Origin of the sequence: Rhizobium sullae, from assembly GCF_025200715.1 — a bacterium.
In the GTDB taxonomy this organism is placed as follows: domain Bacteria; phylum Pseudomonadota; class Alphaproteobacteria; order Rhizobiales; family Rhizobiaceae; genus Rhizobium; species Rhizobium sullae.
Genome location: NZ_CP104143.1, coordinates 3,692,501 through 3,750,171, shown reverse-complemented (window position 1 = coordinate 3,750,171; position 57,671 = coordinate 3,692,501). Strand labels below are relative to the sequence as shown.

Genomic DNA, 57,671 nt, shown 5'->3' with positions numbered 1-57,671 from the left:
CGACAGACCACGAGCGAGAAGGCGGGTCCGCCCAAGCCGCACACAAACGCCGTGGCAAGTGAGGAAAAGGCCGTGGATCTAATCCCGCAGGTGCTGGCTCCATTGCCTCAACCCACCCGGCCTGCCGTGGTCGACCTCGACAGCATAACGAAGCCCGAGACGAAACCTCCGGTGTCGCCGGCCCTGCAAGCTGTCGCTCCACCACACTCAGTTCCGACCCCGACGCGCTACGCGACGCCCGCCGAACAGGAAAGCCCTACTATCCAGCCTGTCCGCGAAGTCGAAATCCGCACGGAACGCCCGATCCGCATCGAGGCGCAACCTGTCGCGACCGAGCCGCCCGCTGACGAACGGCCCGCCGCACCGCCCCAGACGGTTTTCCTCGTTCCCGCCCCCGAAGCCAACGCGGACGCAGAACCCATATCAACCCCGCCCGCACGCGAAACACGGGCTGCCCCGACGCTGCTCATCGAGATCGGTCAAATTGACATTCGCCTGACGGCGCCGGCAAGCGCAGCTCCGATCCAGCCGGCGCGGCGCGAAGCATCGCCTCCGATCCTCTCGCTCGACGACTATCTGAAGGGGCGCTCATGACCGCCCATTTCGCCGTCCCGGCAACCACCTTCGTCCTCAAGGCACTTTGCGATGCCCGGCTCAAGGCCGCCTACGGCAATTTTCCGGCGCCCTCGGTCAAGCTCGAGCCGCCACCCAGACCCGCACCGACGTCCGGCGCAGGCGGCCAACCCGAAGCGGCTGCGCTCTATCTGTTCCTGCATCACGCCGCTCAGAATCCGGCCTGGCGCAACATGCACGAGCCCACCGTCAATTCGCTCGGGCAAAGGACCGATGCGCCGCCGCTGGTCCTCGATCTCTACTACCTCCTGTTTGCGACCGGCGCCGACCTGGAGCGCGAGGTGCTCTTCAGCCTCGGCCTCACGGCCTTTCGGCGCAACGGGATCATTCCCCGGCCGATGATCCAGGCGATCCTCGGCGCCATCGCCGTTCCGGCCAATCCGACGAAGCTTCTGGAGACGCTGACGGCGGAACCGCTGCACGACCCCGCCAGCCAACCCGAACAGATCACCATCTCACAGGAACCCTACGACCTCGACCGTTCGACCAAACTCTGGTCGGCGCTACAGGCACCCTTGCGTCCCACCGCGCTGTTTCAGGTCACGTCTCTCTTCCTCGACATACCGCAGCAATTCCAACTGATGCCCGACGTCGAGGCCGTCGGCCTGCGCCTTCGTCCCAATGCGAACCCCGCCAGTCCTCCGGTCGACGATGATCTGCTGGAGGTGACATCATGAGGCTCGCCGCCGACGCCGAGTTTCTGCTACGTGAAGTCGAAATCCGGACGCTTGCGTCACTCGCGTCAGCGCGCGGAGAAACCGGCGCGCCTGAACTGGCAAGGTTTGGCGCCTGGCTTGATACCGGCAGCCATCCGGGCCTTTCGCGCATTGCCGAGGCTTTCGCGCTTGGCGAAGCGGAAGCGGAGCTCGTTGCCCTCCTCTATGCCCAGTCATTGTCGGAGGAGGTGCGCCGCGCGCTCGCCGCGCTCGACCCTGGTCTCCTGCCCCTCTGGCTCGCCCGGCGCCTGATACCGGATTTGCGCCTCGATACCTTGGCGACGGCCGCACCGCTGCGGCGCTTCGGCCTCGTGGAGGTTCAGGGGCCTGGACGGGCCGAATTGCGGCTTTCGCTAGCGGAACCCATCGTCGACAGGCTTTGCGGCCTACGGCCGGAGATCGCCGAGCTGGACGCCCGGCTGCGCCCGATGGCCGGTCCAATCGAGGAAACCGCGCTGACCCATCGCCTCAGAACCTTGTTGGCCGCCCGCCAGGGTGGCCTTCCACCGCTGATGCTCGCGGGCGACATCGCCCCGCGCGAAGTCGCCAACGCATTGACCGGTCTTGGCTTGCTTCCGCTTCTGCTGGGCGCCGCCGATATCCCCGAGGTCCCTGAGGCCCGCGCCCGGCTGGCCCGAACGTGGAGCCGCGAAGCCGCTCTTGATGGAAAAGCTCTTGTTGTTGCCACCGCTGCGGGTCGTGACGACGCGCTGGCATCGTTTGCCGAGCAGGTCTGGGGGCCTGTCGTGATCGTCGGCACCATCTCGCCCGGTTGCTTTAGCCGGGCGACGGCGGTTCTGTCGCCCGGGATTGCGCGTCAGGATCCGGCCGCGCCGTGGCGGACGGCATTCGCCCCATGGGCTGCAGCCCTCGGGTCACCGTTCTTTCGCCGCCTCGCTTCGCAGTTTCGGCTTGACCGCACTGAGATCGATGCGCTCGCCGCTCTCGCCAACGTCGAATTGGACGGCCTGGACGCTGATGCCGCACGGGCGCATCTTTGGCATCTCGCAGGCCGGGCCCACCAGGCGGTTCCCCTGCCGGGCTGCCGCCTGCAGGAACCTGTTTTCGGCTGGGAGGATCTGGTTCTGCCAGCGGCACTCACCCAGTCGCTCCGTCGGATCGAGGTCCATGTGCGCCACGCCGCAGAGGTCTTCGACGACTGGGGCTTCGGCCGCGGCCAGAAGGGGCGCGGTATTGCCGCACTGTTCGCAGGCCCGCCCGGCACGGGAAAAACCTTGGCGGCCGAGGTTCTCGCCTCGTCGCTCGGGTTGCGGCTCCTCACCATCGATCTGTCGCAGGTCATCTCGAAATATATCGGCGAAACCGCTAAGAATGTCGCCGCCGCCTTCGACCTCGCCGAGTGCACCGGTGCCGTCATGGTCTGGAACGAAGGGGACGCCATCTGGGGCATCCGCGGACAGGTGTCGTCGGCGACCGACCGGCACGTCAACGCCGAGACGGGCGACCTTCTCAGCCGAATCGAGGACTTCCGCGGCTTCACCGTCGTCACGACCAATCTCCGCCACGCGATCGACCCGGCCTTTCTGCGCCGCTTCCGCTTCATCGCGGATTTCCCGTTGCCTTCGGAAGGCGAGCGCCTGGCGCTCTGGGAACAGGCGTTCCCGGTCAGGGCGCCGCTTGGCTCCGTCAACTTCCGTGCGCTCGCCGCATTGCCGCTGTCGGGAGGATCGATCCGCAACGTCGCGCTCGGCGCTGCCTTCCAGGCTGCGGAGGCGGGCGGGGAGATTGCCGAATGGCACATCGAGGCGGAGATTGCCGAGGAACTGCGCAAGGAAGGCCAGCCGGCACCGGTGATCGACTGGAGGGCATCATGAAGGTGCACTTGGGGCGATTGACGGTGCACGGGACGGGCCTCGACGCCCGCCGCCTTGCCGACCGCCTGCCTCAGGACCTTCCCGCCGCTCTCTCGCGCGCGCTCAATGGCGCGCCGTTACGCGAGGGATATGTCGAACAGGTGGGGCAAGCGATCGCACAACGGTTGAGGGACGAAATCGCCCGGAAGGCGGCGAAGCCATGAGGTCGCTCGAACCGCACCTGCCGCTTCAAAGGCCTGCGCCGGCGCTGACCCACGGGCGGCCGTTCGATGCCGATACGCGCGCGCCCTTCGAGACCGCCTTCAACCGCTCATTTGCCGATGTCCATATTCACGACGGCGCCCAGGCGCATGATGCCGCACGCAGCCTCGATGCGCGTGCCTTCGTCCAGGGCTACGATCTCGCCTTTGGCGCCGGCCACTACCAGCCGGCAACGCCGGAGGGCCGGGGCCTGCTTGCGCATGAACTGGCGCACGTTGCCCAGCAGGGCCAGGGCCCGCGCACGGCGCCCTTGAACGTGCTTGGCGCCAACCAGGATGCCCGGCTGGAAGGTGAGGCGAACGCCGCGGCAACAGCCTTTGCGGAAGGACGGGCCATTCCCCGCCTCAGCGAGGCGGGACCAGCGCTCCAGCGCAACGCTGCCGGCGGCCCGCCGCCGGCAGCCGCGCCGGCCGCCTCGACCACCGCCGGTCCCTCACTGAAGCTCCCGGCGGGGATGACAGCCGTCGCCGACGATCCCGCGGGTCTCGGCACCAACGAACTGATCGTCGAAGTGGCGAGCTTCACGCTGCCCAAGGAAAAAGGCCTCGGCGACTGGGTGCAGAAGGCGCACGATGCCAAGGCAGCCGGATCGGGCCTGGTGTTCACGCCCCTTTTTGACGGCGGCCGGGTTGCCGCGTGGAAGGAGGGAAGCGAAGACTACAAATCCATCTGGCTCGGCAAATTCGGTTTCAACACCACCCAGGCGCTTTCCCTCGCCTTCATCAATGCGGCCAAGACCGACGAGGAACTCAAGACCGCCTATGCGGATCCGGCGGTGAAGAAGGTGGTGGACGGCCTGGCCGGTGGCCTGAAGACCGCCAAATGCGATGTCGACCACATCGTCGAAAAGCAGATGGGGGGAACGTCCATCCCATCCAACCTGCAACTGCTCGACAGCACCAAGAACCAGGCATCGGGGCGGGAAACCTATCAGGAACTGGTAAAGCTGGTCGATGCGATCCGCGATCCCTCCATGCGGGGTGCGGGTGTGAAGAAACTGCAATTGCGGCTCAAGCAGGCGACCGTTCGGACAGGCACCACGGACGGTTCCTATCTTGTCGAAAAACTCCTGCGCGAGGGCAAGGTCAAAGGTTCCGACGCGGTGAAGGCGGCCGCCGACGGGAAGCCGGTGGCGCTCAGTGCCGGCGGCATGGCCGAAACGGTGCAAGCCAAGGACAAGGGAGATACGCCGGTCGGGGACATGGCCAAGCGGCTGGTGCCTGGGATCAGGCTCGTGACCTACAAGCGATCGCCGCTCGGCCCCAAGGGCAAGACGGACAACGTCGAAGGCGAACTCGACAGCCGCGCGCTAGCCAAGAGCGCCGCGGGATCAGCGGCGGTGAAACTGACGGCCGAACTTGGCCCCGCAGGCGCACCCGCGCCAGCCGCCGCTCCGACGCCGGTAGATGCCCCGGACACCACGGCGGCGGGTGCGGCCGGCGCCAGCCCGGCGGGCGAGGCCCGCAGTCTCAAGCTCGACCCCAAGTCGAACAAGAAGATCGCCTTCTATTATCCCTATCTTTCGCCCGGCGAATTGACCTCGCTGACGATAGACGACGCCGGGACGTTGAAGGCCGAGGGCTCCATCAGCCCGAGCGTGCCAGTGCTCGACAAGTTCCTGATCAAGTACGAGGCAACGCGCGAGGGCAAGGAAAGCCTCGCGCTCGTCGCACCCATTCCGGCCGCCAAGCTCAAGCCGAACAATGCCTATTTCCGGTTCACCGAAGGCGACCTGTCGCTGGCGCTCGCCCCGGCATTCGTCCCTTCAGGAACGCTGAAGTTCACGGCCGGTCCGGGGACAAAACCGGTCATCGCCGGCGACTTCACCGTCAAGTACGAGGCGGGCGCGTTTCAAGCGAATGGCACGCTTACGCCGGGAGGCAAGCTGCCCGGCATCGACCAGGCGTCCGGAACGGTCACCTACCACTCGGAAAAGGGCTGGGCGGGTGAGCTCAAGGCCTCCACCTCCTCGATCCCCGGAGCAACGATCGATGTCGCCGCCGGCTTCGAATCCAAGGGTCAGGGCATGAGCTACTGGGCCAGAGGCGGGCTCACGACGAAGGTGCGCGACACCGTGATCACCCTCAACGCCAAGTGGAGTGGCGGCCCGCTCTCCTATCACGGCAAGGCCGTGGTGCCCGACCCGATCAAGGGCCTCGTCAAGCAGGTCACGCTCGAGGGTGACTACGCCGGCGACCAGATACTGCTGACCGGCTCCGCCGACATCGTCTGGCGCAGCATCAACTCCAAGATGACCGTCAAATATTCCAAGAAGGACGGGGAAGAAGGCAAGTTCTCTGGCGCCGCCGACGTCGACGTGAACATGGGCAAGACGACCGGCCAGTTGAACCTGAACTTCAACGAGAAGGGAAGCTTCTGGGGCGGGGGTGCGATCTCCTACCAGGTCACCAAGGACCTGCGGCCCAAGCTTGGCGTCGACGTGACGCCCGAAGCCCGGATCAAGGTGCTCGGCGAAGTCCAGGTCAACGACATCGAGTTGACGCCCAAATGGCCGAAGGACGGCGGCAACATATCGATCATCAAGGGGCTTGGCTTCAAGTTTCCCATCCCCACCCCGGTACCGGGCGTCACCGCCTTCGGCCGGATCGAGGGATCGCTCGGTCTCGGCTACGGCGTCGGCCCAATCACGTTGAAGGCTGTCGTCTTCAACGGCTCGCTCTATCCCATGGAGGATGACCCCAAGGTCGAAGCCAACCTGACCGGCCGCTTTGCCGTGCCGGCCTATGCCGAGGTCTATGGCGTCTTCGGCGCCCGTCTCGGTGTGGAAGTCGCCGCTGGCGCCGCTGGCCTCGAGGGCGGCATCGACATCAAGCCCAGCCTTCGCATCGATGGCGACGGCGGCGTGAAGTTCGACGCTGCCTACAAGGATGGCGGCTTCGACTTTTCCGCCTCCGCCTATGCCGAAGGCCGGCTGACGGCAAAGGCCAAGGTCGACCTTGTCGCGACGATCTACGCGCTGTGGCGGGCGGTCGATTACTCCTGGACCTACAACGTCGCCTCGGTCGAAGCGCAGATCGGCCCGACGGTGAAGCTCTCGCTCGGAACGATCGCCTACGGGCGCGACGGAAAATTCACCTGGCCGTCGCTCGACCAGATCAAGGTCGATCCGGAGGTCGATCCGCTGTCGGTCGTGAAAGACATGGCCGGGCGCGGCAAGGCGGTGGAGAAATGAGCGCCGCGCGCAAGCCCAGCATTCCCGGGCAGCATTTGGGTCATGAAACGAAAGGACGGGTGAGATGACGTCATTTCCAGGCGCGCCGCAGGTGCTGAAGGGCGGCTTCGTCGTCATGGACGGCGAAGGCAAGAAGGTCGAGCGCGTCGTCTCCTTCCAGTACAATCCGGACGCGCTCACCCGTGCGCTTGCGCCTCGCGGCGCAAAGACCGAGATGGGCGACCGCCTGGAAGGGCTACGCCTCACTGGGATGCCGGTCGAGACGCTGAAGCTCGACGTCGAGTTCGACGCAACCGACCGGTTGGAGAAGCCGCTCGGCAACAAGGACGCGGTGGAAAACGGCATCGCAAGCGATCTGGCGACGCTGGAAACCCTCATCGCGCCGCGGGTGGCTGACACGGCGCAGGCCCAAGCCCTCGCCGGTACGGGCACACTGGAAATCCTGCCTCTGCCCTCGCCCCTGATCCTGCTGGTGCTCGGACGCAACCGGCTCCTGCCGGTGCGCATCACCGATTTCAGCATAATTGAGGAGGCGTTCGACCCGCGGCTGAACCCGATCCGCGCCCGTGTCAGCCTGGGGATGCGTGTGCTCTCCACCGAGGATCTCGCCTGGGGCACCAAGGGCGCGGAACTCTTTCGCGCCGCCCAGTCCCGTCGGGAAAAATTGGCCGATGCCCGTAAGACGCCCGTTCAGGCGCTCGGCCTTTCAGGAACGCTGTGATGACCGAATTTTCCGCCAACAGCCGTTATTTTGGCTTGCCCATGAAGGTCCGGCTTCGGCCGGATGGCGAGGCGGAATCCTATCTGCCGCGCCGCCTCATCCCGGCTCCAGAGCGCTATAAGGCCTTCGGCCTCAAGCGCCTGAGCGGCTCGGAGCGCATCGACGACGTGGCGGCCGAAGCGTTCGGCGATCCCGAGCTCTTCTGGCGGATCGCCGATGCGCTGAGTCTCGAAGACCCCGCAAGCCTGCTTGGCGAGGAAGGCCGTCCCGTTCCTCTGCCGCTGCCTCTGGAGGTCGCGAGCAATGGCGACACTTAAGGGGGTCACGCTGACATTGCTGATGGGGCCGGTCGCCGTGGCGCCGGCCCCCCGCGCGGTCGTCGACGCACTCGAAAGCGCAACCGCCACCCAGGCCGTGGGCCAGCGGTCCGGTTACCAACTTACCTTCGCCTATTCCAAGACCTCGCCCATTGCGCAGCAACTCCTGCCGACCGGTTTCTTTGATCCGATGATCCGGGTGATCCTAGTCGCGACCTTGAACGGCCTCCCAAAGGTTCTCGCAGACGGCCCGATCAAGCGCATCGACGTCACAGCGTCCACCCATCCCGGCGAGTACAAGCTCGTCGTGACCGGCGAGGACATATCCGGCTACATGGACATGGTCGATCTAACCGGAATGCCCTATCCGGCCATGCCGCCCTTCGCCCGCGTGGCTCTGATGATGGCCAAATACGCAGCCTTTGGCGTCGTTCCGCTCACCATTCCGTCACCGTTCTCCTTCGCCGCGTCGCCGACGGAGAAATATGCCCAGCAGCAGGGGTCGGACTTCGAATATGCCGACAAGCTTGCCAAGGACGCCGGTTACGAGTTCTACGTTACGCCCGGGCCCGCACCCGGCATGAACACGGCCTATTGGGGACCGCAGGCGCGCGTCGGCGCTCCCCAGCCGACGCTGACGATCGACTTCGACCAGGCCGCACAGACGGAAAGCGCGACCTTCACCGTCGATGGCAACCTGGCGGTTCTGCCCTATGCCTTCGTCAAGGTCGCCAATATCTCCATTCCCGTGCCGGTTCCGGACGTCGGCATCCTAAAGCCGCCGCTGGCGGCTCGGCCGGTCGTGCCGACGAAGACTACGTTGCTCGAAACGGAACGGTTGAACGCCGTGGAGGTCGCAGGCGCGTTGCTTGCAGGCCGCGGCGGGGCGGACCCGGTCACCGCTTCGGGCTCGGTCGACCTGGTGCGCTACGGGCGGCCGATCGACGCGCGCTCGCTGATCTTCGTGCGTGGCGCAAGTCTTGCCCACGACGGTCTCTGGTTCGTCCGCTCTGTGAGCCATGCCCTGGGCCGCGGATCCTGGCGGCAGACCTTCCAATTAGCCAGAGACGGACTCGTCTCGCAGACATCGAGGGTTCCCGCATGAGCAACGGTCCGCGTTACTACGGCAAATATCGTGCCATGGTCCTCAACAACCTCGACCCGCAAAACCAGGGCCGGATCCAGGTTCAGCTCGGCGACCATTATGGGCTGTTCCCGTCGACATGGGCTTTTCCGTGCTTTCCGTTCGCGGCCAAGGGCATGGCCGGGCTGGTGGCGCTGCCGCAGATCGGGGCTGCGGTCTGGGTCGAGTTCGAAGCCGGAGACCCGGACTACCCGATCTGGTCGGGCGGCTTCTATCCGGATCCGATGGGGTTTCCCGTGCTTGCCATGGCGGGAGCGACGCCGGCGACGCCCAACGTCCACATGCAGACGACCACAGGCACCTCAATCACCCTTTCGGACAACCCGGCCCAGCAGGTCTTCATCAAGACCGTCACCGGAGCCATGGTCATGATCGGCGCGGCCGGCATCACGCTCATGAACGGGCAAGGCGCCTCCATCCAGATGTCGGGGCCCTCGGTCATCATCAACAACGGCGCGCTGGTGGTGACGTGATGCCCGGAACCATCCTTCACACCGGGACGACCGCGACCTGCCCGCACGGCGGCACCCTCAACATCATTGCCGCATCGCCGCGCGTCTCCGTCTCAGGCATGCCGGTGGCGGTTTTGAGCGATCAGGGGCTCGTGGCCGGCTGCGTCTTCACGCTGCCGAACGGCAAGCCGCAACCCTGCGTCACGACGCGCTGGATCGCCGCCGCGACGCGGGTCCTTGCCAGCGGCCACCCCGTCCTGGTCAATCCGGCCGCCGCCCTCTGCCTTTCAGCGGAACAGATCCCCGGCGGCCCGCCCATCATCGCCGCCAGCCAGACACGGGTGATCGCGACATGAGGCTCGCTTTTCCCTGCAGCGCCACCCCACTCGGCCAGGCCAGGGCCTGGCCTTACGGTTCGTCCGAACATGTGCGCGACTGCCTCGAACTTCTGATCATGACTGGTCCCGGCGAACGGGTCATGCGGCCGACATTCGGATCACCGGTGCGCGAGATGCTGTTTGCGGCCGGCAATGGCCCGGTCGCCGTGGCGCTGGAGGCGACACTCGAAGCGGCAATCACCCAGGAACTCGGCCATCTCCTCGTTCTTCGAAATCTGCTCGTCGATTTCGACGAGGCAGCGGCCGCCCTCGAGATAGAGTTGACTTACGAAGTGAAGGCTACCGGCCAGGCCGTAAACCTCAGCCTGTCGAAGGGGCTGCCATGAGCGCCATATACCAATGCTGCGACCCGATGCGACGCCAAGCCGTTGCGGCTTCGGCGGCCGTCCTGTCCGGCATCGACTACATCGAAGTCCACCAGGGCGCGACGCTTGCCGATCCCACGACGATCGACATCGTCCTGGTGAAGCCCTTGCCCCTACCAGGTGCGACACTGACGCCGGCCGAAATCGAGATCACGGGCGGCGTGCGGTTCACCGCTCCGAAGGCCACGCTGGTCGAGGCGCTCCCCGGCCCTAATCAGGTATCGCGCTACCGCGTGACGCTTGCCGGCAACCAGCCGACCGACTACTCGACCTATCGCCTGGCAATCGTCAACGGCCCGGGCGGCCAGCCTCCGCAGTTCATCGACCCACGGCTCGCCGCCGTCGATTTCTCGTTCAAGATCGACTGCCCATCGGACTTTGACTGCCAGGACGATTGCGGCGAGCAGCCGGTTGCCGGCGAAGCCGAACCGCTGCTCGACTACGCCGCCCGTGACTGGCGCGGCTTCCGGCGGCAGATGCTGGATCGCATTGCCGCACAGGTCCCGGGCTTCAGGGAAGACGATGCGGCAGACTTTACCGTCACGCTGATCGAGGCCCTCGCCTATCGCGCCGACCAGCAGAGCTACCGACTCGATTCAATTGGCACGGAAGCTTTTCTCGACACGGCGCGCGCCCCTTCCTCGCTTGCGCGCCTTGCCCGCATGGTTGACTATAGGCCGGTCCAGGGCGCCAGCGCCCGGGTGCCCCTCGCCTTCATCTACACGCCCGGCGGCATGGCTGATGGTCTCCCGTTGGCGGCCTCGACGCCCGTGCTTGCGCGCAACCCGGATCTGCCACCCGTGCTTGCTCCGCCGGCCTATTCGCGCGCGCTTTCGCGCAGCCTCTCAGGCATTCCGGACATATTCGAAACGCTTTCGCCCCTCACCTGCTGGTCCTGGCGCAACCGGCTTTTCTTTCACACTTGGTCGGATTCCGAGTGCCGGCTTGCGAAAGGCGCAACGTCTTGCACTTTCGTCGACGACAGTGGCGGCAATGGTCCGTTGACGGCGGGCGACCTCCTCATCCTCATGGAGACCCGGTCACCCGAAACCGGCAGCAAGGCCGATGCCGACCCCGAAAGGCGGTGGCTTGTTCGCCTAGTGGCGGTAGAGCACGACCAGGACGTCCTGGACGATACGGATGTCGTCACGGTCACCTGGGGCGCGGAAGACGCGCTGCCCTTCGACCTCGTGCTTTCGGCCCGGCAGACCGACCAGTCGCAGGCGAGCCCGGCGCTGGTCTGCGCCGAAGCCTGCGGTAACGTGGTGATCGCCGATCATGGCGCGTCCACGCCGCCGCCCCTACATCTCGGGCTCACTTCCGTGGAGATGGAAGTGCTTCGTCCGCGCCTCGATCCACCCAAGCCAAGGCCGGGCTTCACCTGGCGCCCCAAGCTTACGCGCGCGGATATCGCACGCACCGCGATGCCGAACTTTACAGGCCCGCCCTGGGTCGCGGCACAGGCCCTGCTCCAACCCGGTGAGGTGTTGCCGGCGCTCTCGCTGACGGATGCCTTCTCGACTTGGCACGCGCGAACCGATCTCCTCGCCTCCGGTCGTTTCGACCGCGACTTCGTCGTCGAAACCGGCCTGGGGGGTCAGACACAACTTCGCTTCGGCGATCGCTTCAATGGCCTGGCGCCTGCCGATGGCACGGTGTTTCTGCCGGCTGCCCGTTTCGGAGTTGGCCGCCCGGGCCTCGTCGGTCACGATGTCCTCACCCATGTCGCAGTGCCGGCCAGCCAGGCCGGAGCCGCGATCGAAGTGACCAACCCGCTGCCGGGCCGGGGTGGCGCGGATGCGGAGCCCGCCGCCTCCATCCGCCTCAAGGCGCCGGAAGCCTGGCGCACGCAGGACCGGGCGGTGACGGCGGAGGACTATGCCCGCTGCGCGCTACGCCATACGGCGGTGATGAACGCGCTCGCGATCCCGCGATGGACCGGCGCCTGGCAAACGATCCTGCTCTATGTCGATCGGCAAGGCGGCCTGCCGGTGGATGGCGGCTTCATCCAAGAGCTGATGACATTTCTCGAGCGTTTCCGTCTCATGGGCTTCGACATTGCGGTGCGTGGCGCGCGCCCCGCGCCGCTCGACATCAAGCTGCGCATCTGCGCCGAGCCCGACGCCTTGCGCGCGGTCGTCGGCCAGCGGGTCCGCGAGGCCTTGCGCCCCTTCGGGCCGCGCGACGGCGCGCCCGGCTTCTTCCACCCCGACCGCTTCAGCTTCGGCACCCCTCTCTACCTTTCCAATCTGGTTGCGGCCGCAATGGCGGTCGCAGGGGTCGAGACGGTCACGCCGATCACGTTTCAGCGGTATGGCAAGACCGCGCAGGGCGAACTCGATGCCGGCATCATCCGGCCGGCCGAGGCCGAAATTATCGAGTGTGCCGACGATCCCAGCTTCCCTGAGCGCGGACGCCTGGCACTGGTTATGGGAGGCGGTCGATGAGTGATTGCGCCTGTGGCTGCGACGGTGATTGTGGTTGCGGCAGCCGCCAGATCTCGCTCGATATCGGCGATCGCCTCGTCTTCCGTCACTCCGCCATCCTAGAGAGGCTCAAAGGCGAGCTGTCGAGCACCCGCGTCGAGGGCGAGGCGCCGCTCGCCCGATGGACGACGCGGGAGCCGTCCGACTCGGTCGTCGCCCTGCTCGATGCACAGGCTGCCGCACTGCATGTGCTTGCCTGGAACATCAACCGGCTCTGGGCGGATGGCGGCCTGCACACGAGCGAGGATCCGAGCGCCGTCGGTGCCATCGCCCGGCTGCTTGGCTATGCGCCACGCCCTGCCCTTGCTGCCGCGACGGTCGTGAGTTTTGATCTCGACGACATCGCCGCCGCACCCGACGGCGTGGATCTGCCGCGCGGCATTAAGATCGCTTCGGTTCCGCTGAAGGACGAACTGCCGCAGACCTTCGAGACAGATGCACCGCTTCATGCCCGAAAAGCCTGGAACCGTCTCAAGGTAACACGCAAACCGGCTAATCCCGAAATCTCAACCGCAACTCTTTCGCTTACCTTGGAGGGAGCCGTCGCCGGCGTCCGTGCCGGCGATCTGATACTCGTCTATGCCGGCGGCAAGCCGTGCCAGTGGCTTGCCGCCCGCGTCGTCTCCGTCGACCGGCCGGCCGCTGCCAGCCCCAGCTCACCGGCAACCACCCTTCTCTCCCTCGCTTCGCAGGCTCTGGTCGGCTGCCACCCGGATTTCGCCGCCTCAAGCTTCCGCAATCAGGTCATCCTTCTTGGCGACCGAGCCTCGGCGTTCGGCTCCACGGCACCGGATCTGTCACTGTTTACGACAGAGTACCTCATCGACATCAAGCAGATGGCCGAAGGTGGAGAAAGGCCGGGGGATTGGGTTGGTCTGGCGATGAAACCGGGCGGGACTGCGGCGGGTGGGGAGGTCTTGCTCGAGGCCGTCCACGACGCCGCCATGGCGGGCAAGGCAGCGCTTTTCGCAACTATGGACGGAAAGCTCCCAACACAGATGGGCAAAATTACCGCCGTGCAGGAAGGGGCGCATAGAGGATTCGGCCTCTCGGCAAAAGTGTCGAGGATTACCGTCGCCGGTGTCGACATCTCAGAGACCGAAAGCGGCTTCGCGAAGAAGGTCCGTGAAACCACCATCCTGATCGAAACCGCACGGGCGTCTCTCCATGTGCCGGAAGATGACGCCGGTATCCCCGCTGAAAAGACGCCTGATCGGATCGTCGTTGCGGGTCGGCAGACACTTGAGACCGGCAGACAGCTTATTCTCGTGGGCAGGGAGTGCTCTTCGGGAGAACCGTGCGGCGAGGTGCTGACGCTTGCGAGCGTGGAAGACGGGTCCACGGAGACGACACTGGTGTTCACCACGCCTCTCTCGAATGCCTACAAAGCCGAGGGTCTCGAAATTCACGGCAATTGCGTCCGCGTCAACCAGGGCGAAACCCCCGTTTCGGGGGCGGAGACGTTGGGCAAGGGCGAGGCCGGCATGCCGCTGCCGCGCTTCCGCCTGAAGTCAGGGCCGGTCGCGCACGTACCCGCCAAGAGTGCAAAAGGGTACGCGCCAGCACTGGAGGTGCGCGTGGGCGCGCGCGCCTACGACCGGGTCGACAATCTCTACGGCTTACCCGCGGAAACGCGCGCCTATCGCTTCGCGGCCGAAACACCGCTCGGCCCCCTTCTCGAGTTCGCCGGCCCCTTGCCTTCCGGTCAGCCGGTCACGGCGGCCTACCGGAAAGGTGGAGGAGCCAAGGGCAATGTGGGCGCGGCAAGGCTGACGACCATCATGACCCCGGTTCCCGGCCTGCGCGGCGCCACCAACCCCTTTGCCGCCGTGGGCGGGACCGAGCCCGAAGGCCCGGACGACGTGCGAAATGCGCTGCCGGCGTCGACCAGGACGCTCGATCGGACCGTTGCGCTCGAGGATTTCCAGGCCTTCGCGCAGTCCTACCGGGGCGTCGGCAAGGCGTTCGCTTCGGAACTGCGCCAGGGCATGCGGCATGTGCTCTGCCTGACGATTGCCGATACCACCTTTCAAAACCCGGTCCCAGGATCGGACCTGCTCACGGGCCTGCGCAAGGCCATTCTCGGCGCTTCGCCACCGGGACGGACCATCCGGATCGAAGGTTTCGAAAGCCTGACCGCAACCGTCGGGATCGCCTTCGCGCACGACCCGGCCCTCGAGCGCGCCAAGGTGCAGGCAGATGTGCGCGCCGCTCTGCTGCGCGCATTCTCGCCCGAAATGCGCCCCTTCGGCCGGGCGCTTCATATCGCCGAGGTGATGACGGCCACCCAGAACTTGCCGGGCGTCCTGGCGGCGCGCGTTACCGCGTTTTCGCTTTCGGGTGGCCCGCCCGCCGATGCCGGCCGCCTGCTGTGCCCGCTGCCGCGCTTTGACGAATCCCAGCCCGGTGGTCCGCTCGTCTTCCGGCGGGCCGGTCTCATCTCGCTGTCCGATGCAAGCCTCGCTCTGACGGAGATGCTGCCATGAGCGAGCGGGTTACCGACGAGCGCGCATTGGAAGCCGCAGCCCGGCTTTTCGATCTCCTACCGGCCCATATCCGCGATCGCGATGCGCGCGAGGGCCGAACGCTAGAAGCCCTTTTTCGGGTTCTCGGCGGCGGTTCGGCCGAGATCGACGCGGAGCTGGACCGATTCTTCGACGCGCTTTTCGTCGAGACCGCGCCCGATGCGGCGCTCCCCGCCTTCGCGGCCCTGGTTGGCGCCCCCTCCTTCGCCGCCCTTCCCTCCGGCGAACTGCCGCGCGCGCTCATTGCCAACTTGCTGCGCTATCGCCGCGGCAAGGGCACAGCGCGGATCCTGGCCGAACTCGCTCAGGACGTCACCCAGGAAGGCGCGGTCGTCGTCGAATATTATCAACGCGTCGCCCGAATCGCCCACCTGATCGATGTGCGTCCGGACCGCCCTGCATTCGCCGACCTGAGACCGGGCGACATGGCCAGCCGCGCCGGCCGGGCTTTCGACAAGGCGGCGCGGCTCGCGGATTTGCGTTCGATCGCGCGCGCTGCGGGGCGCTGGCACGTGCCGATAGTCGGCGCTCACCTGCTGCGCCCGCTCACTCCACTTTTCCCGGCGCCCGACAGCGCCAATCCGACCCTTCAGGACGTGGCTGGCACGCCCGTCCTGCGCCCATGGCCGATCGCCGGCACGGCTCATCCGGGCTATTGGCAGCTTGCGGCGCAGCTCGAACGCAAGATCCGCCTGTTCAACCCGGATCGAGGGGCCGAAGCCCAGGCGGAAGGAAAAGGGGGCAGGCAGGAGCCTCATCATCTGCCAGACCGACTGCATCGCCTGCCGCTCCACCTCGAAACGGAAGAACTGCGGCATGCGGCTCTCGAAGGCGGTTCGCCAAAGCCGCTGTGGTTCGGCGCGAAGGACCTTCCCTTCGCGCTCTTCGCTCGCCGCAAGGACGAGAATGCGTTCACGCGCCTGCGGCCGGAGGAACTTCTGATCTGCAATCTCGAAGACGCCCCTCTCGCCCCCGGCAGTCGGCCGGCCGAATCGCGAACGCACGAATGGTCGACCGGCGCACTTCCGAAGGCCCAGGCCCATGTGGTCGCGTCGCCGATCCTATTGGGATTCGATCCGGCCACGGGACGCGCCATCGCCCCCGCGCCCGCCGCCGGCCAACAGGAGATCGTCGAACTTCGCATCGCTTACGCCTATGGCATCGGCCGGCCGATCGGAGCGGGAGCGCAGGAGCGAAACGACGACGAGGTTCCTTTCGAAGTCCTCGATACGGACCGGCTGAAAAATTTTGTCAGAGTGGTCGACGCCACCGCGGCAGCGGGTGGGTCCGCCTCCGACCGTGTCCGCAGCGTGCAAACCTTGTCGCAGGCGCTTGCCGACGTCCTGTCGGACGGCGCCGGCAAGCGCGCGCTGATCGTGTTCGTCCGCTGCGACCGCGAGACGACGGCAGCCACCGTGCGTGTCCATCCCGGCACCGCGCTGCATCTGGTCGCTGCGCAATGGCGCGCAAAGGCGACAGGACCGGGCTTTCCCGACGACCCCGACCGGCTGGGCTACCTCGTGCGCCGGGAACGGCGCTTCACGGTGGATGCGCCCGTCTCGGTCGCGGCGGCCGCTCCTCCGGCTGCGAACGAGGATCCGGGCGAATTGATCCTGGATGGTCTTGAGCTCACCCGGGGCCTTTCCCTCGGCGCGAACGCGGTCTCCCATCTCTGGCTGCGTCATACGACGCTGCGCAATCCCGGCTCGGCGGCACTGACGACCGCAGCCTTCAAGCACCTTTTCGTGCGCATCGACGACAGTCTCTCCGGTCCGCTGGCACTCGAATCCGGCGGAGGACCGGGGCGCATCAACGTCTCCGGATCGATCCTCAGCCCCGACGGAGCGGCATTGCCGGTGCTGGCAGCCGAAAACCTCGATGCCAGGCTTTGCGACGTCACGCTCTTCGGCACGGCACGAACGAAGTCCGTCGAGGCAACCGGTTGTCTGTTCACCACCGCACTGACGGTGCAGCGCAAGCAGGAAGGGTGCCTGCGCTATTCCTACCTCGCGCCCGGCAGCGACGGTCCGCGCCGGTTCCGTTGCCAGCCGGACCCCACTCTCTCCACCGCGGCCGCGCTGCGCGCAGCGCCGGTATTCATGGACACGAGCCTCGACGAGCCAGCCTGCGCCCTCCTCCATCCCCTCTGCCCCGACGGAATTCGCAACGGCGGCGAGGGCGGAACCGAGATGGGCTCTTTCGGCCCGTGGGGGGCAAGCCTGAGGCGCGCCAACCTCACCTCGCTCTTCGACGACTTCACTCCGTTTGGCCTGGAGACGGCGATCCTCGACGACGCCCAATCCGCGCCTCAAGCCCTGCGAAGGAACAAGCCATGACCATTCGCGCCGACGCCACACGCCAGATCATCAATAGTCGGGATCCGCGCCCGTTGCGGGCCGTGGCGCCCCGGCAAGGCCAGGTCTTGCTTGATGCGGATTTCGATCAGGACGCCCGGCTGACGCTCACGCGCATCGACGGCGACATGTCCGACGTGATCGGTGCGCCGGGCCGCCTCGCCTATCCGTCCGGCACCAGCGCCTTCGCGATCCAGGCCGGCGGCGGCCCGCTGAACCTGTCGATCCAGCCGGGCCACGGCTTTCTGGACGGCTGGCGCCTCGACAACATGGCAGCCTGCACGCTCGCCACACAGCCTCATCCCCGCAACGGCGATGCGGCGACCCTGCCGTCGGTCGTCGCCATCAAGGCGCTCATACGCCATGTCGATCCGGTCGAGGAACCGGCTTTCGCCGACAAGGCACTGGGCGACGCCCAGGCCTCGGGCAGGCTGATTGCCGACTGGCAGGTCCTGCCCCAGCCCGTTCACGGGTCGGTGTCCTGCGCGACCGCGCCGCAGAATGCCGACTGGCTGCGCCTGACCGCGCCTTCCTCCGGCTCCATCGCCGTGACCGTCCAGCCCTCCGTCCCAGGCACGGACCCGTGTTCGCTGATGCCGCAGGGAGGCTATACACGGCTCGAGAACCTTCTCTATCGGCTCGAGGTTCACGGCGGCGTGCCGATCGCGGAGGCCGGAAGTCCGCCGCCCCTCGCTGATGGCCCGCGCTTCGGGCTCCAGGGATTGAAACTCAAGCTCTCGCGCAGGAATGCGAGCCTGCTCGTCGCCATTACGGGCATCAACGGCAACGAGATCACGGTGAGCCCGCCGTCTCTCGATCCGCGCTCCTGGTTCGCCCCCGGAAGCTGGGCCGAAATCGTCAGCCTGCACGACGACGTCGACCCGCGCGCGGCGCTCACCAGCGAACGGCTGTTTCGCGTGGCGCTCGCCACGGACGAAAAAGTTACAGTCGAAGCGACGACAGCGGCGATCGCGGCGACCGGTGCGGCGGCGACGGGCGGCTGGTTCCTGCGGTTTTGGGACGTTCTGCCCGACAGCTCCGGCCTGATCGTGTTCGGCGCACCTGGCGCCGGAGGACTGACAGCAGTGCAAAGCCTTGGCGACGGCCTGTCGATCCAGGGGGGCGGCGGAGCGGCGGCGACCTTTCGGCGCGGCGACTACTGGACTTTCGCGGCAAGGGCCGACGGCACCATCGATTGGCCCTCCAGCACCCAGCAGACGCCCCACGGCCCAGAGACACGCTATGCGCCGCTTTCGGTGGCAACCGGTTCGCCCGCGGCTTCGACGTTCGACGATTGCCGCATCCCGTGCGCGCGCCTGACGGACCGGGTGCTTCACTATCGCGGCGGCGACGGCCAGGCGGCTTTTTCGAATGGCGGTGGGCCGATCAAGCTCGCCGCGCCTTTGCGCCTGGCAGTGCTTCGCGGTTCGACCCCGGTACCCGGAGCGATTGTTCAGTGGAGCTTGCCGCCCGGCGCACAACCGTCGATGATCGACGCGGCCCCAGTCACGTCGGTCCAGCAACAGCAGAGCACGACGAACGCCCAGGGCGAAGTGTCGGTCTCCTGGACGATCGACGGAAACGCGCCGAGCGCCCTTCACCAGATCAGGGCCTCCCTTCTCGGTGCCGGCGGTGCCCAGCCTGTGACCTTCACCGCGCGGTTCGATCAGGCGAAAACCACGAGCTACGACCCGCTCGGCTGCGAACACCTCAAAGACTTCGACAACGTCCAGGCTGCCATCGACGGGCTCTGCGGCCTGATCAACACCAAGTTCCCGGTCCTGAAGCTGGCGCGGATCGACCTTTTTGACCCCAAAGGCAAGACCACCGCACTCATCAATGACAAGGAAGAGACGATCTTGAACGGCCTCGAGGTAGATTGCGATTCCTTCTTGAGCGGTATCGCCATCGGCCTGGACCTGGACGACTCTCTTAACCTCGGCATCCAGAAATTCGATCCCATCCTCGAACTGGAGCTCGAGCTTCCCTATCCGACGACCGATGCCGACAAGGTCTACTGGCTTCACGCCAGTCAGCCCGGCGACAAGAAGGAATATCCCCTTTGCTCGACCTGGGGCTTCCAGCGGATTCGCCTCGACGGCGACATCAGGATCGACAGCAGCCCTGACGGTTACCCAGCCTTGATCTGGACCCCGCATTCCATGGCGCGCACGTTTCTGGAGACGGCCCGCTACCACCGCTTCGGGCAGCGGATCACGGGCCTGTTCGCGGAACAACTCTACGAGTGGTGGAAACCCGATCGGCTGGAACGGATTCTCTGCCGGTTGCGGCTGCGCTCTGCGCATATCTGGGCCGACATCAATACGGGGAAAGAAGGGGCGAAGGACGAAAAGAGACCCGAGCGTGTCTACCTGAATGCGGAGCATCTCGGCTGCGTTGGATCCGTGACCGGTCGCGAACTGTCGCTGCGTGAACTCGACCCGCAGCGCGCCGCCGATCTCGACATGTTCTTCTACCTAAAGGTTCCGCAGGATGTAAAGAGGAAGCGCCCCTTTCGGGGTGGCTCGGAGCAACCGGGATAGCTTGCAAATCGCATGCGGAGAACCCCGAAGAGCCTTTCTCAACGATGGACTGGAACGACTGACAGCCGGCCGGCCGGAGATGGAGCACACTATATCTAATAGTTGTGTCGGTTGCCCGTGACGGCCGGCTTCTTCGCTTTTTTCGCGGGCCGTACACTTAGGGTAATCCCCGGAGCCGGAGGCGGTCGGTCGCGTCTTGTGCAGGGTTATGGGATCCGACCCGGAGGACGCGCCATTCGTGGATGATGCGGTTTAGGGGCTGAGTGGTAGATTGTGATGCCCTCGCCCGCCCCGGGTGAGCCTCAAAGATTTCTACCGCTAGAAGCGGCCCAGTCAATCGCTATGCCGATATGGGGCGCAACGCGGTCATTAGCAATCCGCCGTGTGGACCTCGCCTTCGAGCCGAGAGTGAAAACAATTTCCGATCCCGCACAACGGGCCAACGGGCCCAGGTGCAGGTCTCTGGCCTGATCGCATGGAGACTTGTAAATTCTCAGCCTCAAGTCTGCCTAACGTTGACAATTGCCGCTTACGCCAGAAGCGGCCACTATGCACAGTAATCTCGTCGTCCGAAATGAGGCCAGCGGCCACGCCTTCAACGTGTCTTCCGTCGCCTAACGCGGTAGCGTCACCTCGTTATCGGCCGTGGCACTTCTTGTATTTCAACCCACTTTTACAGGGGCAAGGGTCGTTTCGACCCACTTTAGGAATGTCGACTGCAGGCTGTATCTTTTCCGGCGCTGCTCTCTGACTACGCAGGAAGTTATTAGCACGTTGCTTCATGCGTTCGGCGTCATCAAAAATATGCGCGTTGGCCTCCGTACGGTTTGTGGGTCGAGTGACTGGGAAGGTGAAGGCCGCTTTGTAAGTGCCACCTGCTGTCGTTTCGATCATCAAGCCGGCCATCGTCCCAGCAGATGTCATTATGGCCGCTGAACTCGCCTTGTCGTTCACCTTCTTCCAGTCGATGACGCCACCGGATCGGTGGAGCCATATGAAAAACGGTGTTTCCACTTCCTGACCGTAAATGAAGTAGCGTCCGTCGTGTTGTTGCAATGATTTGCGAAGCTCAACAAGCATCGCTGCCAACTCATTGCGACCTTCGCTACCCAGATTCCTGAGGTAACTGTCCGCGCGAAGCCAACCGGCCTTGCGCGTCGCGTCGAAAGCCCCCAAGAGCTTGAGCATTTCGTCGGGATATTCTTGTGTCGGACGTGGATCAGTCTCCCAGCTTTCACTTTCGAAGCTTCGGTCAACGTCAAAGCTCATGCCATCCCACATAACGAAGTCGGCGTCTTTCTTGAGCTGCTCGGTCATTTCCACATCGACACGGTTTTTCTTCAAATAGGCGCCCAGATGGTCCAGCTCGTCGAACAGGTGGGCGCGACGCAAGCCAGCCACGGCCTGGCGAACTTCCATATAGTGCGCAAATTCTCCCGGTGTCGGCAGGAAACGCCTAAGGACGAACAGGTCATCGATCGAAAGGGAAATGAAAGCGTGTTTCCCAAGCAAAGGCATGATTGCGGGCAGTTCTTTACAGAATGCCGAAAGCGGAGAGAACGATTCAACCGTAAGCCCAATGGGTAGCATGACACGGTAGTCAGCACGGCGCACGCGCGCGCACTCCACGTACTTGCCGTCAATCATATGGAACAATGGCACTTCATCAGCGGTATTCAGGTAATTGAAGAAACGCTCACATTGCTTGTAAGCCTTGATGACCAGGTCCTGTACCGACTGAGCATGACGCCCGAAATCCGAGGCCGGTGACGCGATGGTTGCTGCGGCGCCAGCTTTTGCCTCGACTAGATAGAGAACGTCATCAATGAGGATGAGCGTGTCGTTCTCCGACCATTGTTTGCTGACAGGGTCCTTGTAGTAAACCTCCTGCAAAACCTTGGCGCCGGGCAACTGGATGCCGAGAATGTCGGCGAAGGCGGCCTCGCTCATTGCCTTTTGGAGCTCATTGAACTCGACCTTGTAGACAGGTTTACGCTGCAAGAGGTTGAACAAGAGCGCGCGATACCCGGCGTCGCGGGTAAAGCATGGATCGACGGCGAAATAGTCTGATCCCAGTTTGATCAGCGGTTTTTTGCGGACGGGGAGCGTACGATAGGGCGTGCCGGCGTGGTCGCCAGCCGCGAAAAACTCCTTGTCCTCGCCGCGTTCATAGGCCAAGTCGGCTAGAAGTTCCTGTGGCAGGTCGGTATGACGGCTAACATTGGCAACGCCACCACGGAACATGTCCTCCATGGCTTGCCCGGCCGCTTTCGACTGATCGTTGTTTTGCGCGACCCACTCTTCCATGACCTCTTCGAGCGGTTTTTCTTTTGCTGCCGCAAAGGCATGTGCCGCCTGAAACTGGTTCATCATTTCTTCGATGGCAAAAGCTTGTCCGGTGCGTGCGGCGTCGGCCATGGCCTGAAAGCCCGCCGCAACCTCCCTCGCCCCTACGCCGTAAATCTCTTTCAGGGCCTCGTCATGCGGTTCAAGGACGTAACGGTAGAACTCACCTTCAAGGACCTGGTAGCGGTTGCCACGAAGCAGAACCCAGCTAGTCTTGGCGTGAAATTCTATGTCAGCGGTATTTGGCCCGAACGCTCCGTCCTTCTTGTCGGCGGAGCTGGCCATGGCGTAAAACATCGCCTGTTCCCTAAGCTTGCTGCTTTGCTCAAACAGCTCCGCACATTTCTCTCCACTGAATTCCACCTTGTCCGGTGCCGGGTCTGTGGCCAGCACGGCGTGGATATACTCGAGAAGGAACTGGTTCTGGTTGATTAGCTCATCCGGCCCCTGGGCCTCACGCTCCTCTTTCGTGACGTCCTGCTCCGACATCGCCTTCATCATCCGCTGCGCATAGACGTAGCCAAGAAGGTCGTGCGGCGGCATGCCGACAATAAGCTCGCGCATGCGCGCGGCGGTAGCTTCCATATCCTTCATCAAGGATGCTGCGACTTCCTTGCGCTTCTCTTCGTCGGCTTGGTTTTGTATCATGATGTCCCCTAAAACGTTTATTTTAACCCAACAGGGTAGACTTCGTATCTCTTCAAGCCACTCACGTCGAAATAGACGATTTCTACAAGTGCTGTCTAAAAGCGTTTGCCTTCGCAGTCTTGCTCTTCCTCAGGAGTCAGCCCATCGCCTTACTCGACGACCTAATTTAGGTCTCCTTGGAAGGCGTTACGAGAAACCGACGGGCCACATATCCCCGCCGCGAGTGAAAGCGCGAGCGACCCGAATGAGGGGCGCTGTGCCGTCTGGCCGGATCGGACCCCATCTCTGTCGTTCCTAGGCACTGACGGCTTACCGAAAGCCGCCGGTCCTGGCCCATCCAACTGTCGCTGTGGTCGGGGCCGGAAGCGGTCATCCGATCATACGCGTTGCGCTCATCGAATTGAGCGACCGCCATCATGACCTCAAAGTGGATCACCATCATTTACCCGTAGATTTACCGCGCCTAGGGATCGGCGTGGGGTTGCGCTTCACTGGCGCGTGGGGTTTTGCCGGCGCGGACTTAAGCTTCGCCGCCGGAGCGGCAGGAGCGTCGTCTTCATCTTCATCGTCATCATCATCGGCAACCAAGTTACCATGGTCATCGATGTCGTCGAGGTCGAAAGCGCTCACCTCGTTCGCCCGGATCGCCAGCGCCTGCCACTTGTTCTCGTGTACCTGCTTGGCCAAGTAGGCACGCTTGATGACGTGGTAGGGGTTGTAGATTACGGCGAACGAGAGCTCGCCCAGCGGCCCGGGCATCACGCCGATGAAGCGTAGGTTGGCCAAGCGGTGCATACGGTCCTTCCAGGTCCGCAGTGCACGCTGCCCTTCAAAACCTGCATGGAATGCCATCTCCTCGGGGCGATTGAGCGCGATGAAGCTCTCCTCGATCCGGATCCTCGACCAAAGCTCCAAATAGGTCCGGCTAACCGGGACGCCCTTGCCCGCAAGGTCATCCATAATGCTCATCATCAAGGGCATCAAACGCGGCAACGCCACCCAGCCCTCATTGTCCATGCTCCATAGCATGTCGCTCGACAGGTCGGGCCACAGCTTCTTGCGTGCGTCGAGCTGCCGTCTAAGGATGGATCGTGCTTTGCCGCGGGCCATGGATCACCTAGTTGCTAAAGTACAGGCGGGCTCGGGTTTGGACGCCGAGCCCTTCGCTATCGATCTGCCCCAGGAACCGTGACGACCGAGGGCTTTTCGGGATTCGGCTGGGTCTGGACACCCGCTATTCCCTTGACCTTCACGATGCCAGCATTATGCGTTCGGCCGCCAGAAAAGTCGAATGCGTAGTTTCGGAAACAGCGCTTGAATTAACATGAAATCTGGCAAGCTCCGGTACCGAGTTCGCGTATACATACCATCATCGAATATTCAGTAGGTTTATATTCGCGATAGCTACAGCGCAAGCATTTGAAAATGAACGGAGATTTTATCGATTGGCAGGTATCACGGTTTCGGATTATTGGTGTTTAGAGGTTTACCGGTATCGTGGTATGTGGGGATCCCCAAGGGGGCCTGTGTCCCTAGGACCATCTACCATTGAAATGGCGAGCGTCCGAGCGCCCGCAATCATTTGCATAGGCCATTGGCGTCTACTGTAACGTCCAGCAAGATCTGGGTAACACACCGCGATCGGCATGGTAATTAGAAGCTTGGTCAGGTGAAAAAGAGATTCGGTTGATGGATGTGAAAGTGCAGACGGCTGCGAATACTTCGGATGGCGCTGGCGGCGCGACGATCCTTCGGTTGAAGATCGACCGATTTCGAGCTTTTCAGACGTTTGACTGGTTTCCGAAAACGGGTCTGAACGTTGTCCTCGGCGGCGGCGACGCTGGCAAGACCACCATTCTCGAAGCGATCGCACTCTTGCTCAATCCGAGCAATTCCTCATTGGTATCCGACAACGACTATTGGCAGCGGCAGCGCAGGGATGGCTTCTTCATCGGCGCGGTCATCAGTCTGCCGCCTGACAGCAGCATCGCCACGCAATCACGCCCGGCGTTTCCATGGGAATGGGACGGCAGGAAGGCCTGCGCGCCGCAGGAGTCTGAGGAAGGCGAGCCCATGCGCCCGGTCGGCCCGCCTGTCTACAAGGTTTCGGTCAGTGGATCTGACGAGCTGGACCTGACCTATGCGATCCACAATCCGAACGACACCACCGACATCTTCTCACCGACCCTGCGCCGGGAGATCGGGCTGGTCCGGCTGGGAGGCGACGATCGGAATGACCGCGACCTCCGCCTGGTCCAGGGCTCTGCCCTGGACCGGCTTCTCAGCGACAAGGCCCTTCGTTCGCGTTTGACCTCGACGTTCTCCGACGTCGACGTCAAAGCCGAGTTGCAGAGTGAAGGCCAGGAGGCAATCAAACAGTTGAACGCGACCTTCGGCGAGCGTGCCCTGCCGCATGACCTCGGCCTCGGGCTCAGCGCCGGACAGGGGCAGTCCATCAGCGCGTTGATCGGCCTCACCGCGGCTATTGAGGATAGCCGCCTACCACTATCGAGCTGGGGATCGGGGACTCGGCGACTGGCGTCGTTGGCCGTGGCTCAGGCCTGCCGGTCGGGCTGCCCGATCACGCTCGTGGATGAAGCCGAACGTGGGCTCGAACCCTACCGCCAGCGCAAACTGGTCACGGAACTCGCCGAGGGACCCTCCCAGGTTGTGATGACCACGCATGGTGCGCCTGCCTTGGCCGCCGCCAAGCCGGCGACGATCTGGTATCTCAGCCAGGGCCACGTCATCGCCGAACTCTCCAGCCCGCGGGTGCTCCAACTCCAGCAGCGGGATCCGGAAGCCTTCCTGTCGCGCCTAACTCTGGTGGGAGAAGGCCCGACCGAAGTCGGTTTCATCCAGGAAGTGCTCGGGCGGGAAATTCCAACCGACCTGCTCGACCTTGGCATTCGGCTTTGCGATGGCCAGGGCAACACCTTCACGCTCGATTTGCTGGAGGAGTTCAATAAGGCCAAACTGGCCTTGGCCGCCTTTGTCGATTGTGAGGGCGACAATACCAAGCGCTGGGCCGATCTCAAGACCGCGATGGGCGACCTTCTATTCCAATGGCCGACGGGCTGCACGGAAGCCAATGTCATTGCTCATATCGGCGACGACAAGTTGGAAGCTCTGCTCGTTGATCCAGAGGAGATCCACACCCAACCCCGCCTAGCCAGCCTGGTGGAACGACTGAAGATCCTCGAGCCCACTGCTCAGTTCACCAAGCATGACTTTGCCACAATCAAGGCCGTGGCCGACGACCGCTTACGGACGCTTATCGTCGCCGCAGCGAGCGGCGATCCACGCGGCGCCCCAGAGAACGAGGCGAAGACCTGGAAGAAGCACGGTAAGCGCTGGTTCAAGAGCCTCGAAGGGGGTCGCGAGTTGGCCGACAAGGCCTACGCTCTAGGCGCGATGGCCGAGGTGAAGCCCCAACTACAACCCTTGATCGACGCGCTCACCGCCCTGGCGGCAACGACACCGAAGGCGACCGACGGTGGCTGACGTGGCTGTGGCCGCAGCCCTTCGTTCAGGGGCAAGGCTGGTGGTGATTGAAGCGCCCGGTGGCTGCGGGAAGACCTTTCAGGGGGCGGCTTTCGCCGCCGACATCTGCCCGACGCTCGGTCCAGGGCGGCTCTTGATCCTGACCCACACGCACGCCGCCTGCGACGTCTTCGGCAATCGAACCCGGGGCCTAACCGGATTGGAAATCCGAACTATCGACAGCCTGATTGGCCAGATCGCCGAAGCCTACCCCGAGCCGGGGGTCATACTGGGTGCTCTGCCAGACTATGACCGCAATAGCCGGTGGGCGGCGGGCCTTCTGAAACGGCGTCCCTTCATCGCCGACATGCTGGCCCGCCGCTATCCAATGGTGATCTGCGACGAACACCAGGATGCGAGCCCTGAACAGCATGCGGTGATCGAGGCACTGCACGGCGCAGGGGCGAGGGTCCGCGCATTCTTCGATCCCATGCAGCGCATCTATGGTGCAGGGGCAAACGCAGTGCAGAGCCAAGCTGACGATGATCGGCTGGCCGCCTTTCAGTCCGTAGCCGACATATCGGAATCGCTCGATGTGCCGCATCGGTGGCGCGGCGGCGGGGAAGACCTAGGAGACTGGATTCTCGAGAATCGAACCCGTCTGGCTGGCGGCGGCAAGCTCCGTCTGACCGGGGTGCTCCCGCGCGGCCTGAACGTCGTTTTCGCCGAGAATTCCGCGCAACGGAACCTTGGCTTTAGACTCGACACTCGCGACCGTCGCCCTCTTGATCCCGATCTCAAGGGCATCCAATCCTTGCTGATACTATCTCACTATAACGAGACGGTGCGGGCTATCCGTGCCTATCTCAGCCGCTCAATGCCGATCTGGGAGGGCCATACGCGTTCGGCCTTGCCGCCGCTGGCGGAACGATTGGCGGGATGCGCCGATGATGCCGCAGCGGCGGCCCACGCTGCGGTCGCCTTCGTGCAGGAGGTCTGCACCGGCTTTTCCGACAGCCAGTTCGCGACACGCTTTCGCGCCGAGGTGGCTGGCGGTTGCGCCACGCCCGCACGAGGCAAGCCAGCCCAGATTCAGGCCTTGGCGCGCCTGATCGTCGACCAGCCCAATCATACAGGCGTCGGCGCTTTCCTCCGCGGCCTATATGGCGCGATCAAAGATCAAGCCGGGTTCGCCGGAATTCACATCGATTATCCTCGGGAGTTCTGGGAGGCGGTTCGCCTCGGCGCTGCGCCTGATCCCCAAACCGGCCTTGTGGAACAGGCGCATCGCAACGCGCATACATGCCGACTGCCGCCAGCACGCGCGATCAGCACAATCCACAAGGCAAAGGGCTTAGAAGCGCCAAACGTCTTGATCATGCCGTGCGACGGCACAACGTTCCGCGAACGGGACCGTCGCCTGCTTTACGTCGCGGTTAGCCGCGCGAGCCGCAGCCTCACGCTGGTGGTGTCGCGGTCGAATCCGAGTCCGATCATAGAAATTTAAAAGCGGGGAGGGATGAGTATCGGGGTACGGTACGTTTGCCGGTCGAAAACGAGATCTTCGATACCGTGACCTTTGAAATCGACCGGCGGGAGAGGTGTAGGTGAGATTTCGCTATGGAGCCGTCGAGCGTATGCCCAAGCCTTCGATGCCGGGCATCGTCTATCACAGCGAGGAGTTCGAGATTGGGCCTTGCTGTGCGCGTGTGGGTGCGGTCATCGCGTCTCGCTGCTGGTTCCCGACAGCCACCAGGTCACCGAACAAGTCGGTATGGCAACCGTGCGCCCCTCAATCGCCGTCTGCGATGCGCCCTGCAAATCGCATTACTTCATTACGGCTGGCGAGGTCGAATGGCTGCGCGCCTTCGATCCAGCCACATCAAAAGCAGTGATGCACAAGCAGATCGAACGTCACGCACAGCGCGACCCCACGCGTCTGCCCTTTCTGCAGCGTGTGCTGGCTGCACTGGGCCGTGCCTGGACTTGGCTCGCTTCCTTCGGGCCGCCGCGGTAGCCCTCGTGCAAAGCAGGACGATCCCAGCCTGCTTGGTGCGCTCCTGGCAGTTGACGGCAGACGGACGGAACTCAAGAAGGTAGTCATCCAGCCTAATCGAATGCGACGCATCGCAGGTCATCGGTTACGCCTCCTGCTGACTGCTCGTGAACGTTTAAAGCTCCCAAACGCGCTGTGAACAATCGGTTCTGATGCGAGGGTATCGGGTGGCGTTCAGGCTGTAGCGGGGAATGCAACATTTCCCCTTTGCCTTCTTCAATAGAGCCTCAGCGCCGGTCTCGCGTACAACAAAGGATTCGGAGCCGGTACCGACGGAAGACCGAACGCCAATCGTTGCATGGTTGGCAAACACAGATCGACCAGGGTCATCAAGACCGTGGCGACGTTCAACTCTCGATTCGAGAGATGGAACTCCGTTTCTTTATTGTGAACGATTGAGCATCGAATTTGGTACAGCAACTTTGGGAGGAGGTCGCAAGCTTCGTTGAGATTGCCAAGGTTGAGTCGCTGGCCGTTCGGCTTCACAGTCAGCTTTTCCATGAAATCGTGAAAGTCGCCGGCCACAAAGGCTGGGTCATGGAACAACGCGTCGAAGCGATCGCGGACATAATCGCGAAACGTTTGAATGCCAATCTGCTTCTGCCAGGATTCGGAGATTAGTTGGCTCAGATGGGCCATCTCCTTCTTCTCAACAGCAATCTCCATCTGCTTAAAATTTCGAATGCCAAACAGCGTGGATCCATTGTTGCGCCCAACAACCTTAGCGATTTGTGCGCGGATCATGTAATTTTCGAGCACATGGTAGCAACTGAGTAGCGTGTCGAGAACCGTCGTCCGGCTGTTGATCTCTCCCAATATCTCAAACGGCTCGCTAAACTGGTTGTATTCCTCGGCGGTTCGGAGTGTCTCCGCGATCCCTTGAAGCGCTAGTGTAGAGGGAGCAAACACTGGGTTCGTCAGAAGGTGCCCCGCGAGAAGGACGTGGTACTTGCAGTAATACAGGCGGCGCTGCTCGTCTTGCACCGAGGATACAATCCACCTCTTGCCTGTAAGATCAACTGTTTCGAGTCCCGCTTGGATGGCGACACATGCTGCCATTGTGTGTGGAAAATTCGCCGAGTTAGGTGCGATTTCAAGGCCACTACTGAAATCCAAGAGAGCGACCGACTCATTGAAGTTTGTTGGGTGCTCGTAAACAAACAGCTTCAATCTATCGCCACTCTTGCTGAACGCCTCAAGAGCTGCCTCGCGAATAAACAAAGTACCCAGTTCGGCGGGCACTTCCTCAGCCAGCTCGTCGGGATCAAGCTGGTTAGCGAGATTAAGGAACGCGACGACGTTCGTGGCCTTTGGGAAAACGTCCTTCAGTGGCGTCGCTATAGGTAGCCGCGCGAAGAGCGAAACAATCTCGGATATGAAGGTGCGGCCCGTGTCCCCGAAAATCTCGGCGGCCATAGCGGAGAGTTCATCAGCCCGAAGGATGATGTCTGTGATATTATCGAGTTCGTCCTGAGGAAGAATCGTTTCGTCGGCCGTCAGGGCCTGCGTGATGATTTCAAGAATCTTCTCACGAAGCGTCATGGAGCTCATCCTTGACGTTCACGTTGCGCCAGTTGATCGGATCAGAAATCTTGCCTCTCAGGAATGCCGAAGTGGCATTGAAGACAGCTCGCTTGTTCACGTTGCCGATGTTCACCTTCGAGAGGTCAAGCGTATTCCGCCACTCTTCGAAACCTTCGAGGTTCAAGATCTCGGCGTACTGCTCGATGCGGGCGTTGAAATTCGATAGAGCTTCGATTTTTGTTCCAGGGTGGTTCTTTGCCATCGCGCCGATCGCGCCGAAGATTCCAACCAGCACCACTTCGCGACCAAGCCATCGAATCCCCGACTGGCTGCGCAGCGCGCCATCAAGGAGCCTCAGTGTCTTAGCGAACGCCGAAAGCAAACGGTCGTCGATATCGAGCAGTGACTCGTCGGAGCCGTTGTCACCGTTAAACGATTGAGACGCTGAGAATTCGGCGTTTGTTGTTACAGTTTCGCCTTCGGTGAGCGAAACGAAAGCGGAAATGAGATGCGCGAAGTGAAATTCTCCGGGTCTTCTGCCCTTGCTGTAGGTGGTGGAAGCCTTGTCCTTCTCACGAACCATCGTGCTCGGCGCCAGTTCCTTGGCAAGAACTTCGAAATTACTCCAGAAGATCAGCTCGATTTGGTGCTTGATGTTCACCGACTTATGCCCGGCGTTTAGTACAAGCATTTTCTGTATCTGCTGCGCTTCCGACAAGCCGAACCAAATCTCAAGCCAGATTGTGTTGCCCTCGAAGAGTTCCACTGCCTCGATGCCTTCACGCTTCGCCTCCAACACCTTTTGAAATATTTGAGGGCTGAGATCGATTTCGCGCAATTTCAGCGCGATTTGGCGCGTCAATCGCGCGACGGAAACGCTAGGCTGGTCATCGAACTCATCGTTGATATAGGTCAGCGTGTCCCAGATTTCCTTGAGACGATGGCTCCGTTGAAGTCCGTCAAGAACCTTGAAGTCCGAACCGAGATTGAAGACCGAGCCTACGTCGTGCGCAGGGGGCGCCGGCCCAGCGACTAGCACGATTGGAGGGATGTGTCTTTTCTTCGAAAGCGTGTCCCAAAGGTTGTCGAGGAAGCGGTTCGTTACAATCCCTCTTTGAATATAAAATTCGCGAAAATTAGCTGGCAAATTTTCGACGTATTGAGCGAGCGATGTCTTACAGAGGAAACATACGGCCTCACCCTCGGAAATCCTGTCGAGTAATTGCAGTTCCACGGGTCTACATCCTTGCCATACAACGCCACTTTGGCGACTAACACTGAGTTATCCTGAAAAGGTTGATCGTTGGTTTCCAGATCACCTTTTGGTTGATTCAGCCATCTTCACCACCAGGCTGAGCTTCACCGAATGGGCCGGCGTAGTCGGCGATGCCAGGATGACGAACACGCTGCTCGACCGCTCACCTATGATTCCAAATCCTAAAGACCGGAAACGATAGCTTCTGGTTCAAGAACAACACAGCGCACGAGCCCAAAACCCCGAAGGAGAAAAATAGGAACTTGACCGCGCACCCGCAGGCCCGAAAAATACCCAATAGGCGGATCAGTTCTTAGTGACATAGTGACCGGAAAAGCCGGGAAAGTTCAGTACCAAAGATCAAGCTTGTCTCTCAAGTATTTTCAGTTAACGGTCATCCGATGTCCCCACAAGCCCCATCGCAAAAATCGCAAATACCTAAACCGCCGGATTTTGCGGATGTGCCGGAATCCCGCCGCCGGAACATGTCCGCCATTCGATCGCGGGACACCAAACCCGAACACATCGTGCGCCAATTACTATTCCAGCTCGGCTATAGGTTCCGGCTTCATCGCAAGGACCTACCCGGGCACCCGGATATCGTTTTTCCCGGCCGTCGAAAGATAATTTTTGTGCATGGGTGCTTTTGGCATCGCCATGGCTGCCGGAATTCAATACTGCCCCGCACCCGGAGGGAATGGTGGGAAGCCAAGCTGGATCGTAACGTGGAAAGAGATTTAGCAGCCCTGGCAAGGCTCAAAGAATTGGGATGGTCGCCATTGGTTGTGTGGGAATGCGAAGTTGGGGACAGGGAAGCTTTGGCTGAGGTGTTGCACAAGCATTTGGGCCCGCCGGGCTCCCATAAGGCCTAGATGTGCTACTGACTTATGAATGGCTCGCCGAGTCGCACAGTGCACGAAGCAAGAGGACAACACGACAAGATGAACAAGGCCGCAGCCGGCATCGAGGCTTCTCCCCTTCTCTATAAACTGGACAGACTTCGTCGGGGCGAGCCAGCACGCGTTCTCGATCTATTTGCAGGCGCTGGTGGCATCAGTCTTGGATTTCATCGAGCGAGCTTCGAGATAAGGGGGGCCGTTGAGATCGATCCCCTGGCGGCTCTCACCCACGCGAAAAACTTTCACGGGCATTTAGAAGCAGACAAGTTTAGGGCGCACGCTCTGCCTCGGGATATGAGAATGGACCCGGCAGCACTGGCAGAAGAACTTGAGCTGGGTGACGTTGAACGCGCTATCGACGTACTTGTCGGCGGCCCTCCCTGCCAAGCATATGCCAGAGTCGGTCGCGCCAAGCTGCGTGAAGTAGCAGATCATCCCGAGGCGTTCCGCGTTGACCCGCGAGGCAACCTTTATCTACGCTATCTGGCTTACGTGCGAGCATTCTGCCCCCTCGCCGTTTTGATTGAGAACGTCCCCGACATCCTTCACTACGGCCATCACAATGTGGCAGAAGAGATTGTTGAGGCGCTCGGCGACCTCGGCTACACCGCACGATATTCGTTAATTAACTCAGCGTTTCACGGCGTGCCGCAGATGCGAGACCGCGTCTACCTGATCGCCTACAGGCACGAGCTGGGATTAGGTATACGCTTCCCCAAGGCAACCAATCATCTCAAGCTCCCAACAGGTTACGCCGGCACACGCGCGGTGGCTCTGCGCTACGTGGATCGCGAGGGAGCGTCAGGTTACGCTCCTCCAGACCTTGGTCATGATGGAATGGCTGCCCCGGTCTCTGCCGAGCAGGCGATCGGAGACCTAGCCCCTATCGGTGGTCGTTCGGTAACCCGTGGCACCCGGCGTTTTGACAAGATCTCCGCCTACCGCAACGACAGGCAACCCTCACCCTATGCGATCAAGATGCGGAATTGGGCCGGTTTCACGTCGGACGAAGGCGTCTGGGACCATGTAATTCGGTACCTACCACGAGACCATCTCACCTTCGCAGAAATGCGCCCTGGCGCAGAGTATCCCGAGGCTCATGCAACGGCAGCAAAGATCGTTGACCGACTGGCGTCAGAACGTGGCGTAGAGCAGGGAACGCAAGCGTACAACGAGCTATGGAATAGCATTGTCCCCCCTTATGACGTGTCAAAGTTCCCCAATCGCTGGTGGAAGCTCAGACCAGAGTTCCCGGTCCGCACATTAATGGCTCATATTGGCAAGGATACCTACTCACATATCCACTACGATGCTGCGCAGGCGCGGACGATTTCAGTTCGCGAAGCGGCTCGTCTCCAGTCATTCCCGGATGGCTTCGCCTTCAGCGGGACCATGAACCCGGCTTTCCGCCAGATCGGCAACGCTGTGCCACCCATGATGTCATTTGCGCTGGCTGAGGTGATCCATGAAGATCTCAGGACGGCGGCCAACACACGAACAGAAACGCAGCGACTGCAACGGCGGGGCTAACCGAGCCCCTGCGACGCCCGTACCATCTCGATTACCTCATCCACACCCAATGTCGGGAGATTGGCAAGGCTGACCGTATAGCGCACCGCCAGGACGCCAGAGGGCGGTCGGAAGTCTTCGTTTAGACGCGGAAACTCATCATCAACGTCATAAAGTGCGGCCTCCCGAAGATGAAAGCGGAGGAGCTCCCCAGATCTCCTCATTTCGTCCGACCAGTTGAGACGCGAGAGTTTGAGCAGGAAGTCGTCGATCGCGGCGGAGTCATCCCTGATTAAATCGATGACCTCATCAATCATGGACGCAAGGGTGAGCGTCCCGCCGACAGACGCCTCAAGTTGCACTGACGCCAGCACAAGACGACGACCGTCCGGCACCCACAATTGATCCAGGCGAGAAATGTCGTGCTCATGCCGGCTGGCGCGGGTGGTTTTCACCTCAAGATGAAGGTTCCCTGACACAAAGTCGTGGCGCTCACTCTCCGGCCCGCTCCAGATCAACACGGCGCGCGACCCGAGCGCATCGACCATAATTCTGGCAAGGACAAGCAGCTCTCCAACTAGGCCGACCTGGGTTGTCTGACTCATATACTGGCGTGTTGGACGCCAAGCCGACTGCCATTGCCTGATGATAGAAGCGACGGCAGTCCATGGTTCACGATTGTGAACAAGTACTGCCTCTACGACCTCCCTACATACGGGAGTGAAGACACGCTCATGAGGGGCTGTCGCTACCAGACCAAGGAACTGTCCCTCACTGGTGATACGATACCGAACCATCAGGCCATTCAAGTCCGGGAACTCCTGGAACGATGGTCCCTCGGAGACTGGGACGAGCAGATGGAGATCGCCTTCAGCGTCCATGCCCATGAGGATAGCCGTCTCATCGTCACGGTAGTAAAGGCCACGAGTTACCAGTCCATCATCCGAAATCGGACGTCCGGACCTCAGCTCCGCCCAGGCCTCCGGATTTGGCTCCTCAGCCATCCGCTACCCCCCGATTGACGATACTGGTGCTTGCTCCGTCAGACGTTCGAGGCAAGCTTAGGGCCACAGCTATCACAGCGTCTATTCCACCGACGCCCAGCGGGCCTGGATCAAGCGGATACAGGATAAGTAACCCCTCGGTCGGAGGGCGAGCAGCGCGCATGGATTCCGCGTCGTAATTGCCATTTCGTCGGCGGTAGGCATCGGGGCCACCCGGCAAGTCGACTCCCTCATGCCGTGGGTCAATCAAAATCCCGATGCTCTCGGAACTTGTACGAGATCTAGTAACTACCCCGGTTGGTAGCCCGCCAATCTTTGTATCAGCACCTTCCCGGGACCCGGCGACAAATACTGACCAATTCACCAACTCCCCTGCCCCGGCCCGCTCGCCGATCCAGTCCGCCAATTCTTCTCCGCGGAAGGCAATCACTTCATCATGGGTGCGATACAGGCGCAGGTAATCGCAGATAATTTCAGGAGGGACATCCTGAAGCAGCCAACCGCCAGCAATTTGCCGCCCGCCTCCAATATTGCTTATAAGACGCTCGGTCAGCAGGCGGTTATCGATCAAGCGATCAGAGTTACCAAGCGGTAGCATGACTGTCTGTGGGTGCTCGCCGGACCAGGAGTCTTGGACTTCCGTTGAGAGTCCCGATTTGTTGCGGGCGGTCAGCAACAGACCGCTATGTGCGCGTAGGCGTATTGCCATTTCATCCGGTCGGCGGCCAGCACGCGCCAGAGAGCGAAGAGAGTCTCTCAATGATTGTTCGACGAGCGCGAGCTCCGTAAACCACTGAGCGATGCCGTCTGTAGTCCAGACGCGAACCAAATCTTCGTAGCCTGTTCGGAACCCGTACCAGCGGGCCATTTGCAGCAAAGTGTCCACCATGTTGGTGGTCCGCAGAAAGTACGAAACTGTCAGCCCTTCAAGTGTGAGACCACGAGACAGTCTATTACCGCCAACAGCAACGAGATGCCGTCCGGGATGGAGGTCGTACTCAAGATTTTCCCCGGCGACACTGTTGAGTTCGAGGATCTCCAGTCCGCCCATCACCCGACAGGCGCGCGCGATTATCTCTGACTCATCGGCCGGAAGCTCAACGCCTGCGAGGTGGCTCCTGATAATTCCGCGAAAGAGACCGTCCAGGCTCTGCCCCTGCTGAAGCGCACCCTGCCAGATGTCGCGCTGATCCCTCAACGCGCTTGCGATACGAGCCTGATCAGCGGTCCGCGAGCTGACATGCACCAGCATTGTGTGCGGTTGATCTACAAGGCCGGGGCGGAGTTCCCGGACGGCACCGGCCAGGCAAAACGTGAGAAAGGCATCCGAAAGCGAGGTCGGGATCAAGTTTTCGGCAGGGCCAACAACGAGACCCGCGCTCCGGCGCCTGCCGGTGGTGCGCAAACGTTGAACGTCGTCTTCCGGCACCGGCCTTAACACGTCTCGCCCCTGTGCCGCGACGCCAAAGAGCTCTTCGGTACCTGTGTATCCATCCGGTCTCGGTAGCTGGAGAGCGAAGTCGCGCGGGAATAGGTCTTCTCCCGCCTCACTATCAAGCGCTTGAGGATTTATGAATATGTTGGCAAACGGGGTCGCCGTGTACGCGACGTAGCTGACCCGGGGCAAAATCGTCAAAATAGTCCGGATCAACCTGTTAGTCGGCGAAGGAGCAGAAGCCCTGTCGCTCCCGTCCTCCTCATCACTAATTGCCGGGTCACGGTTGCCCCGCGTGTTGATTGATGCTTGATCCGCCTCGTCGTCAATTATGAGCGCCGGAAGATCCCCCACGAGTGCGCCTGCCGCCTGGAGGAACTCGATTAGCTTGGCAAGGATGTGTGTGTTCTTCTTTATAACCGCCAGGAAGGCTCCGCCCCGCTGGAGAATAGCGGCATCGATAGGCGCAAAATCCGCGTCGCGACCGGTCAACAACGTCCAACCCGGTGCTTCAAAGCTTCCTTCGGACAGCCCGACCAGTTCGCGCTCAAGGCGCACCTGGGTCTGATTGCGCAGGGAATCGTGGATCCCGGATAGCACGATGATAAGGCGATACCCCGCGTCTGCAGCCCGCGCCGCCACAGCGGTGTAGTTTGCGGTCTTCCCGCTCTGCACGTATCCCACAACAAGGCCACGCCCACTGAAGAATCCATTAGAAAGTGGATCCCGCAGATGCCGAAGGACACGGAAGGATTCTGCGTCAAGCGACGCAACCTGATCCGGTTTCCAGCGTCCGTTGCTCAGCAGTAGATTCTCCAGCCGGCTCCATGTTGGCCAAGGGGCACCTAAGAGTCGGTCCACCCAGCTCGGCGCTGATGGAGGTGTCACGAGTATACGGAGGTGAGGCATCAGCGCTCGCTTGAATCTAGCAGGAGTGCCTGTACCCCCTTCTCGTCGAGCACCGCCAGGAACGCCACCAGCTCCCCCGTCGCATCGGGGTCATTGGCAAGACGCTTTGCAAGTGCCGCGAGCTCTGGCATACGATTGCTTACCTGCAAATCGCGTCCACCAGTCAAATTCTGGGCCACTTTCCAGGCGAAACGCTCCGTTGTCACGGGCCTGTAGTTGACGACCGGCGCCGGCGGTACCGCCGGCTGAGGAGGTGATGTGGGCGGCGCGGAGATGGTCCCGCTATGAGTTACCAGAGGCATTCCACTCACCGGCAGCCTCTGCGCCGGCGCAATAGTTGGAATAGCAGATGCACCCACAGGCCTTACCGGCTGAGGCGATGCTGGCTTCTTGTATTTCGCCTTGCTCGCATTACGGGCTGGGTTGGCCAGTTTCTTGATTTCTTCCTGAACGAATGCCGGAAGGCTCACTGAACGCTTGGTAATGTTAATGTCGAACTTAGTGTCAAGCTTTGTGCCGAACGAAACGATCACCCGGGCAAGCTTGGTCTTTTCGTCAGACGTTGACCACATCTGGTGCCAGCCCCCCCACTTGATCAAGCGGTCATTCCTATAAATGAAAAGACCCTGCGACTCATTGCGCTTGCCAAAAAGCCCTACGCGCCCCAGCACGTCATTTACGACCTGAGGCCCCTCAGCTTTGTGGTGCTGCTTTATCTGGTCCTCCGAAGGAAGAACAAACGGCTGCACCGTAATGGTTTCGTCACCCGAGTTCGTGGGCATTCGAATCGGCTTTAGCTCGTAAGGCTCCACCAGTGGGTGCCCAACAGGGTTATTCGGTCGAACTTCCACATCGTTAATCCTGATCGTCACCTTTTTCCGGTTCTTTGCATCCCCCTCAAGGAACCGATGAAAAACCAGTCCGAGATGCCGTTCAAGCTCCATCACCTCGGCTGAATATGGGGACACCCCTGGCACGACCGGAGCCGCGGCGGGCGGCGTCATTTCCTTCCAAAGAATGACCGTACCCTTTTCTCCAAGGTTGGTGGCATTGCGCTCCCATTGTTCCAGAGGCGCGTCGCTCGGCTCCCAATCCCCAAGGTTGTCGATATCCCAGGAGAGATGGCTGAGGGAACCGCCACGCGGACGAGTAACCACTGTAAAGACGCGCGCTTGCGACCAGGACGCGCCCTTGAGGCCAAAGCCGAACTTCCCGAGGCTATTGGACTCATATTCCACATCGCTCCCCAGCGTCATTGCCTCATCGAGTTCTGGCCCTGACATACCATCACCGTTATCCTTGATGGTTAGCCAACGCCCGTTCTCGCCGTCCGGAGGGTCGAAAGTAATGTCAATCTCCGTTGCGTCAGCACTGATTGAATTGTCGACGAGATCTGCGACTGCGCTCGGAAGACTATGCCCTGTCTTTCCAATGATCTCTGCCAAGCGCTTAGGGCGCGGCGGCAACCGCTTCCGACCCGTAACAGTTCCACCGTCGTTCATGATTTCTACCGTTTCCCTGTCTCGCCCGAACATCTCAGGTCTGGCGCTATTGAGTAGGCCCTGCACACGCGCGCCTTCTTCCCCATGCAGTGCGATCATCCCGGCCCGCGTTAGCTCGGCGGTAGCGCCATCAGACAAAACGCCGGCCGTCACCTCATCATCCGCGGGGAACACAGCCCAAGCACCTGTAGCCGGCTTGGCACCGGCGTCGACCTCCATGGCGAACAGGCATCCCGGCTCAACAAAATCGTAAACCTTGTCTCTTGGGCAATTGCCCTCGAACCGCCAGTTTTTTGCTTGGCGTGTAAGCCACTGCTGCTTTACAGCGATACCGTCATCCGTGTCATACCGAAGTTTCAGCGGTATGCGGTCGGTATCCAGTGCTGTCGGAAAAACCCGGTCTACAACCGCGCCATCGAAATTGATTGCACGCTGCTTCGACCCTTCTTTGCCCTGACGCCGGTACTCATGGAACATCCCGAGTTCACTATGGGTCAAGACTCGCAAAATCAGAAACTTCATGATGTATAATTTTGATCAGAGAGCGAGATGCACCCCTTCATTCGCCGATCCTTAGCAACAACCCAGACTTTCACGTCAACATGCCGTTTAGCCGAAAAAAACTCAAGCCCTGAGGCATCGGTAAATACTGAGATCTTCCCACCGTACTCAATCTCCGAATCAAAATTCGGACCTGGAGCACCCGGATCGTGCTGGTCGCACATTGTTGCGGTAGTAATGCTGATATTAACGTGCGTTGCCGCAACCCGGACGGCGCGGACTCTCGTTTCGATACTTACGCCCCCGTCACACCTTGCCCTGATCCCTGTCGAGGAGTTTCCCGCTTAGCATGGTCCCGCCTCGTGGAACGCGAACCGCCAGCGCGGCTCATCAGACACGGTGGCACGATCGCTGCGGATTCCATCCACGATCTCGTCGTAGTGGTTCACCCGCTTGCAGCGACGCGCCTTCAACCGTGCCTCCCGGACAATGCGTTCAATATGGCGCCGGGATAGCAGCTATTGTCTTCTCCGTGAGTGGTGGTCAGAAGACCGCAACTCGAAGAGAGGGCCGGATTATTGCCATCGGGCATGGCGTTAGACCCCTATCGTTGCGATAGAGAAGCGCCGAACTGCGAAGACTACTGAGACTGGTGTGAAAGGTTCCCCTCAAGCACCTGGAAGTGAGATGACCGCCTAGCCGCGTAGTTCGGCGCTTCATGTCTTGCTGTTCCATCGACGGGCGCCGAAAACAACGCCCGGCGACCTAACCTTAACTCTACGCTGCTTCCCAGACTTGATTGAGGATTCGGGCAGCGAGTGCAGCCTTGTCCTGCGGAAGGAAACGACCGTAGTGCTTGGCGACCATGTCTGCGGTATCCTGGATGGCGTAGCTCGCTTGCTCATATGAGCCGGTCTGCTTGAGAATGTGCGTGGCCAGCACATCACGGACATTGTGAGGGCCATGGGGCAATAAGCCCTTGATAGCCCCTCGTCCGGTGTAGGGATTGTAGATGCCATAGCGCTGGATGGTCAGGCGCCATGCCTCATAGAAGCTCGTGATATCGTAAGCTGCGTCGGTACTGGTCGTCTTGACCGTCTTCACGAAAAACGTCCCTGGGTCGGCCGCACCTTTAAGAAGGACCGAGCGATGGCGCTCGACATACTCATCGATATGACGATAGAGGTCGAGCAAATCGGGCAAGAGAAGTCGGAATGGTTTGTCTCCAAAAAACGACGAATGGGCGTTCTTGAAAGCCACTGCTGGAATTAAAACCTCCCAGCCACGGTCACGATCACTCCAACGGAGCTCACCGCGCTTGAGTTTTTCGAGCACGCGTTCCGGGCGCGGCATCTGTCCGCGTGGGCATAGCATCAATTGCCGAAGGTTTTTCTGGCGAAGTCCTAGATGCAGTCCCAGGCGGAGCATCAGGAACGAGCGAACTGCTTCCGCGGCCGGACGCGGATAGCGCTCCTCATCAGGCATCAGCCTGATGATCTCCTCGGTGATCTTCCTATATTCGCCGACCGGACTGTCAGCTTCGAGGACCGGCATGATCGGCTCGAAGGGATCGCGATGGACACGGGCGATACGCTGGATCTCTTTGACCCTGTGGGCTGCGTGTTTGTGGAAATCCTCGCAAGCGCCTTGCCAGTCATCCCGGGCATAGTCGATCTGGTTCTGCGAGACGAGACCGGCAACAGGCTGGACACGCGCTAGGAGTTCCGGATGCTGTCGAAGCCATCCGGTGCCTTCCTTGGTGATTGCCAGGGCGATCCGCAGCATATCGACTTCCCACGCCGTATAGAAGCCCCGGCGGGTTTCGCGCCATTGCAGATACCAGTCCCAGACACCCGGAAAGATAAGCAGCCCGAAGGTCAGTTGACGCAGCGGCACCCCATATCCCTTGATCTCTCCCGCCTTTGACGCCGCAAGTGCGCCAAACATCAGGCCGAGATGCTCGATCTTCTGGGAGGCGGTTTCCTCGCCCCAGACACCGTTGCGCTGAAAGCCGATCGATGTCAGTGCCGATGTTTTGAAGCGGACGAGGTCGGCCATTTCCATGGCAAGCGCTGGTGGCGCATCGATGACGCCCGACAGCAGATCGGGATCCTCGATCCACGTTTCCTCGTAGTTCGCCGGTACAGTGATCTTTCCATCGCGTGGCGCACGTCCGCCGTAGGATACGCCGGGAAAGCGGATGGCGTAGCGCTGCTTCGCCGCGGCAGCCTGAAATTTGCGGTAATCCGTCGACCCGCTGATGATCACGCGACGGACCCAATCCAGAATCTCCTCGCGCTTGGCGAACGGAAGCGAATTGAAGTCATTTGGTAGATGCCACGCGATCCTGCGTCGCTCCGCAGGCTCGATACCCGATAGATTGAACCCGGACGCCGATCGCGACTGATGCGGCAGCTTCGCTTTGAAATAGCCTTCCGGGAGACGGTAACGGCGCTCGATACGACCAAGCACATCGAAGCTGTCTGTGCTTCGCGGCACGCGCCGGCCTTCGATCCAACTCAGCAGCGTATTCTTGTCCATGGGCTCGTCAGCCCGTACGACCGATCGATAGAGAACCCAGTAGGTCTCACCGTGGCGACGCATGTGGAGCTGAAGTGCTTCGGCGAAATCGGCGGGGTCATCCCACTCGCGAAACAGAGGTTCCGGAAACTCGACTTTCACGCCGGGCTTATGCACCACGGAGGCAACCTGAGAACGCGCAGTCTCGGGGAGCGTGGAATTGATTGTCAATTTCCCATTCTCGGCGCCGACCTTGTTTGTCCCCGTCGAGCCCCTGGGCTTGCGAGAGCGTTCTTTCGTCTCTCCGGGAGTTTTCTCACCGTCCCTGCTCCACCGGACGATGGCATCAAACCCGGGGTCGATCAAACGGTGATGCGATGCAAGCGATCGAGCGTCGATCCCGGTCATGCGGGCAACCACATTCCATTCTGTGCGGCCCTCCGTCCGGGGCGGCCCGCACCTTCGCTCGATAAGTCGTCGCATGTAGGCCTTGAGGGCTTCGGCTTCGTCGCCGGGGAAGATGGTCGAGAGACGCAGTTCGCAATAGGCGTCGATCTTACGTTGGAAGGCTTTGATTGCAGTTAGCTTGGTCATTTCACTTCATGATGTTTGTTACTCGGACCTTCATGCGAAGGGTCGGCCGAGCTAAGTGACGTGGGTTAACGAAGGATTGAAGCCGTCTTCGTCACGACCTCATAGTTGTAAGCTTCAGGACGTCAGATCACTGTCTGTCAGGATGTGCAGCACCGCCGCCTCATCCATCGCCTGAGCATCGAACAGGGCCTTCGCCAGTTCATGGAAGATCGGCCTGCGCCTCCTGAGGATTGTCGCCGCCCGGTCAAGCGCCGCTTCCAGCTTTGCATGAACGCGTGCCGCCAAGTCGAGATCACGATCAAACACCGCGCCTGGATCGCGATGCGGGCGATAGAGCAGCGGATGCTCGCTGCCGAAGCCAAGAGTCCGCTCCATATCGAAGGCAATCCGCGTGGCCCGTGCCAGATCACTATCGTCGGCGCCACCGGAGCCAGCCGAGACGCGCTTGAGCACCAGTTGCTCGGCGGCCCGCCCGGCCATCAACATGGCGAGCATGTTTTCGTACCAGTCGCGAGTGTCGGCCGCCCAGACATGGAAGCCGACGAGATTGTAACCACCCTGCCCCGTGTCGATATTGAGGCCTCGGACGGGGCCGAGATCAAGCGCGTGATGGACAACGGCGTGGCCCGCCTCATGGAACGCCCAGCGCCAGCGGAGATTGTAGGGCACCGGCGGGCGATTACCGCGAATACCGTCTTCGATATCCTCGAAGCTGATCGCCCGCTTGCCGCGGCGCGCCTTCAATCGCGCTTCCCGGATGACGCGTTCGATATCGGCCCCCGTCAGACCCATGGCCCGTGTTGCCAGACGCCGCAGGATCGCGTCGCCGGGATTGCTCTGCTGCGCGACTGCCGACGTTTCCGTCGTGTTGATGTTCTGCGCTGCTGTCATCGGCCTGCTCCCTTCCGTTCACTGTCTGCTTCTTCAATCAGATGGCCGGCGACGATCTTCCTCAGCGAGAAGCCATCATCGACTTCGGAACGGACGTCCGGTTCCGGCTCCCGGATCAGCGACATCACATCGTCACCGAGATGATGGGCAAGGATTTCCGCGAGCGTGGGAACATCGGGCTTGGGGATTTCGATATGGGTCTCAAGGCGCCCGGATCGCTTGATGGCCTCATCGATATGGTCCGGGCGGTTGGTGGCACCGACGATGATCAGTCCCTCGGACTTCACTGCGCCGTCAAGAAGTTCCAGCGCCTTGTTGACCACGGCATTCCAATAGTCGGAATATTCCCGTTCAGCCGGCTGCCGCTTGCCGATGCCGTCGATCTCGTCGATGAACAGAATCGCCGGCGCCATGGCCCTGGCCTCGACAAACGTCTTCGCCATCTTGTCGATCACATCGTTCAAATGTCCGCCGTGCAGCCAGGTCGAGACCGAGGTAACCATCAGCGGAACCTGCAGGCTGTTGCACAACGCCCGGGCGAACGTCGTCTTGCCGGTTCCAGGCGGGCCGGACAGCAAAAGCTTGGTGCTCATCTCCGACCAGGTAAGGATGCTGGCACGGTAGTCGTCGAGGTCGGCCTTGAGATCGAGCGCCCAGTCCCTTGCCTTGCCGTATCCGGAAAGTGTCTCGACCATCACTGGCGGCTTGTGGCCGATCTCGCCCGCCAGAAGCAATGGCTCCGGCTGAATCACTTCGGCACCCGACGGCTTGTCGCGCTTCCAGCGACCGTTGCTTTCGGCTTCGGACGACTTCGGCTTCTCCTCCAAGCCTTGGGATTTCTCGGTGGATGTGCTGGACGATCCCGACCCGGATGCCTTGTCGCCCCCGCGGCCGCGGCCGTCCTCTTCGTCAAAATCGCTGCGATTGCGTTCGACAAGCGTGGCAAGGACGTGCAGCACCTCCCGAACATGCCGTCCCGGACGAAAGGCAATGGCGAGATCCTCGAGCGACAACCAGCGCGCATCGGAATCCAACGGCAAGCCGACCCTCTCGATTGCCGTGTCTGGATAAAACACCTCGATCAGGTCAGCGACGAACCGCCGATCGAGCTTTCCCGTTTCCAGCGACAGGTCGGCGGAAATGCGGAGCAGGGAGGGAATGTCCGAGCGCTTTTCCGCAAGGGCAAGGATCGGAAAGTCGCGAGACAGCGCACTGATCATCCGCCGACGCAAGGCGTTGCCGGTGACGCGATGCACGCCTGCACCCGAGAACGCCACAAGACGTTTGCGAACCTCCCCTTCGTAAACGTCGAAGTGGTTGTCGTCGAACATGTGGTCCGCATCGATGATTGCGAAGGGACCGCCAGGCACCAGCCCGGATTTCTCCAGGAGCCGTAGCGTCTCCCGCTCGAAGCCATCGAGCGGCGCATGGAGCGTGACGACCGGCGTCACATGGATCAGGGTGTGAACGATCTCGCTCAGCGATCTGCCGCTACTGCGTACCGCGCGCGCCAACACTAGGGCCGCCACGACATGACTGACCAGCGGCGTTCCCGCTGTCCGATCCACAAGGCTCACTGCATAGGCACGCCGATCGATGCCGTTGCCCAGCGTCACCTCCTCTGCGATGGCGCCGCGGCGCTTCCGGGGGAAGGCAACCAACGGCGAGGTGGACTTCACGTCGCCGATCTCCGTCGTCACGACAACATCGCCGCCAAGGCTGGTGCTTGGCTTGCTCGCCTCCTTCGGCGCGATAAGCCCCGCGCCAAAATTCCGCCGGAACCAGGCACCATCCCGAACCGCATTGCCGGTCAGCCTTGTCGGGTCGAAGGCCGGTGTGTAGCGGCAGAGCAGGTGACCATCGACATCGACGATCCTGGCCTCAAGCAGGCCGTTACGCAGGGCGATCCGGCGCGCCTCGCGGCGAGCGAGATGCCGAAGTCGACGGACGAACAGGCGAGCGATCTTATCCATCAACACGCCCTCCTCTCTCCGCGGCAATAATTGCCTTTTTGGGGTTCGGGACCGGATCGCGCGGCCGTGTCCGGGTGCGCCGCCGTCCGCCAATGTGATCAGGTTTCGCGATAGTCGCCAACACACGCTCACGCGGCGAACGGCGCGGTGGACGGGTGTCAGCCGACGCAACGGCCATATTTGGCCGAGTCAGATGCCCGTTTCGGAACCAAGCAAAATCCCGATTGCGGTTCCGCAGCCAATCGAGCATCAGACGGCATGCCGCATTGCCATCCTCGGCAAGGGCGCCCAACCGAGCGATCAAAAATTCTGGCACACGTCCATCCAGCAAACGGCCTTGTCGAACGAAGGCGAATCCCAGGCCGATCAGGACAGCGGGATCATCGGGATGGTTCGCGCCGAGATCCACATCAGCGGATTGGGCATGGAGAATATTCGCCAGCCTGCTGTGAAGGCAAGGCAGCGCGATGGTATTCGAGGTGACCGCTTCGCAACGGAAGCCGGCCACAGACGGGCTGTGGATATCGATGGACATGACTGTCTCCTCACCGGAGCGCATCGGCGTCCGGCGTTATCGGAATGGAAGGGGAGAAGCAGACCGCGCGCTCACGGCGCGGCTGCGTTCAGTGCCGGTGGGCTACGGCCCGATCAGTGTCGGCGCGGACGGCGGGCAAAACCAACCCGGATACGGACCGGTTCCGGTTCGTCGTCCTGATCCTCGTCGAAGCGATCGAGATCATAGGGACCGTCGAACTCACCTCGCGACATCACAGCCTGCTCATCCTCGTAACTGCGATCCGGACCATTCAACGTGATCAGTGGTTTGCCACTCATGTTCAAGGTCGCCGCCGCATCTGATGCAGCCGTCACCATGAGGCCGAGCGCCTTGCGCGCTTCCGCTTCGAGAAGCTGCTGCACCCGGCGACCGAAGCGCGACCGCAATTCAGCCATGCAGGCCGCGACACCGTCGATCTCCAGGAGGTCGTCGATCTCTGACAGCGCCCAGATGCCGGTGGCATGATCGCTCGGGCGGCTGGCGCCATCGACAATCGCAACCTCGACGGTGTCGACCATCATCCGTTTGTGATGCTTGTAGAGCCAATCCGGCAGCACCATGGCCGACGCCATCATTTTCAGCTTCAACTCCTCGAGGCGGCTTGTGTCGCCGTAAGAAGCGAGCGAGCGCTTCAGGTCGAGGATGTAGGCCGTGTGCCGGGCGCGGTTCACGACGATAAGGTCCGGCGTGTAGCTGCCCTTCGCCGGCGCCTCACAGTCGAGCTTGATGCCGTCGAGGCTTTCCCAGTCGTTTCCGGAAACGGCCTCGAGCGCCGCCTTGACCAACGGCAGTTTGAGCGACTGCGTCAGCACCGTTACGTTCGGATTGGCTTTGGCCAGCCGCTCGACCGCCTGCTCCAGCAACTTGCCTTCCCGGAACGACACCGCACGGACGAGCGAGGCGATGTGAACGTAATGGCCGAGGATCTCGTCCTCGACCGGTTCGCCGTCGGCGATCGCCGCGATGGCACGATCGATCAGCAGATCGAGATCAGCCTCGACTTCGGCAAAACGAACGATGTGCGGATGACGGCGCAACGCCGCCGGCTCGGCGACACTGCTGCGGGCGCCGATGCCGACCCGGGCGCCGGGGCCGGACGAGCGTTGGGAGAACATGGATGCCGCGACGACGGTCGAACGGAGAACTTCCCCATTGGGAAGTGTAGAGGTAATGGTGCTCATAGCCCGATTCCTTTTCACGAAGGCTGAGGGTCAGGCCCTTGGTAGCGTTGGCGCGCTGCCTTGGGCCGTTTTGTGTCCGGTCTTCCGAACAGCCCTAACCTGGCAGGACCGGGAGCCGGGCTCAAGGACCCGGGAGAGCAAAAAAGAACAAAGCCGGTACATAGTTAACGTCGGGCTCACGAAGTCCAAAACCGATGGACGCTTCCATCGACCGACACGAGCCGGTCGAGCGTTTCCGTGGCCATCGACAACCAAAAAGAAAAGGGCCGACATGCGGCCCTTTCGGGTTTGGCGGGAAGGCCAGTTCACGGCCTCGAGCAAGACGCGTCTCACCGCACCAGGGCGGACGCCGGTTCTGCCTCGACGACAGCGTCATCCGCGAGCGGCGGTACTGTCGCAAACCGTTTGCGATTCCTCGACGTTTCGCCGCTGACAGTCATGAAGCCACCCGTGGCCTCTTCCAGCGACTTGCCAAACCGCTCGATCCGCTCGTCCGAGACTTCGGCACCATTCGAGACCTCATCCGGCATGCCCGGCGCGGCATCATGGTAGTCGGCGACGTTTTCCACCTCAATGGTTGGTGCCGGTTCTGCGGCCGAAGTGCGCAGTGCCTCGAGCGGCCATTCCGGCTTCCGCTCCTTGGACACTGCCCAGCCGAGAACCGGAAGCACATGCTGCGCAAGCCAGTCACGCATCTCTTTCGACTTCGGCCAACCATCGACACCACCCAATGTATAGAGCGTGTCGTTGACCTCGACCCAGCCAGTCTTCTTCGGGAACTTCGTAGGACGGGTGTTGCGACCCCCATCGAGTTCCGGCTCGATGAACAGTGCCAGGCTCTCGAGTTCCTGGCGCGCCACGCGGGCGATGTCCTGGATCTCCTTGGCCAGCGCTTCCTTGATGACACGCGGTTTGGCCAGCGCAGCCTCGATTGCCCGGCAGATGGTGACGACATGGGCGACGAACGCCTTCAGCCCGTCGCGGATCTTGATGGCAATCAGCGCCTTCAACCCACTGATGCCGCCGACGCGGAACCGGTCGCCCGTCTCCGGCTTGTCGTCGCCCTCCTCGTCGCCGGCCAGAATGGCCTTCACATCCGCGACCTGCAGCCGCCCATTATCTTCGGCGAAGGCAATCGCCGCCTCGACCTTTTCCGGTGTCGCCGAACTCAGGTGGTACAGAACGGTCGCTCCGACCGAGAGGTCGACAAGCTCGTCGCGAAACCGACCGAGATTGCGGAACACCGCCATATTGTTGCGAGCGCTGCGCGCTGAGAGACCGCAGCGCACCTTCACCCATTTGTCGAACCTGCCATCGGGAAGCAGGTCCGCCGCCTGTGCCAGATGGTCGCCGAGTTCGAAGGTCTGTTCGGTTGTGCGCCGGCCAAGGTCGAAGATGTGGGCCGCTTTGGTTTCGAGCCGATCGCGTAGCTGCCCGATACCGTTATCTTCGTAGGAGTAGGCGGCAGTCGTGGTCATGTAGGTGCTCTTTGTATGCATGGAAGTCTCCGTGTGACGTGTTTACAATGTATCCGATGCATCTCTCATCGAATTATCATATTATTGCGCCAATACGGTCATACTGCAAATTCAGGTAATTCATTCACGTAGTATAATTCCGGTTATAATCTTAATTTTCCTGTTGCTTTCGGCTTATTTATTTATCAACAGGGAGGATTTTAGCCAACGCATTCCAATTTATACGGATTTGCAAAATAATTTGTTCTTTATGCTCTGTAGACGTTATTCCAGGTAGCAGTCCATCCGCAGAGCCGGATAGGGCGACCTCGCGCGTTTACGGCCTTCACGAAGAACTCTTGCGGTCAAGGAAACGTCCGACGAAGTAAACACGAAGCCACCATCTCGCCGTCCAGGGGGAAGGCCCGATTGCCATCCAGAGATGGCACATTCCGCACGAACTGCAGGGACATATTACACGTGGCTTCGTAGATGAGCCGAACAGGAAGATATCGATCCGCCACCTCATGCTTCAAAATGGAAACGGTCGATCAGGCGCAAGCGCGACTGCAAACCGCTGGCGATTTCCGTCAGGTTGCGCACACGTCATCTCAACGTGCCCACACGTTGAGACAAATTGCGCTCATTTGATTCCGGTTTTGAGATTTCCGATTCCGAATGCTGGTCATCTGATTCACGAACGCCGTTTGCCGGTCGCCAAGTCATCTCCACCCGTTCCAACGTGCCCGCAATGCATCTCAAATTGCGCTCATTTGATTCAGAACTCCAAAAAAACGATTCATAAACCGGGATTTTCGATTCCCCGCAAACGGCGTTGCGGACAGGAATGCGGTCTGGCATCGGTAGCCGGAGACGTGATTGGGAAGAGTGCATGCCAGCGAAGTCCGAAGAGATCCGCAACCACAAGCAGCGCGAACGCCAGCAAAAGCTGCGCGATGCCGACCGAAAGGCCAAACGCCCGGGACGCGACGACGTGGCGCGAACGGCGCTGTTCATGTCGATTTCGAGCATGGTAGCGAAGGGGAACCACGACGCGTTGGAAGCCTTTCGCTCTGTCGTCATCCCGATGCTCGTTCGACAGGGTTTCGACGAACGCGCCTCCCGCACCGTCTTCGATGAACTCGTCGAGAAGTACGGAGATGGCGACTGGCCCTTCCGCCGCAAGCCCCATCTGCTCTTTCCTGTCGGTGCCGAGGAGAGCGGCTGAGCGGTTTCGTTCGACCTGCCACCTGCGGTTCCGGCCTTGGGCCATCGCTGTCCATGGGAACACCTAACGGCGTTTGCAAACTCTACGACTCCTCCCCCCATTACTCGGTTAAACGCCGTTTATCCTGAATCGAATGTTTCGAGCAGTTTCGCGGGGAGGCTGCACGCAGGCATGATTGACGGATAGCTCACCGCGCAATCAATGTGTTGCGTATGCGCAACAGCATTTTCATAAATTCATGCTTAACAATGACTTACTGTCATTGCCGGTCGGAGTTGCGCGTTCTGATCGCTCAGGGGTTCCCTCTGTCCCATTTCGAGATTCGGGGCAGTTCTCAGCAAATTAGCATCGATAGCCATGTAAATACAGACACTTGAGAATTGCTCGGCTTTATGAGCTATTGGCGCCGACAAGTGTCAACAGGCCAGCCCACAACGGAAAGGAGGCGCCCATGGATCACAAACACCATGTCGACGGCGCCGCAATCCAGCCGTCCCGGGACATTGAGTGCAAAAAGGATCCCGGCTTCGGGGTCAGCACCGGCCGCATGCGCGATCAGGCTCTTCGCGCAGATCTTCGTCGTAGACGACGACGAAGATCTGCTCGTGAAAGGAGCCAACATGTCGCATCCCCCATTCTCGCAGGAAGAGAACTGCGAGTTCGCCCGCTTTAAGGACGATCGCCAAAAGAGTCTGGCTTTCGCCCCTGGCAAGTCGGGCACCGCCGGCATTCCCTCGGAATCCGCTCTGGGTCCGAAAGATCGCGCAAAACATCAGGTAACCAAGCCTGCTTCCGATACCGGGGCAGTCAAAACGCGTTACCTGCACGACGTCGACAACGACACTAAATCGCGCCTCTATCCCGGGCCGGGTGTTATCGCGTCGATCACCGGCGCAAGTTTGTCTAAAGCGAAAGATGCAATCCGCCAGGTGCGCTACGGCTCGCGGTGGCTCGACTTCCCACGCACTCCTCCGATCAAAAGAACCTATGACGGAGAGGTCGAGGGGGCACTGCGCCTTCTTGGATATGTCGGATACTGGCGCCGTCTTCCAGACCGGCCGACACTCGCCGCCTATCTGAACGCCCGAACCGGCGTTGAGCGCGATCATCCCTGCGTCGTATTCCTCCGCGCGTATTGCGTTGCCGTAAGCGGCGGAGTTTTCTGCGACATCTTCAGCCGCGGCATTGTGATCGACATCGACGAGGCCGAGGGGCGCCGCAAGAAGGTCAGCCACGTGCTGGTTCTGACCAAACGCATCGCTCCCTCGACGATCGCCTCCAGGGAGCCGGCATCCAAAGCGAAGAAGACAGGCGCGAACAGCAAACGCGACCAGCTTTTTCGTGAGGCGATCAAGGCTGAGACGGGAGCAACCCGCATCAGGATCACCCCGAACGAGGTGTTCGTAATCCTGCCCGATCAAAGCGGCTGGTACTGGCTCGGCGCCCGCGACAGTATCCAGCAGCAGATCCTCGAGCCTCAGCGCGATGGCCGCTTTCGTGGCAACACCAACGAGGCCGCGGCTTACCGCGCCGCTATGGACTACTAGCCACGCCGACGCCGGCGAGCGTGATTGCGGCAATTATTGCCATCGGCAATCACCTCTCCCCACGGGCAGTTCCTACGGATGGTCGTTAATTTCCATCACGCACTGACGCCAGGCCATGACGGCCTGGCAGCGCTGCGGGGGCTCTCAGGTCTCCCGCAGCCGGTTACCATGTCCCCCGAGAAAGTTTTCATCTCAACTGAGGGTCCACAATGACGAGGAACGTTCTGTTCTATGCACGCAGTTCGACCACACCCCATCTCGGCGCCTGCTTCGAGACACAGCTCCATTATGCCAAGGGCTTCATCAAGGAGAACGGCTGGTCACTGGAAGCTACCTGCCGCGATGCAGACATCGGCGAAGTCGTCTTCACGGCGCAGCCCGGTGTGCGCAAACTCCTTGAACATGTTGAAGGAGAGGCGATCGATGTCATCCTCTGCCATACGCTGGACCGCTTGTGCTCACGGCTTGCCGTTGCGAAACGGCTGCTGCGTGAACTTGACGCAAAAGGCATCGAACTCTGGGCAGCCGATCCGGGCGTCCAGATCAAGACCAGTGATCTGATCGAATACTATCGCGATGATCAGGGCAGCATGTTCGGACGCGGCAGTCATATCGCGCCAATGCCGGACGACCTCTACGAGGCCGAACATCTTGTGCGTCTTTCATATGGCTACCGCTATACGGGCGCTTTCAACGCCGATCGCCAATATATGTTCGGCTTCACGGCGGTAGATGCCGACGCAGCCCAAGTCGTTCAGCAGATTTTCCAGTTGTATGCCGAGGGCATGTCGCCGGCAAAGATTGCATCAGGCCTCAAAACACTGGGTGTCGTCGGTCCGCACGGCAAGCCGTGGCGTGACAGCATGATCCGTGGTGATCGCGCGCAAAGAAAAGGGGTTCTCAACGACGAACTCTACCTCGGCCGCTTCTGGGTACCAAGCCGGGACTGTTTCGACTTCGTGCCGGCACTTCAGATCGTAACCCAGGACCTTTGGCACCGGGTGAAGCAGCGCCAGCGCCTGACCGCACGGAGCGCGGCAGAATAGCTGCCCCCCCGCGAACAGGTCCGCATCAAGCTGGCCGGCAAAGCCGGCCAGTGTTCACCCAGTAGATTGTTTAAGATGGAACTCAGCACATGACCAAGACCGTCCTGTTTTATGCCCGCTACTCTACCGACCGCCAGAACGAGGTGTCGATCGAAACCCAGACCGAACTCGGCAAGACATTTGTCGCCGACAGGGGCTGGAAGCTGGTGGAGGTCTATTCCGACTCGGCGATCAGCGGAACCTCCTTCACATCGCGCCCCGGAATCCAGCAACTTCTGGCGCATGTAAAGCGTGAGCGCATCGACGTCGTCTTGTGCGTCACCGTGGATCGCCTCTCCCGTGACGTCGAGCACAGCTCAAAAATCCTCAAAGATCTCGCCTACCATGACACCGCAATCTGGACAGTCCAAGCAGGTCAACCAGTGAGCAACATGGAGTTGCACCTGCGCTCCACACTGAGCCATGAACTTGTGGAGCAAATCCGCTACCGCACACGAGAAGGCATGAAGACGGCGGCGCGCAAGGGCATCGCAACGACCCGCCTCTCCTACGGCTACCGCCTCGGCCAGCAGCGCGACGCCAACGGCGACCGCATCAGGGGCTTGCGCGAGATCGAACCGGCCCAGGCCGAGATCGTGCGCTGGATCTTCGAGCAATATGCCAACGGGGTCAGTCCGGCCGCGATCGCCCAGAGCCTCAACGCCCGCCGCGTTCCCGCCCCCGAGCACAAGTACTGGCGCGACGACACCATCCGTGGCGATGGCAAGCGTCAGGCCGGCATCCTTCACAACGAACTCTATGTCGGCCGATTGATCTGGAACAAACAGAATTTTCGCAAGAACCCGGAGACCGAACGCCGAACCGCGCGCCTCAACGACAAAAGCGAATGGATCGTCACGGAAGTCCCGCATATGCGCATCATCAGTGACGAACTCTGGGCACGGGTGAAGGAAAGGCAACTGACGACGTTGGAGAACTTTTCCCGAACGACGACCAATCGGCTGAACCGGACCCACCGGCCGAGCTATCTGCTGAGCGGCATGCTGGAATGCGCCGAGTGTGGCGGCTCCTACGCCATCATGGCCAAGGAGCGCTACGGCTGCTCGAACCACAAGAGCAAGCTGCCGGTCGATGGCCTCGGCGGCGCCTGCTGCTCCAACCAGAAGACCATTCTCCGCAAGAACCTGGAGGATCGGATTCTGTCCTGTCTTCCCGCCGCATTCTTCGCCATGGGCGTATTTGACGACGTCGCCGGACAGGCTCGCCAGAACCTCGCCGCTTCCGTCAAGAACGAGCCCGACGAGCGGAAGCGCATTTCCGGGGAGTTGAAGGCTGTCGAGCAGGAGCAGCGCCAGATCATCCAACAGATCAGCGATCGCGCGGCCGAAGGCCGGCCGCACCTTTCAGCGTTCGACGACATGCTTGACCAGCTTGAGGAGCGCCGTGGAGGCCTTGAACTACGCCTGACGCAGGCGCCAGAGGCGGAAGATTTCGGGGAGAAGATCAGGAAGCTGAAGACGGAGGTCAGCCCGCAGGCCGTCGAACTGGTCATCAACTCCGCCTTCTACTACATGCGCGAGCACGCGGATGCCGCAACGAAGCAGCCGTTCATCAACATGGTGCGCCAGTTCATTCAGAAAGTGGTGATCGGCAAGACCCCGGGCCACCAGCCGGCATCCCTCGAAGTCCACGGTCGCATCGCCTCGATCCTCGCCGCGATGGAAGCCGCGACGATCCTGGAGAAGCAGTTCGAGGCGCTCAAACAGCACGACTATCTGGAGAAGATGCGGGCCGGCGAGATTGACACGGAGCAAAAACAAAAAAAGCTCCTCGACGCTTACGCGGAGGAGCTTTCGTTGAAACGACTTGAATGGCAAAATATTCAAGTCTCAGTGGTTGCGGGGGCAGGATTTGAACCTGCGGCCTTCAGGTTATGAGCCTGACGAGCTACCGGGCTGCTCCACCCCGCGTTATATTTGTGTTCTTTGTTCAAAGCGGAACGGACCGCTTTGAGGGCGGCCCGTTTTGCTTGGCTTTGGGCCGTTAGTTTGGTGTTGAGAAGATTGTTAGTTGCGTTTTGCAGACCTGGCAGCGACCGACTCTCCCGCGTCTTGAGACGAAGTACCATGGGCGCTGGGGCGTTTCACGGCCGTGTTCGGAATGGGAACGGGTGCAGCCACCCCGCCATAACCACCAGGTCAGCGAAGCGCAACTAATTGAGAAGCTGGTACAGGAGTGATTTGTCACTCGTGTTTTGTTTTGAACACGTATCGATGGTCATCGGCGCCTTTGGCGCGTTGATGAGCATGGTCAATGAGAACGATCAAGCCGATCGAGCTATTAGTACCGGTAAGCTTCATGCATTGCTGCACTTCCACACCCGGCCTATCAACGTGGTCGTCTTCCACGGCTCTGATAGGGAACACTCGTTTTCAGGTGGGTTTCCCGCTTAGATGCCTTCAGCGGTTATCCCTTCCATATGTAGCTACCCTGCTATGCCCTTGGCAGGACAACAGGTCCACCAGAGATATGTCCATCCCGGTCCTCTCGTACTAGGGACAGATCCTGTCAATATTCCTACACCCACGGCAGATAGGGACCGAACTGTCTCACGACGTTCTGAACCCAGCTCACGTACCGCTTTAATTGGCGAACAGCCAAACCCTTGGGACCTGCTCCAGCCCCAGGATGCGATGAGCCGACATCGAGGTGCCAAACAACCCCGTCGATATGGACTCTTGGGGGTCATCAGCCTGTTATCCCCGGCGTACCTTTTATCCGTTGAGCGATGGCCCTTCCACGCGGGACCACCGGATCACTATGACCGACTTTCGTCTCTGCTCGACTTGTCAGTCTCGCAGTCAGGCGGGCTTATGCCATTGCACTCGACGACCGATTTCCGACCGGTCTGAGCCCACCATCGCGCGCCTCCGTTACTCTTTCGGAGGCGACCGCCCCAGTCAAACTACCCACCATACACTGTCCCGGATCCGGATAACGGACCGCGGTTAGACATCCATGACGATAAGGGTGGTATTTCAAGGATGGCTCCACGGAAACTGGCGTCCCCGCTTCAAAGCCTACCACCTATCCTACACATGCCGACACGAATGCCAGTGTAAAGCTATAGTAAAGGTGCACGGGGTCTTTCCGTCTGACCGCAGGAACCCCGCATCTTCACGGGGAATTCAATTTCACTGAGTCTATGTTGGAGACAGCGGGGAAGTCGTTACGCCATTCGTGCAGGTCGGAACTTACCCGACAAGGAATTTCGCTACCTTAGGACCGTTATAGTTACGGCCGCCGTTTACTGGGGCTTCAGTTCAAAGCTTGCACCTCTCCCTTTAACCTTCCAGCACCGGGCAGGCGTCAGACCCTATACGTCGTCTTGCGACTTCGCAGAGCCCTGTGTTTTTGATAAACAGTCGCTACCCCCTGGTCTGTGCCACCCCATCTCACTTGCGTAAAATGGGGTCACGCTTCTTCCGAAGTTACGCGTGCAATTTGCCGAGTTCCTTCAACATAGTTCTCTCAAGCGCCTTGGTATACTCTACCTGACCACCTGTGTCGGTTTCGGGTACGGTCTATACGGTGGAGCTGTTTCCTGGAACCGCGTCCCTGCAAGATCAATCCAATAAGACCTTACAAGTTGAGCAATCCGTCACTACCACCAGGCCCACGAATATTAACGTGGTTCCCATCGACTACGCGTGTCCGCCTCGTCTTAGGGGCCGGCTAACCCTGCTCAGATTAACTTTAAGCAGGAACCCTTGGTCTTTCGGCGAGAGGGTCTCTCACCCTCTTTATCGTTACTCATGTCAACATTCGCACTTCCGATACCTCCAGGATGTCTCACGACTGTCCCTTCACAGGCTTACGGAACGCTCCGCTACCACGTGTATTGCTACACATCCTCAGCTTCGGTGCATGGCTTCAGCCCCGTTACATTTTCGGCGCAAAGACCCTTATTTAGACCAGTGAGCTGTTACGCTTTCTTTAAATGATGGCTGCTTCTAAGCCAACATCCTGGTTGTTTTGGGATCCTCACATCCTTTCCCACTTAGCCATGACTTGGGGACCTTAGCTGGAGGTCAGGGTTGTTGCCCTTTTCACGACGGACGTTAGCACCCGCCGTGTGTCTGCCGATTAGTACTCCCCGGTATTCGGAGTTTGGTTAGGATCAGTAAGACGGTGAGTCCCCATAGCCCATCCAGTGCTCTACCCCCGGGGGTATTCGATCGACGCTCTACCTAAATAGATTTCGCGGAGAACCAGCTATTTCCGAGTTTGATTGGCCTTTCACCCCTAGCCACAAGTCATCCCAATCTATTGCAACAGATGCGGGTTCGGTCCTCCAGTTGGTGTTACCCAACCTTCAACCTGCTCATGGCTAGATCACTCGGTTTCGGGTCTAATGCAACAAACTAAATCGCCCTATTCAGACTCGCTTTCGCTGCGCCTACACCTACCGGCTTAAGCTTGCTTGTTACACTAAGTCGTTGACCCATTATACAAAAGGTACGCCGTCACCCTTTCAGGCTCCGACTGTTTGTAGGCATCCGGTTTCAGGTTCTATTTCACTCCCCTTGTCGGGGTGCTTTTCACCTTTCCCTCACGGTACTTGTTCGCTATCGGTCATGCACGAGTACTTAGGCTTGGAGAGTGGTCTCCCCATGTTCAGACAGGATTTCTCGTGTCCCGCCCTACTCTAGGACAATCAAAGTATCTACGCGTACGGGGCTGTCACCCGCTACGGCCAAACTTTCCAGAATGTTCCGCTTTAACTTCAATTGCCACTGGCCTGGTCCGCGTTCGCTCGCCACTACTTGCGGAGTCTCGGTTGATGTCCTTTCCTGCAGGTACTTAGATGTTTCAGTTCCCTGCGTTCGCTTCTTACACCCTATTTTATTCAGGTGAAGATACCTTATTATCGATACTTGGAAACCATTTCGGTTCTCACTCACGCTTGTCCCGCACGTTCCGTGCAGCGCTGCGTGAGCGCGCCGGACGACCGGCGACGCGCTACCGCGCTGTATAGGAACTTCCCATACAGGCCGATAGGCCGTCGGCGATCGTTCGCCGTCAAACGTCGGATCGAAGATCCGACAACCAAAATGATTTCCCAAGTATCTTAAGGTGGGTTTCCCCATTCGGAGATCCATGGATCAAAGCTCATTCGCAGCTCCCCACGGCTTATCGCAGCGTATCACGTCCTTCATCGCCTGTGCATGCCAAGGCATCCACCAAATGCCCTTACGACACTTAATCGTTCTCATTGCCAATGCTCATCATCTCGTTGCCCGTTCCCAAGGAACGGCAACAGACCGGGTTACCTTTTACAACCCAGTCAATCCAACAATGCCATCGACGTGTTCGATAAGATCGCTTTATTGGAGCTACGCCGAGCAGCTCGCTTGCGATCTCATCTTAAGACCAGCTTCTCGAGATCAAATCCGGTGGCGCGCGGTCAGGCAACGCCAATCCAGCACCGTCTGTCAGATGAACGCCAAAGCCTTCAAACAACAACAATGCCTCGGGACAAGCTTCCTTCCTACCTCCGGCTCCTCTTTCGTTTCCGGTCGGCTAGACCTTCAACGACATCATTGGAACCGGCTTCGGACGTCAAGTTGAACCCAAAAGGGCAAAACCCGACACCTGGAAGCC

At 60.9% G+C, this 57,671-nt stretch carries 37 protein-coding genes, 1 tRNA gene, 2 rRNA genes and 1 pseudogene (1 of these 41 cut by a window edge); 24 read left to right on the top strand and 17 right to left on the bottom strand.

The annotated features are described in order from the left end of the window. The 15 genes from N2599_RS18560 to N2599_RS18490 all read left to right on the top strand — a co-directional run. Window positions 1–594: the 3' portion of a hypothetical protein gene (locus N2599_RS18560; protein ID WP_027511990.1), read on the top strand. It extends 171 nt beyond the left edge of the window; only the last 594 of its 765 coding nucleotides appear in the window; the start codon falls outside the window, past its left edge; its stop codon occupies window positions 592–594. Next, a complete protein-coding gene (locus N2599_RS18555) occupies window positions 591–1,310 on the top strand; it encodes a Pvc16 family protein (protein ID WP_027511991.1) in 720 nt (239 codons plus the stop codon). Before N2599_RS18560 ends, N2599_RS18555 begins: the two co-directional genes overlap by 4 nt. Then, the gene (locus tag N2599_RS18550; RefSeq protein WP_051336710.1) at window positions 1,307–3,184 is read left to right on the top strand and encodes an ATP-binding protein; all 1,878 of its coding nucleotides are present in this window, start codon (window positions 1,307–1,309) and stop codon (window positions 3,182–3,184) included. Before N2599_RS18555 ends, N2599_RS18550 begins: the two co-directional genes overlap by 4 nt. Continuing rightward, a complete protein-coding gene (locus N2599_RS18545; protein ID WP_027511992.1) occupies window positions 3,181–3,387 on the top strand; it encodes a hypothetical protein in 207 nt (68 codons plus the stop codon). Before N2599_RS18550 ends, N2599_RS18545 begins: the two co-directional genes overlap by 4 nt. Further along, entirely contained in the window at window positions 3,384–6,638 is a 3,255-nt protein-coding gene (locus N2599_RS18540) for an eCIS core domain-containing protein (RefSeq protein WP_027511993.1), read from the top strand. Before N2599_RS18545 ends, N2599_RS18540 begins: the two co-directional genes overlap by 4 nt. A 64-nt stretch (window positions 6,639–6,702) precedes the next feature. Then, a complete protein-coding gene (locus tag N2599_RS18535) occupies window positions 6,703–7,359 on the top strand; it encodes a hypothetical protein (RefSeq protein ID WP_027511994.1) in 657 nt (218 codons plus the stop codon). After that, a complete protein-coding gene (locus N2599_RS18530) occupies window positions 7,359–7,676 on the top strand; it encodes a hypothetical protein (RefSeq protein WP_037142940.1) in 318 nt (105 codons plus the stop codon). Before N2599_RS18535 ends, N2599_RS18530 begins: the two co-directional genes overlap by 1 nt. Next, a complete protein-coding gene (locus N2599_RS18525) occupies window positions 7,663–8,781 on the top strand; it encodes a hypothetical protein (protein ID WP_027511995.1) in 1,119 nt (372 codons plus the stop codon). The genes N2599_RS18530 and N2599_RS18525 overlap by 14 nt, the downstream gene beginning before the upstream one ends. Continuing rightward, on the top strand, window positions 8,778–9,293 hold the full coding sequence (locus N2599_RS18520; protein WP_027511996.1) for a phage baseplate assembly protein V: 516 nt from the start codon (window positions 8,778–8,780) through the stop codon (window positions 9,291–9,293). The genes N2599_RS18525 and N2599_RS18520 overlap by 4 nt, the downstream gene beginning before the upstream one ends. Then, the gene (locus N2599_RS18515; RefSeq protein ID WP_027511997.1) at window positions 9,293–9,628 is read left to right on the top strand and encodes a hypothetical protein; all 336 of its coding nucleotides are present in this window, start codon (window positions 9,293–9,295) and stop codon (window positions 9,626–9,628) included. The genes N2599_RS18520 and N2599_RS18515 overlap by 1 nt, the downstream gene beginning before the upstream one ends. Continuing rightward, window positions 9,625–9,996 (top strand): GPW/gp25 family protein, encoded by a 372-nt coding sequence (locus tag N2599_RS18510; RefSeq protein WP_051336711.1) that lies wholly within the window; start codon window positions 9,625–9,627, stop codon window positions 9,994–9,996. Before N2599_RS18515 ends, N2599_RS18510 begins: the two co-directional genes overlap by 4 nt. Beyond that, window positions 9,993–12,482 (top strand): putative baseplate assembly protein, encoded by a 2,490-nt coding sequence (locus tag N2599_RS18505; protein ID WP_051336712.1) that lies wholly within the window; start codon window positions 9,993–9,995, stop codon window positions 12,480–12,482. The genes N2599_RS18510 and N2599_RS18505 overlap by 4 nt, the downstream gene beginning before the upstream one ends. Further along, window positions 12,479–15,007 carry a baseplate J/gp47 family protein gene (locus tag N2599_RS18500; protein WP_027511998.1) on the top strand — a complete coding sequence of 843 codons (2,529 nt, stop codon included), beginning with the start codon at window positions 12,479–12,481 and terminating at the stop codon, window positions 15,005–15,007. Before N2599_RS18505 ends, N2599_RS18500 begins: the two co-directional genes overlap by 4 nt. Then, complete coding sequence (locus N2599_RS18495) at window positions 15,004–17,382, top strand: hypothetical protein (RefSeq protein WP_027511999.1); 2,379 nt, start codon at window positions 15,004–15,006, stop codon at window positions 17,380–17,382. The genes N2599_RS18500 and N2599_RS18495 overlap by 4 nt, the downstream gene beginning before the upstream one ends. Continuing rightward, complete coding sequence (locus N2599_RS18490) at window positions 17,379–19,943, top strand: DUF6519 domain-containing protein (RefSeq protein ID WP_027512000.1); 2,565 nt, start codon at window positions 17,379–17,381, stop codon at window positions 19,941–19,943. The genes N2599_RS18495 and N2599_RS18490 overlap by 4 nt, the downstream gene beginning before the upstream one ends. A gap of 636 nt (window positions 19,944–20,579) precedes the next feature. On the opposite strand, the gene N2599_RS18485 is transcribed toward N2599_RS18490, so the two are convergent. Both N2599_RS18485 and N2599_RS18480 read right to left on the bottom strand, forming a co-directional pair. Further along, window positions 20,580–22,937, bottom strand: coding sequence for a YecA family protein (locus tag N2599_RS18485; RefSeq protein ID WP_037142943.1), 2,358 nt, complete (start codon window positions 22,935–22,937; stop codon window positions 20,580–20,582). 438 nt (window positions 22,938–23,375) lie between these two features. Next, on the bottom strand, window positions 23,376–24,047 hold the full coding sequence (locus tag N2599_RS18480; protein WP_027512002.1) for a hypothetical protein: 672 nt from the start codon (window positions 24,045–24,047) through the stop codon (window positions 23,376–23,378). Between the two features lie 645 nt (window positions 24,048–24,692). On the opposite strand from N2599_RS18480, the gene N2599_RS18475 reads away from it, so the two are divergent. The 3 genes from N2599_RS18475 to N2599_RS18465 all read left to right on the top strand — a co-directional run bounded on the left by N2599_RS18475 (window position 24,693) and on the right by N2599_RS18465 (window position 28,437). After that, complete coding sequence (locus N2599_RS18475) at window positions 24,693–26,441, top strand: AAA family ATPase (RefSeq protein WP_245209276.1); 1,749 nt, start codon at window positions 24,693–24,695, stop codon at window positions 26,439–26,441. Then, window positions 26,434–27,927: an ATP-dependent helicase gene (locus N2599_RS18470; protein WP_027512004.1), complete on the top strand. Its 1,494-nt coding sequence runs from the start codon at window positions 26,434–26,436 to the stop codon at window positions 27,925–27,927. The genes N2599_RS18475 and N2599_RS18470 overlap by 8 nt, the downstream gene beginning before the upstream one ends. A 189-nt stretch (window positions 27,928–28,116) precedes the next feature. Further along, on the top strand, window positions 28,117–28,437 hold the full coding sequence (locus N2599_RS18465) for a ubiquitination-like system serine protease family protein (RefSeq protein WP_245209277.1): 321 nt from the start codon (window positions 28,117–28,119) through the stop codon (window positions 28,435–28,437). A gap of 255 nt (window positions 28,438–28,692) precedes the next feature. On the opposite strand, the gene N2599_RS18460 is transcribed toward N2599_RS18465, so the two are convergent. Beyond that, on the bottom strand, window positions 28,693–30,018 hold the full coding sequence (locus tag N2599_RS18460; RefSeq protein ID WP_027512006.1) for a hypothetical protein: 1,326 nt from the start codon (window positions 30,016–30,018) through the stop codon (window positions 28,693–28,695). Beyond that, window positions 30,005–31,234, bottom strand: a complete 1,230-nt coding sequence (locus tag N2599_RS18455; RefSeq protein WP_027512007.1) for a hypothetical protein — start codon at window positions 31,232–31,234, stop codon at window positions 30,005–30,007. The genes N2599_RS18460 and N2599_RS18455 overlap by 14 nt, the downstream gene beginning before the upstream one ends. A gap of 422 nt (window positions 31,235–31,656) precedes the next feature. Between N2599_RS18455 and N2599_RS18450 the strand changes: the two genes are divergently transcribed. Together N2599_RS18450 and N2599_RS18445 are read left to right on the top strand one after the other, a co-directional pair. Next, the gene (locus tag N2599_RS18450; RefSeq protein ID WP_084606572.1) at window positions 31,657–32,127 is read left to right on the top strand and encodes a very short patch repair endonuclease; all 471 of its coding nucleotides are present in this window, start codon (window positions 31,657–31,659) and stop codon (window positions 32,125–32,127) included. Window positions 32,128–32,196: 69 nt separating this feature from the next. Continuing rightward, entirely contained in the window at window positions 32,197–33,684 is a 1,488-nt protein-coding gene (locus tag N2599_RS18445) for a DNA cytosine methyltransferase (RefSeq protein WP_027512008.1), read from the top strand. Here the strand turns inward: N2599_RS18445 and N2599_RS18440 are convergent. The 9 genes from N2599_RS18440 to N2599_RS18400 form a co-directional block, all read right to left on the bottom strand. Next, the gene (locus tag N2599_RS18440; RefSeq protein ID WP_027512009.1) at window positions 33,681–34,667 is read right to left on the bottom strand and encodes a PD-(D/E)XK motif protein; all 987 of its coding nucleotides are present in this window, start codon (window positions 34,665–34,667) and stop codon (window positions 33,681–33,683) included. The genes N2599_RS18445 and N2599_RS18440 overlap by 4 nt on opposite strands. Continuing rightward, a complete protein-coding gene (locus N2599_RS18435; protein ID WP_245209278.1) occupies window positions 34,660–36,786 on the bottom strand; it encodes a Z1 domain-containing protein in 2,127 nt (708 codons plus the stop codon). Before N2599_RS18435 ends, N2599_RS18440 begins: the two co-directional genes overlap by 8 nt. Window positions 36,787–37,010: 224 nt before the next feature. Then, the gene (locus tag N2599_RS18430; protein WP_027512011.1) at window positions 37,011–39,035 is read right to left on the bottom strand and encodes an ATP-binding protein; all 2,025 of its coding nucleotides are present in this window, start codon (window positions 39,033–39,035) and stop codon (window positions 37,011–37,013) included. Window positions 39,036–39,791: 756 nt separating this feature from the next. Then, window positions 39,792–42,128 carry a hypothetical protein gene (locus tag N2599_RS18425; RefSeq protein ID WP_027512012.1) on the bottom strand — a complete coding sequence of 779 codons (2,337 nt, stop codon included), beginning with the start codon at window positions 42,126–42,128 and terminating at the stop codon, window positions 39,792–39,794. Window positions 42,129–42,242: 114 nt separating this feature from the next. Further along, entirely contained in the window at window positions 42,243–43,019 is a 777-nt protein-coding gene (locus tag N2599_RS18420; protein ID WP_027512013.1) for an ATP-dependent metallopeptidase FtsH/Yme1/Tma family protein, read from the bottom strand. Continuing rightward, window positions 43,016–44,992 (bottom strand): AAA family ATPase, encoded by a 1,977-nt coding sequence (locus tag N2599_RS18415; RefSeq protein WP_051336713.1) that lies wholly within the window; start codon window positions 44,990–44,992, stop codon window positions 43,016–43,018. The genes N2599_RS18420 and N2599_RS18415 overlap by 4 nt, the downstream gene beginning before the upstream one ends. Further along, window positions 44,985–45,527 carry a hypothetical protein gene (locus N2599_RS18410; protein WP_027512014.1) on the bottom strand — a complete coding sequence of 181 codons (543 nt, stop codon included), beginning with the start codon at window positions 45,525–45,527 and terminating at the stop codon, window positions 44,985–44,987. The genes N2599_RS18415 and N2599_RS18410 overlap by 8 nt, the downstream gene beginning before the upstream one ends. A 113-nt stretch (window positions 45,528–45,640) precedes the next feature. After that, window positions 45,641–46,729, bottom strand: a complete 1,089-nt coding sequence (locus N2599_RS18405; protein WP_027512015.1) for a hypothetical protein — start codon at window positions 46,727–46,729, stop codon at window positions 45,641–45,643. A gap of 329 nt (window positions 46,730–47,058) precedes the next feature. Further along, on the bottom strand, window positions 47,059–48,228 hold the full coding sequence (locus tag N2599_RS18400) for a hypothetical protein (protein ID WP_027512016.1): 1,170 nt from the start codon (window positions 48,226–48,228) through the stop codon (window positions 47,059–47,061). Between the two features lie 850 nt (window positions 48,229–49,078). On the opposite strand from N2599_RS18400, the gene N2599_RS18395 reads away from it, so the two are divergent. The 4 genes and pseudogenes from N2599_RS18395 to N2599_RS18380 form a co-directional block, all read left to right on the top strand. Further along, window positions 49,079–49,414, top strand: coding sequence for a hypothetical protein (locus tag N2599_RS18395; protein WP_027512017.1), 336 nt, complete (start codon window positions 49,079–49,081; stop codon window positions 49,412–49,414). 620 nt (window positions 49,415–50,034) lie between these two features. Continuing rightward, complete coding sequence (locus N2599_RS18390; RefSeq protein WP_245209279.1) at window positions 50,035–50,961, top strand: hypothetical protein; 927 nt, start codon at window positions 50,035–50,037, stop codon at window positions 50,959–50,961. 209 nt (window positions 50,962–51,170) lie between these two features. Further along, window positions 51,171–52,007 (top strand): recombinase family protein, encoded by an 837-nt coding sequence (locus N2599_RS18385; RefSeq protein WP_027512019.1) that lies wholly within the window; start codon window positions 51,171–51,173, stop codon window positions 52,005–52,007. 89 nt (window positions 52,008–52,096) lie between these two features. Further along, window positions 52,097–52,903 (top strand): annotated as a pseudogene (locus N2599_RS18380) (recombinase family protein); the annotation flags it as partial. A 561-nt stretch (window positions 52,904–53,464) separates the two neighbouring features. Here the strand turns inward: N2599_RS18380 and N2599_RS18375 are convergent. From N2599_RS18375 to N2599_RS18360, 4 genes are all read right to left on the bottom strand, one after another. After that, entirely contained in the window at window positions 53,465–53,827 is a 363-nt protein-coding gene (locus N2599_RS18375; protein ID WP_245209280.1) for a hypothetical protein, read from the bottom strand. 73 nt (window positions 53,828–53,900) lie between these two features. Then, window positions 53,901–53,977, bottom strand: a tRNA-Met gene (locus N2599_RS18370). A gap of 113 nt (window positions 53,978–54,090) precedes the next feature. After that, window positions 54,091–54,205: ribosomal RNA gene (gene rrf / locus N2599_RS18365) — 5S ribosomal RNA — on the bottom strand. A gap of 121 nt (window positions 54,206–54,326) precedes the next feature. After that, a 23S ribosomal RNA gene (locus tag N2599_RS18360) occupies window positions 54,327–57,275 on the bottom strand. Window positions 57,276–57,671 lie beyond the last annotated feature (396 nt).

Bases quoted from the DNA above. Each gene is read 5' to 3' on its own strand.
- N2599_RS18555 (WP_027511991.1), top strand. From the start codon at position 591: ATGACCGCCCATTTCGCCGTCCCGGCAACCACCTTCGTCCTCAAGGCA.
- N2599_RS18550 (WP_051336710.1), top strand. From the start codon at position 1,307: ATGAGGCTCGCCGCCGACGCCGAGTTTCTGCTACGTGAAGTCGAAATC.
- N2599_RS18545 (WP_027511992.1), top strand. From the start codon at position 3,181: ATGAAGGTGCACTTGGGGCGATTGACGGTGCACGGGACGGGCCTCGAC.
- N2599_RS18540 (WP_027511993.1), top strand. From the start codon at position 3,384: ATGAGGTCGCTCGAACCGCACCTGCCGCTTCAAAGGCCTGCGCCGGCG.
- N2599_RS18535 (WP_027511994.1), top strand. From the start codon at position 6,703: ATGACGTCATTTCCAGGCGCGCCGCAGGTGCTGAAGGGCGGCTTCGTC.
- N2599_RS18530 (WP_037142940.1), top strand. From the start codon at position 7,359: ATGACCGAATTTTCCGCCAACAGCCGTTATTTTGGCTTGCCCATGAAG.
- N2599_RS18525 (WP_027511995.1), top strand. From the start codon at position 7,663: ATGGCGACACTTAAGGGGGTCACGCTGACATTGCTGATGGGGCCGGTC.
- N2599_RS18520 (WP_027511996.1), top strand. From the start codon at position 8,778: ATGAGCAACGGTCCGCGTTACTACGGCAAATATCGTGCCATGGTCCTC.
- N2599_RS18515 (WP_027511997.1), top strand. From the start codon at position 9,293: ATGCCCGGAACCATCCTTCACACCGGGACGACCGCGACCTGCCCGCAC.
- N2599_RS18510 (WP_051336711.1), top strand. From the start codon at position 9,625: ATGAGGCTCGCTTTTCCCTGCAGCGCCACCCCACTCGGCCAGGCCAGG.
- N2599_RS18505 (WP_051336712.1), top strand. From the start codon at position 9,993: ATGAGCGCCATATACCAATGCTGCGACCCGATGCGACGCCAAGCCGTT.
- N2599_RS18500 (WP_027511998.1), top strand. From the start codon at position 12,479: ATGAGTGATTGCGCCTGTGGCTGCGACGGTGATTGTGGTTGCGGCAGC.
- N2599_RS18495 (WP_027511999.1), top strand. From the start codon at position 15,004: ATGAGCGAGCGGGTTACCGACGAGCGCGCATTGGAAGCCGCAGCCCGG.
- N2599_RS18490 (WP_027512000.1), top strand. From the start codon at position 17,379: ATGACCATTCGCGCCGACGCCACACGCCAGATCATCAATAGTCGGGAT.
- N2599_RS18485 (WP_037142943.1), bottom strand. From the start codon at position 22,937: ATGATACAAAACCAAGCCGACGAAGAGAAGCGCAAGGAAGTCGCAGCA.
- N2599_RS18480 (WP_027512002.1), bottom strand. From the start codon at position 24,047: ATGGCCCGCGGCAAAGCACGATCCATCCTTAGACGGCAGCTCGACGCA.
- N2599_RS18460 (WP_027512006.1), bottom strand. From the start codon at position 30,018: ATGACGCTTCGTGAGAAGATTCTTGAAATCATCACGCAGGCCCTGACG.
- N2599_RS18450 (WP_084606572.1), top strand. From the start codon at position 31,657: ATGTCCCCACAAGCCCCATCGCAAAAATCGCAAATACCTAAACCGCCG.
- N2599_RS18445 (WP_027512008.1), top strand. From the start codon at position 32,197: ATGAACAAGGCCGCAGCCGGCATCGAGGCTTCTCCCCTTCTCTATAAA.
- N2599_RS18440 (WP_027512009.1), bottom strand. From the start codon at position 34,667: ATGGCTGAGGAGCCAAATCCGGAGGCCTGGGCGGAGCTGAGGTCCGGA.
- N2599_RS18430 (WP_027512011.1), bottom strand. From the start codon at position 39,035: ATGAAGTTTCTGATTTTGCGAGTCTTGACCCATAGTGAACTCGGGATG.
- N2599_RS18425 (WP_027512012.1), bottom strand. From the start codon at position 42,128: ATGACCAAGCTAACTGCAATCAAAGCCTTCCAACGTAAGATCGACGCC.
- N2599_RS18420 (WP_027512013.1), bottom strand. From the start codon at position 43,019: ATGACAGCAGCGCAGAACATCAACACGACGGAAACGTCGGCAGTCGCG.
- N2599_RS18415 (WP_051336713.1), bottom strand. From the start codon at position 44,992: ATGGATAAGATCGCTCGCCTGTTCGTCCGTCGACTTCGGCATCTCGCT.
- N2599_RS18410 (WP_027512014.1), bottom strand. From the start codon at position 45,527: ATGTCCATCGATATCCACAGCCCGTCTGTGGCCGGCTTCCGTTGCGAA.
- N2599_RS18405 (WP_027512015.1), bottom strand. From the start codon at position 46,729: ATGAGCACCATTACCTCTACACTTCCCAATGGGGAAGTTCTCCGTTCG.
- N2599_RS18400 (WP_027512016.1), bottom strand. From the start codon at position 48,228: ATGCATACAAAGAGCACCTACATGACCACGACTGCCGCCTACTCCTAC.
- N2599_RS18395 (WP_027512017.1), top strand. From the start codon at position 49,079: ATGCCAGCGAAGTCCGAAGAGATCCGCAACCACAAGCAGCGCGAACGC.
- N2599_RS18390 (WP_245209279.1), top strand. From the start codon at position 50,035: ATGTCGCATCCCCCATTCTCGCAGGAAGAGAACTGCGAGTTCGCCCGC.
- N2599_RS18385 (WP_027512019.1), top strand. From the start codon at position 51,171: ATGACGAGGAACGTTCTGTTCTATGCACGCAGTTCGACCACACCCCAT.